At 59.0% G+C, this 56,590-nt stretch carries 50 protein-coding genes and 4 pseudogenes; 29 read left to right on the plus strand and 25 right to left on the minus strand.

What is annotated here, in order from left to right; translation table 11 throughout:
- Positions 1–133: 133 nt before the first annotated feature.
- The gene (locus tag ACTG1P_RS21445) at positions 134–1,204 is read right to left on the minus strand and encodes a permease (RefSeq protein WP_440002213.1); all 1,071 of its coding nucleotides are present in this window, start codon (positions 1,202–1,204) and stop codon (positions 134–136) included.
- Between the two features lie 106 nt (positions 1,205–1,310).
- On the opposite strand from ACTG1P_RS21445, the gene ACTG1P_RS21450 reads away from it, so the two are divergent.
- Positions 1,311–1,637 carry an ArsR/SmtB family transcription factor gene (locus ACTG1P_RS21450; protein WP_128815807.1) on the plus strand — a complete coding sequence of 109 codons (327 nt, stop codon included), beginning with the start codon at positions 1,311–1,313 and terminating at the stop codon, positions 1,635–1,637.
- Between the two features lie 88 nt (positions 1,638–1,725).
- Here the strand turns inward: ACTG1P_RS21450 and ACTG1P_RS21455 are convergent, their stop codons facing one another.
- Complete coding sequence (locus ACTG1P_RS21455; RefSeq protein ID WP_005352966.1) at positions 1,726–3,108, minus strand: amino acid permease; 1,383 nt, start codon at positions 3,106–3,108, stop codon at positions 1,726–1,728.
- A gap of 347 nt (positions 3,109–3,455) precedes the next feature.
- Between ACTG1P_RS21455 and ACTG1P_RS21460 the strand changes: the two genes are divergently transcribed.
- Positions 3,456–3,791, plus strand: a complete 336-nt coding sequence (locus ACTG1P_RS21460; RefSeq protein WP_440002214.1) for a hypothetical protein — start codon at positions 3,456–3,458, stop codon at positions 3,789–3,791.
- 239 nt (positions 3,792–4,030) lie between these two features.
- On the opposite strand, the gene ppsR is transcribed toward ACTG1P_RS21460, so the two are convergent.
- Positions 4,031–4,843 carry a posphoenolpyruvate synthetase regulatory kinase/phosphorylase PpsR gene (gene ppsR / locus ACTG1P_RS21465; protein ID WP_005344832.1) on the minus strand — a complete coding sequence of 271 codons (813 nt, stop codon included), beginning with the start codon at positions 4,841–4,843 and terminating at the stop codon, positions 4,031–4,033.
- A gap of 348 nt (positions 4,844–5,191) precedes the next feature.
- Between ppsR and ppsA the strand changes: the two genes are divergently transcribed.
- The gene (gene ppsA / locus ACTG1P_RS21470; RefSeq protein ID WP_440002215.1) at positions 5,192–7,564 is read left to right on the plus strand and encodes a phosphoenolpyruvate synthase; all 2,373 of its coding nucleotides are present in this window, start codon (positions 5,192–5,194) and stop codon (positions 7,562–7,564) included.
- A 67-nt stretch (positions 7,565–7,631) separates the two neighbouring features.
- Here ppsA and ACTG1P_RS21475 read toward each other — a convergent pair whose 3' ends face one another.
- Both ACTG1P_RS21475 and asp read right to left on the minus strand, forming a co-directional pair.
- Positions 7,632–8,090 (minus strand): serine protease chaperone, encoded by a 459-nt coding sequence (locus ACTG1P_RS21475; protein ID WP_440002216.1) that lies wholly within the window; start codon positions 8,088–8,090, stop codon positions 7,632–7,634.
- An 18-nt stretch (positions 8,091–8,108) separates the two neighbouring features.
- On the minus strand, positions 8,109–9,983 hold the full coding sequence (gene asp / locus ACTG1P_RS21480) for a serine protease Asp (protein WP_440002217.1): 1,875 nt from the start codon (positions 9,981–9,983) through the stop codon (positions 8,109–8,111).
- A gap of 582 nt (positions 9,984–10,565) precedes the next feature.
- Here asp and ACTG1P_RS21485 point away from each other — a divergent pair.
- Positions 10,566–11,351: a MetQ/NlpA family ABC transporter substrate-binding protein gene (locus ACTG1P_RS21485; protein WP_440002333.1), complete on the plus strand. Its 786-nt coding sequence runs from the start codon at positions 10,566–10,568 to the stop codon at positions 11,349–11,351.
- An 85-nt stretch (positions 11,352–11,436) separates the two neighbouring features.
- Here ACTG1P_RS21485 and ACTG1P_RS21490 read toward each other — a convergent pair whose 3' ends face one another.
- Both ACTG1P_RS21490 and ACTG1P_RS21495 read right to left on the minus strand, forming a co-directional pair.
- The gene (locus tag ACTG1P_RS21490) at positions 11,437–13,287 is read right to left on the minus strand and encodes a DUF3413 domain-containing protein (RefSeq protein ID WP_440002218.1); all 1,851 of its coding nucleotides are present in this window, start codon (positions 13,285–13,287) and stop codon (positions 11,437–11,439) included.
- A 47-nt stretch (positions 13,288–13,334) separates the two neighbouring features.
- Positions 13,335–13,562 (minus strand): YejL family protein, encoded by a 228-nt coding sequence (locus tag ACTG1P_RS21495; RefSeq protein ID WP_005333874.1) that lies wholly within the window; start codon positions 13,560–13,562, stop codon positions 13,335–13,337.
- 73 nt (positions 13,563–13,635) lie between these two features.
- On the opposite strand from ACTG1P_RS21495, the gene yejK reads away from it, so the two are divergent.
- The 5 genes and pseudogenes from yejK (at position 13,636) to ACTG1P_RS21520 (ending at position 20,109) form a co-directional block, all read left to right on the plus strand.
- Positions 13,636–14,685, plus strand: a complete 1,050-nt coding sequence (gene yejK / locus ACTG1P_RS21500; protein WP_005333872.1) for a nucleoid-associated protein YejK — start codon at positions 13,636–13,638, stop codon at positions 14,683–14,685.
- A 408-nt stretch (positions 14,686–15,093) separates the two neighbouring features.
- A complete protein-coding gene (malE, locus tag ACTG1P_RS21505; RefSeq protein ID WP_005333871.1) occupies positions 15,094–16,275 on the plus strand; it encodes a maltose/maltodextrin ABC transporter substrate-binding protein MalE in 1,182 nt (393 codons plus the stop codon).
- A gap of 75 nt (positions 16,276–16,350) precedes the next feature.
- A complete protein-coding gene (gene malF, locus ACTG1P_RS21510) occupies positions 16,351–18,003 on the plus strand; it encodes a maltose ABC transporter permease MalF (RefSeq protein WP_005333870.1) in 1,653 nt (550 codons plus the stop codon).
- 12 nt (positions 18,004–18,015) lie between these two features.
- Entirely contained in the window at positions 18,016–18,906 is an 891-nt protein-coding gene (gene malG, locus ACTG1P_RS21515; RefSeq protein WP_005333868.1) for a maltose ABC transporter permease MalG, read from the plus strand.
- Positions 18,907–18,974: 68 nt separating this feature from the next.
- Positions 18,975–20,109, plus strand: a pseudogene (locus tag ACTG1P_RS21520) (ABC transporter ATP-binding protein).
- Positions 20,110–20,221: 112 nt separating this feature from the next.
- Here the strand turns inward: ACTG1P_RS21520 and ppk2 are convergent.
- Positions 20,222–21,036 (minus strand): annotated as a pseudogene (gene ppk2, locus ACTG1P_RS21525) (polyphosphate kinase 2).
- 128 nt (positions 21,037–21,164) lie between these two features.
- Here ppk2 and ACTG1P_RS21530 point away from each other — a divergent pair.
- Positions 21,165–21,965, plus strand: coding sequence for an alpha/beta fold hydrolase (locus ACTG1P_RS21530; protein ID WP_440002219.1), 801 nt, complete (start codon positions 21,165–21,167; stop codon positions 21,963–21,965).
- A gap of 111 nt (positions 21,966–22,076) precedes the next feature.
- On the opposite strand, the pseudogene ACTG1P_RS21535 reads toward ACTG1P_RS21530, so the two are convergent.
- The 3 genes and pseudogenes from ACTG1P_RS21535 to ACTG1P_RS21545 form a co-directional block, all read right to left on the minus strand.
- Positions 22,077–22,885 (minus strand): annotated as a pseudogene (locus tag ACTG1P_RS21535) (MipA/OmpV family protein).
- A 35-nt stretch (positions 22,886–22,920) separates the two neighbouring features.
- Positions 22,921–23,991, minus strand: coding sequence for an AI-2E family transporter (locus ACTG1P_RS21540; protein WP_005333851.1), 1,071 nt, complete (start codon positions 23,989–23,991; stop codon positions 22,921–22,923).
- Positions 23,992–24,016: 25 nt separating this feature from the next.
- Positions 24,017–24,250, minus strand: coding sequence for a sulfurtransferase TusA family protein (locus tag ACTG1P_RS21545; RefSeq protein ID WP_181269497.1), 234 nt, complete (start codon positions 24,248–24,250; stop codon positions 24,017–24,019).
- A 121-nt stretch (positions 24,251–24,371) separates the two neighbouring features.
- Between ACTG1P_RS21545 and ACTG1P_RS21550 the strand changes: the two genes are divergently transcribed.
- On the plus strand, positions 24,372–25,826 hold the full coding sequence (locus ACTG1P_RS21550) for a beta-barrel assembly-enhancing protease (protein WP_440002220.1): 1,455 nt from the start codon (positions 24,372–24,374) through the stop codon (positions 25,824–25,826).
- A gap of 89 nt (positions 25,827–25,915) precedes the next feature.
- Here the strand turns inward: ACTG1P_RS21550 and ACTG1P_RS21555 are convergent, their stop codons facing one another.
- Positions 25,916–26,398 carry a TlpA family protein disulfide reductase gene (locus tag ACTG1P_RS21555; protein WP_440002221.1) on the minus strand — a complete coding sequence of 161 codons (483 nt, stop codon included), beginning with the start codon at positions 26,396–26,398 and terminating at the stop codon, positions 25,916–25,918.
- Positions 26,399–26,458: 60 nt separating this feature from the next.
- Between ACTG1P_RS21555 and arsC the strand changes: the two genes are divergently transcribed.
- Together arsC and ACTG1P_RS21565 are read left to right on the plus strand one after the other, a co-directional pair.
- Positions 26,459–26,809: an arsenate reductase (glutaredoxin) gene (arsC, locus tag ACTG1P_RS21560; RefSeq protein WP_278166864.1), complete on the plus strand. Its 351-nt coding sequence runs from the start codon at positions 26,459–26,461 to the stop codon at positions 26,807–26,809.
- On the plus strand, positions 26,806–27,189 hold the full coding sequence (locus ACTG1P_RS21565; RefSeq protein ID WP_005333836.1) for a DUF2069 domain-containing protein: 384 nt from the start codon (positions 26,806–26,808) through the stop codon (positions 27,187–27,189). The genes arsC and ACTG1P_RS21565 overlap by 4 nt, the downstream gene beginning before the upstream one ends.
- A gap of 55 nt (positions 27,190–27,244) precedes the next feature.
- On the opposite strand, the gene ACTG1P_RS21570 is transcribed toward ACTG1P_RS21565, so the two are convergent.
- Complete coding sequence (locus ACTG1P_RS21570) at positions 27,245–27,853, minus strand: ACP phosphodiesterase (protein ID WP_440002222.1); 609 nt, start codon at positions 27,851–27,853, stop codon at positions 27,245–27,247.
- 390 nt (positions 27,854–28,243) lie between these two features.
- Here ACTG1P_RS21570 and ACTG1P_RS21575 point away from each other — a divergent pair, with 390 nt between their 5' ends.
- Entirely contained in the window at positions 28,244–29,023 is a 780-nt protein-coding gene (locus tag ACTG1P_RS21575; RefSeq protein ID WP_026034932.1) for an ABC transporter substrate-binding protein, read from the plus strand.
- Positions 29,024–29,089: 66 nt separating this feature from the next.
- Positions 29,090–30,220 carry a beta-aspartyl-peptidase gene (iadA, locus tag ACTG1P_RS21580; protein WP_440002223.1) on the plus strand — a complete coding sequence of 377 codons (1,131 nt, stop codon included), beginning with the start codon at positions 29,090–29,092 and terminating at the stop codon, positions 30,218–30,220.
- A gap of 103 nt (positions 30,221–30,323) precedes the next feature.
- On the opposite strand, the gene ACTG1P_RS21585 is transcribed toward iadA, so the two are convergent.
- Positions 30,324–31,226 carry a lysine exporter LysO family protein gene (locus tag ACTG1P_RS21585; RefSeq protein ID WP_440002335.1) on the minus strand — a complete coding sequence of 301 codons (903 nt, stop codon included), beginning with the start codon at positions 31,224–31,226 and terminating at the stop codon, positions 30,324–30,326.
- Positions 31,227–31,759: 533 nt separating this feature from the next.
- On the opposite strand from ACTG1P_RS21585, the gene ACTG1P_RS21590 reads away from it, so the two are divergent.
- From ACTG1P_RS21590 to maiA, 11 genes and pseudogenes are all read left to right on the plus strand, one after another.
- A complete protein-coding gene (locus ACTG1P_RS21590; protein WP_005337310.1) occupies positions 31,760–32,530 on the plus strand; it encodes an ABC transporter ATP-binding protein in 771 nt (256 codons plus the stop codon).
- Positions 32,531–32,579: 49 nt separating this feature from the next.
- Positions 32,580–33,353, plus strand: a complete 774-nt coding sequence (locus tag ACTG1P_RS21595) for an ABC transporter substrate-binding protein (protein ID WP_005337307.1) — start codon at positions 32,580–32,582, stop codon at positions 33,351–33,353.
- A gap of 210 nt (positions 33,354–33,563) precedes the next feature.
- Positions 33,564–34,304, plus strand: a complete 741-nt coding sequence (locus ACTG1P_RS21600) for an ABC transporter permease (protein ID WP_440002224.1) — start codon at positions 33,564–33,566, stop codon at positions 34,302–34,304.
- A 3-nt stretch (positions 34,305–34,307) separates the two neighbouring features.
- Positions 34,308–35,000 (plus strand): ABC transporter permease, encoded by a 693-nt coding sequence (locus tag ACTG1P_RS21605; protein WP_005337302.1) that lies wholly within the window; start codon positions 34,308–34,310, stop codon positions 34,998–35,000.
- Positions 35,001–35,176: 176 nt separating this feature from the next.
- Positions 35,177–35,836 (plus strand): TIGR01621 family pseudouridine synthase, encoded by a 660-nt coding sequence (locus tag ACTG1P_RS21610; RefSeq protein WP_416032108.1) that lies wholly within the window; start codon positions 35,177–35,179, stop codon positions 35,834–35,836.
- The gene (locus ACTG1P_RS21615) at positions 35,836–36,531 is read left to right on the plus strand and encodes a haloacid dehalogenase-like hydrolase (RefSeq protein ID WP_440002225.1); all 696 of its coding nucleotides are present in this window, start codon (positions 35,836–35,838) and stop codon (positions 36,529–36,531) included. Before ACTG1P_RS21610 ends, ACTG1P_RS21615 begins: the two co-directional genes overlap by 1 nt.
- 224 nt (positions 36,532–36,755) lie before the next feature.
- Positions 36,756–37,892 (plus strand): 4-hydroxyphenylpyruvate dioxygenase, encoded by a 1,137-nt coding sequence (gene hppD, locus ACTG1P_RS21620; RefSeq protein WP_440002226.1) that lies wholly within the window; start codon positions 36,756–36,758, stop codon positions 37,890–37,892.
- The gene (locus ACTG1P_RS21625; RefSeq protein ID WP_440002227.1) at positions 37,885–39,036 is read left to right on the plus strand and encodes a homogentisate 1,2-dioxygenase; all 1,152 of its coding nucleotides are present in this window, start codon (positions 37,885–37,887) and stop codon (positions 39,034–39,036) included. The genes hppD and ACTG1P_RS21625 overlap by 8 nt, the downstream gene beginning before the upstream one ends.
- Positions 39,037–39,046: 10 nt before the next feature.
- Positions 39,047–39,220, plus strand: a pseudogene (locus ACTG1P_RS21630) (fumarylacetoacetate hydrolase family protein); the annotation flags it as partial.
- Between the two features lie 208 nt (positions 39,221–39,428).
- On the plus strand, positions 39,429–40,040 hold the full coding sequence (locus ACTG1P_RS21635) for a fumarylacetoacetate hydrolase family protein (protein ID WP_440002337.1): 612 nt from the start codon (positions 39,429–39,431) through the stop codon (positions 40,038–40,040).
- 139 nt (positions 40,041–40,179) lie between these two features.
- Positions 40,180–40,815: a maleylacetoacetate isomerase gene (gene maiA / locus ACTG1P_RS21640; protein ID WP_005361400.1), complete on the plus strand. Its 636-nt coding sequence runs from the start codon at positions 40,180–40,182 to the stop codon at positions 40,813–40,815.
- 123 nt (positions 40,816–40,938) lie between these two features.
- Here maiA and ACTG1P_RS21645 read toward each other — a convergent pair whose 3' ends face one another.
- From ACTG1P_RS21645 to ACTG1P_RS21655, 3 genes are read right to left on the minus strand one after another with little or no spacing between them, the layout of a single operon-like run.
- Complete coding sequence (locus ACTG1P_RS21645) at positions 40,939–42,471, minus strand: tripartite tricarboxylate transporter permease (RefSeq protein ID WP_440002228.1); 1,533 nt, start codon at positions 42,469–42,471, stop codon at positions 40,939–40,941.
- Between the two features lie 9 nt (positions 42,472–42,480).
- Positions 42,481–42,912 carry a tripartite tricarboxylate transporter TctB family protein gene (locus ACTG1P_RS21650; protein WP_005350923.1) on the minus strand — a complete coding sequence of 144 codons (432 nt, stop codon included), beginning with the start codon at positions 42,910–42,912 and terminating at the stop codon, positions 42,481–42,483.
- 11 nt (positions 42,913–42,923) lie between these two features.
- Positions 42,924–43,910: a Bug family tripartite tricarboxylate transporter substrate binding protein gene (locus tag ACTG1P_RS21655; protein ID WP_005350924.1), complete on the minus strand. Its 987-nt coding sequence runs from the start codon at positions 43,908–43,910 to the stop codon at positions 42,924–42,926.
- Between the two features lie 165 nt (positions 43,911–44,075).
- Here ACTG1P_RS21655 and tctD point away from each other — a divergent pair, with 165 nt between their 5' ends.
- Positions 44,076–44,807, plus strand: coding sequence for a transcriptional regulator TctD (gene tctD, locus ACTG1P_RS21660; protein WP_440002229.1), 732 nt, complete (start codon positions 44,076–44,078; stop codon positions 44,805–44,807).
- A 43-nt stretch (positions 44,808–44,850) separates the two neighbouring features.
- Positions 44,851–46,206: a sensor histidine kinase gene (locus ACTG1P_RS21665; protein WP_440002230.1), complete on the plus strand. Its 1,356-nt coding sequence runs from the start codon at positions 44,851–44,853 to the stop codon at positions 46,204–46,206.
- Positions 46,207–46,271: 65 nt separating this feature from the next.
- Here the strand turns inward: ACTG1P_RS21665 and ACTG1P_RS21670 are convergent, their stop codons facing one another.
- The 7 genes from ACTG1P_RS21670 to ACTG1P_RS21700 form a co-directional block, all read right to left on the minus strand.
- A complete protein-coding gene (locus ACTG1P_RS21670; RefSeq protein ID WP_005359720.1) occupies positions 46,272–46,520 on the minus strand; it encodes a GlsB/YeaQ/YmgE family stress response membrane protein in 249 nt (82 codons plus the stop codon).
- A 248-nt stretch (positions 46,521–46,768) separates the two neighbouring features.
- Positions 46,769–46,945, minus strand: coding sequence for a DUF3606 domain-containing protein (locus tag ACTG1P_RS21675; RefSeq protein ID WP_139434670.1), 177 nt, complete (start codon positions 46,943–46,945; stop codon positions 46,769–46,771).
- A gap of 257 nt (positions 46,946–47,202) precedes the next feature.
- Complete coding sequence (locus ACTG1P_RS21680; protein WP_440002231.1) at positions 47,203–49,827, minus strand: ImpA family metalloprotease; 2,625 nt, start codon at positions 49,825–49,827, stop codon at positions 47,203–47,205.
- Positions 49,827–50,636 (minus strand): InlB B-repeat-containing protein, encoded by an 810-nt coding sequence (locus tag ACTG1P_RS21685; RefSeq protein WP_440002232.1) that lies wholly within the window; start codon positions 50,634–50,636, stop codon positions 49,827–49,829. Before ACTG1P_RS21685 ends, ACTG1P_RS21680 begins: the two co-directional genes overlap by 1 nt.
- Before the next feature lie 297 nt (positions 50,637–50,933).
- Positions 50,934–51,689: a UDP-2,3-diacylglucosamine diphosphatase gene (lpxH, locus tag ACTG1P_RS21690; protein WP_440002233.1), complete on the minus strand. Its 756-nt coding sequence runs from the start codon at positions 51,687–51,689 to the stop codon at positions 50,934–50,936.
- A complete protein-coding gene (locus ACTG1P_RS21695; protein ID WP_440002234.1) occupies positions 51,686–52,477 on the minus strand; it encodes a DUF4269 domain-containing protein in 792 nt (263 codons plus the stop codon). Before ACTG1P_RS21695 ends, lpxH begins: the two co-directional genes overlap by 4 nt.
- On the minus strand, positions 52,467–52,964 hold the full coding sequence (locus tag ACTG1P_RS21700; protein ID WP_005337417.1) for a peptidylprolyl isomerase: 498 nt from the start codon (positions 52,962–52,964) through the stop codon (positions 52,467–52,469). The genes ACTG1P_RS21695 and ACTG1P_RS21700 overlap by 11 nt, the downstream gene beginning before the upstream one ends.
- Positions 52,965–53,176: 212 nt before the next feature.
- Between ACTG1P_RS21700 and cysS the strand changes: the two genes are divergently transcribed.
- Entirely contained in the window at positions 53,177–54,553 is a 1,377-nt protein-coding gene (gene cysS, locus ACTG1P_RS21705) for a cysteine--tRNA ligase (RefSeq protein WP_440002235.1), read from the plus strand.
- 118 nt (positions 54,554–54,671) lie between these two features.
- On the opposite strand, the gene ACTG1P_RS21710 is transcribed toward cysS, so the two are convergent.
- Positions 54,672–56,342 (minus strand): ATP-dependent nuclease, encoded by a 1,671-nt coding sequence (locus ACTG1P_RS21710; RefSeq protein ID WP_440002236.1) that lies wholly within the window; start codon positions 56,340–56,342, stop codon positions 54,672–54,674.
- Between the last annotated feature and the right edge of the window lie 248 nt (positions 56,343–56,590).

Consider the following 56,590-nt stretch of genomic DNA (forward strand, 5'->3'; position numbering starts at 1 on the left):
CCTTTGGCTGTCTCAAATTTATTGCCGTACGGAATAGACAAACGCCGATCAGTTGATAGGCGTTTTGTCTATGGGAGCCTGATGGTTTCACACTCTGCTGGCTTAAAACTCTGTCTGTTTAAAGATGGGTGCCTTAAAACAGCAGTTGCGTCAGGTAGCCCATCAGGATCGCCATGCCGAGGATCACGGTAAGGAAGGCTGCAATCATCGGGGTTCTGAACATCGATTTGAGCAGGATCACCTCGGTCAGACTGGCACCGGCACTGCCGATGATCAGCGCCATGACGGCGCCCATTCCCATCCCTTTGCCCAGCAGTACCGACGCCAGCGGGATCACGGCCTCGGCACGGATGTAGAGCGGGATCCCGACGATGGCGCTGAAGGGGATGGCCAGCGGGTTGTCGGCACCAGCATGGGCGGCGATCCACTCGGCCGGAATAAAACCGTAAATAAACGAGCCGATGAGTACTCCCAGCAGCAGGAAGGGCAATACGGCTTTGAACTGCTGCCAGGCATCGATGCGAGCTTTGACCCAGGCGGTGGGGAGCTGTGGTGCACGAGTCAGGGTTGCCGTGCCATCGCCGCAGCAGGAGAGGGTGGACTGTTCTGCCATCTCTGGTTGCGGTGCCGGGCAGCACGCCGCCCCCTTGAGTGGTTTGATTGCGCGAATGGTACTGCGTTGGTTGTCACTGCAATGTGCTTGAGTGGTGGTGCGGGTCGCCGGGCCACAGCCGCTACCGCAAGAGGGGGTGGCCTCTTTGGGGTCGATGACGTGGCGCTCGAACCCGAGCCTGTCGAGCAGCATGCTCGCCATGACGGAGACGCTGGCGGCGATCACGGCGTAGAGCAGGGTCACTTTCCAGCCGAAGGTGGCCCACATCAAGCCGACGATGATGGGGTTCAGCAGTGGTGAGATAAACAGGAAGGTGAGGGTGGGACCAAAGCCAGCCTTGGCCGAGAGCAATCCTCTCAGCATTGGGATGGTGGAGCAGCTGCAAAAGGGGGTGACGGCACCGAGCAGGGCCGAGAGCAGATAGCCCTTGCCATGGCGCGCCCCCAGCATCCGCTGGATCTTCTCGTCGGGGATCTTCTGACGGATCAGGCTGATCCCGGCGCTGATGACCAGAAACAGCACCGACAGCTCGACAGCCAGAAACAGGAACATCTGCGCTGCATCGGTCAGCATGGTTAACCACTCATTCATCATCGTATCCTCACTTGGTTTCTATATTTCCAAAATAGTCGAAATTAATGTTCGGTCAAGATATTTCTGGTATTATCGAAATATCAAATTCGTGGAGGGAGCTGGGATGCAACTGGAAGAGGTCGCCAAGGCATTGAAAGAGCTGGGTCATCCGACCCGGCTGTTTATCTTCAAGCATCTGGTCAAGGCGGGAGAGCAGGGGCTGCCGGTGGGGGAGCTGCAAAAGCAGCTGGTGATCCCCGCTTCCACCCTCAGCCACCATATCGCGGCGCTGGTCTCGGTGGGGCTGGTGAAGCAAAACCGGGAGAGTCGCACCCTGCTGTGCGTCTCTCAATACGCGGTGCTGGAGGAGATCATCGCCTTTTTCCGCGACGAATGTTGCGTCAACAGCCCGGAGCATCGGCAAGATCAAAGGCAAGAGCTGCCTTCCTGAGGGCTATGGCTGCTAGTCGTGCTGCGCGTAATAAAAAAACGCCGATCATGCGATCGGCGTTTTGCATTGTTTTTCTCAACTGCGGGCATTAACCCAGATTGGCTGCAACCTTGCTTTGAGCTTGTCCCTTGCGCTTGATGACAAAGCCAATACCCAGTACCACCAGCCAGGCGGGGATAAGTTCGACCGAGATGCGGAAATCGGGGGTCATATACATGATCACCAGAATACCGGCCATGAACGCGAGGCAGAGATAGTTGCCGAAGGGGTACCAGAACGCCTTGAACTTGGGCTGGACACCCTCTGCGACCTTGGCCTTGCGGAACTTGAGGTGCGCGAGGCTGATCATCGCCCAGTTGATCACCAGTGCGGAGACCACCAGCGCCATCAGCAGGCCGAACGCCTTGCCCGGCATCAGGTAGTTGATCAGCACGCAGAGCAGGGTGGCGATGGCCGAGACCGAGAGGGCAACCAGTGGCACGCCGCTCTTGTTGGTCTTGAGCAGGGCTTTCGGGCCGTTGCCCTGCTTGGCCAGCCCGAACAGCATCCGGCTGTTGCAGTAGACGCAGCTGTTGTAGACCGACAGTGCTGCCGTCAGTACCACGATGTTGAGTACGGTGGCGACGAGATTGCTGTCCAGAGCGTGGAAAATCATCACGAATGGGCTGCCGCCTTCCACCACTTTACCCCAGGGATAGAGGGACATCAGGATAGCCAGAGCGCCGATGTAGAAGATGAGGATGCGGTAGATCACCTGATTGGTGGCCTTGGGAATGCTCTTCTCGGGGTTGTCCGCTTCGGCGGCGGTAATGCCCACCAGCTCCAGACCGCCGAAGGAGAACATGATCACCGCCATCGCCATCACCAGACCGCTGATGCCGTTGGGGAAGAAGCCGCCTTGGGCCCACAGGTTGGTGACGCTCGCCTCGGGGCCGCCGGCACCGGAGAGGAGCAGATAGCCGCCAAAGCCAATCATGCCGATGATGGCAACCACCTTGATGATGGCGAACCAGAACTCCATCTCGCCAAACGCTTTGACGTTGGAGAGGTTGATGGCGTTGATCAGCACGAAGAAGAAGGCTGCCGACATCCAGGTCGGGATCTCTGGCCACCAGTACTGGACGTAGATGCCCACCGCGGTCAGCTCGGCCATGCTCACCAGCACGTAGAGCACCCAGTAGTTCCAGCCGGACGCAAAACCGGCAAACTCACCCCAGTATTTGTAGGCAAAGTGGCTGAAGGAGCCGGCTACCGGCTCTTCCACCACCATTTCACCGAGCTGGCGCATGATCAGGAAGGCGATAAAGCCGCCGATGGCATACCCCAGCAGGACCGAGGGGCCTGCCATCTTGATGGTTTGGGCAATGCCCAGAAAGAGGCCGGTGCCGATGGCGCCGCCCAAAGCAATCAACTGAATGTGGCGGTTTTTAAGGCCGCGCTTCAGCTCCTCACCGTCTTGTTTCAAATCCATGGGTCTGTCCTTACGTCTCTGTTGTCTCTGGTCGGTGTTGGGCTCATCCTGAGCAGGCCGCAGTGCGTAGCCAAAACCTGACGAAAGCCGTATTTATTTCGTTACGACATGCCATTTTCAATTTTTAGTGTTGGCTGGCAACCGAAGCAGAATAGTGATAATCCGCCAAAAATGCACCTGTTTTCCATCTCTAATGGCCGTGTTTTGTACAAACAGCAGCTTTTTCATGATCTGAATAGGCTTCTTGGTAGTTTTTGGTTAATGTTTGTGCAATCGAATTCTGTTTTGTTGACATTTTGTCTTGTTGGTGTGCTTTTGTAGTGCCAAGCCACAAATGGATGCAAATGATGCCAAACAAGCGAGAGTGCAGTGAAGAGTGCAGGGAGTTGGAGTACAGAGAGCGCGAAAGCGTGCTGCAACAAGGGGTTGGCCGGGGAGTGCTGGTGGCGCTCTGGTTAGGGATTGCCGCCAGTCCGCTGCTGTTGCTGGTGGCCGCAACCATGTTGCTGGGCTGGCTCTCGCTCGGTGATCAGGGGTTGCTGCACTACTGGCAGCCGCTGTTGCTGGTTGGTGGGGTAACGGGGGCGCTCGTTGGCGGCTGGCTGGCGGAGCGGGTTCGCCTGCGCCACGGTTTGCTGGCCTTCTATGCCCGGTTGATGAACAACCCTGAGCTCAATCGTTAGTTAACGCTGGCTGTTTGCCGAGCGCAGCAGAACGAAATCGAATAGCGGCTAACTGGCAGCGGGTGACAAGGGCACAACGGCAAGGTCGACAAGAAGAGGGATAAGCATTTGTGGTGCTTATCCCTTTTTTATCCATGCTTTTCACTGCCATCTATGTGAATTGCAGTTCGCCACAGCTGACTTTCGCCGCGACACTGTAATTTTTATCTTTTGTTGATGCCGATAGCTGTCAAGCTGGCTTAACAGAGCTGGCGGCGCAGACCGGTTGCCTCGAGAACCTTGGCGCTGATCTCCTCCACCGAGTGGGAGCTGGTATCCAGGAAGCGTATCGCCTCCTGGCGAAACAGTCGCTCCACGCAGGCCAGCTCCTGCTCGCACTGTTCGATGGAGGAGTAGCGGCTGTTGGCACGGCGCTGATTGCGGATCTCGTGCAGCCGCTGCGGCGCTATGGTGAGGCCAAACAGCTTGTGACGGTTGGCCTTGAGGGGGGCGGGCAGCTCCAGCATGCCCATGTCCTGCTCTATAAAGGGGTAGTTGGCGGCACGAATGCCGAACTGCAGCGCCAGATAGAGGCTGGTGGGGGTCTTGCCGCAGCGGGAGACCCCGATCAGGATGATGTCCGCCTCATCGTACTCTTTGGTGGTGATGCCATCGTCGTTGGCCAGCGCGAAGTTGACCGCCTCGATGCGATCGTCATAGAGCTTGCGGTTCTCCATACCGTGGGTGCGGTGGAGGCGGGGCTCGGCTTTGACCCCCAGCTCCTGCTCCAGCGGGCTGACGAAGGTGTTGAGAAAGTCGTGGCCGCACGCTTCCGATTTCAGTACCTCTTCCCGTACCAGCGGGTCGACAATGGTGTGAAACAGAATGGGGCGTACCCCGGTCTGGCGAAACTGCTCGTCGATCCGCATCCGTACCTGACGGGCTTTCTCCAGTGTCTCCACAAAGGGGATAGTGATCTGCTCGAAGGCCAGCGGAAACTGGCTCAGTACCGCGTGGCCGAACACTTCGGCGGTGATGGCGGTGCCGTCTGAAACATAAAATACGGTGTGCACGTGGGGCTCCTGTGATACCGCGGGTGGGGTCGCATGGGGTAAGGGGGGGAGAAGTATCTCCCGAAACCATACCAGTTTTGTCAACCGGTCTGCTGTGCCCAAGTTGTGAAGTGGCTTGCAAACCTGAATCGTTATCTTTTTGTGTCGCCATTGTAGAATGTTCCGGTCATTCGACCATCCCCAACTCTTGCTCGGGGATTTTTTTGAAAATCAGTAGAAAACGTTTTCATGGTCGTTGGCAACAAAAGAAACAGACAATAACGCACCTGACTTACCCATAACCTCATCGATTAAATCGGGCGCACGAGGTGCTATGGCATCGGTGCCCACCAACCTGGAGACATCCAAGTGCAACAGTACGTGCTCTGGTACGAACAACTCGGAATGCAGGACGTAGAACGAGTTGGCGGCAAGAACGCATCCCTTGGCGAGATGATCAGCAACCTCTCTGGCGCCGGTGTATCCGTGCCGGGGGGCTTTGCTACCACCGCCTTTGCGTTTAACGAGTTTCTGGAGTCAAGCGGCCTCAACGGCAAGATCCACCATCTGCTCGACAATCTGGACGTGGACGATATCGCCGCCCTCAACCGGGCCGGTCAGCAGATCCGCGACTGGGTGATCGAAGCCCCGTTCCAGCCCGATCTGGAGCAGGCGATCCGGGTGGCCTATGAGAAGTTGAGTGCCGGTGTCGAGGCCTCGTTTGCGGTGCGCTCCTCCGCCACCGCCGAGGATATGCCGGACGCCTCCTTTGCCGGTCAGCAGGAGACCTTCCTCAACGTACGTGGCATCGATGCCGTCATGACGGCGGTCAAGCATGTGTTTGCTTCCCTGTTCAACGATCGCGCCATCTCCTATCGGGTGCATCAGGGCTACGACCACAAGGGCGTTGCCCTCTCGGCCGGGGTGCAGCGGATGGTGCGTTCCGATCTCGCTGCCTCCGGTGTCATGTTTACCCTGGATACCGAGTCCGGTTTCAACGACGTGGTCTTTATCACCGGGGCCCATGGTCTTGGCGAGATGGTGGTGCAGGGCGCGGTCAACCCGGACGAGTTCTATGTGCACAAGCCGACCCTCAAGGGGGGCCGCCCGGCGGTGGTGCGCAAGACCCTCGGCTCCAAGCTTATCAAGATGACCTATTCGGACGATGCCGGTCACGGCCGTCAGGTGAAGATTGTCGACACCAATGAGGCCGAGCGCAGCCGCTTCTGCATCACAGATGAGGAGGTGATGGCGCTGGCGAAACAGGCCCTCATCATCGAGCAGCACTATGGCCGCCCGATGGATATCGAGTGGGCCAAGGATGGTCAGGATGGCCAGCTCTATATCGTGCAGGCACGCCCGGAAACCGTGCGCAGCCGTCAGGAGGCCAACACCCTCGAGCGTTTTGCCCTCAAGCAAGCGGGCAAGGTGCTGATCGAGGGGCGGGCCATCGGCCACAAGATTGGCGCGGGTCCGGCGCGAGTTATCTCCTCAATCAGCCAGATGGACGAAGTGCAACCCGGCGACGTGCTGGTTACCGACATGACCGACCCGGACTGGGAGCCCATCATGAAGCGGGCCTCCGCCATCGTCACCAACCGGGGCGGCCGTACCTGTCACGCCGCCATCATCGCCCGCGAACTGGGCATTCCGGCGGTAGTGGGTTGCGGTGATGCCACCAAGCGCATCGAACCGGGCCAGCTCATTACCGTCTCCTGTGCGGAAGGGGACACCGGTTTCATCTACGACGGCGAGCTGGACTTCGACGTGGCGGTGACCGAGGTGGGCAACATGCCACGGTTGCCCATCAAGATCATGATGAACGTCGGCAACCCGGACAGGGCGTTCGACTTTGCCCAGTTGCCTAATGCTGGCGTAGGACTGGCGCGCCTTGAATTCATCATCAACCGGATGATCGGCGTGCACCCCAAGGCCTTGCTGGAGTTTGACCAGCAGAGCCCCGAGCTCAAGGCCACCATCGGCAAGATGATCGCCGGTTACGACAGCCCGCGTGAGTTCTACGTGGCCAAGCTGACTGAGGGGATCGCCACTCTGGGTGCCGCCTTCTGGCCAGAGCGGGTGATCGTGCGGATGTCAGACTTCAAGTCCAACGAGTACGCCAATCTGGTGGGCGGTCGTGGCTACGAGCCCCACGAGGAGAACCCGATGATCGGTTTTCGTGGCGCATCCCGCTACATCGCCGACAGCTTCCGCCCCTGCTTTGCCCTCGAGTGCGAGGCGATCAAGCGGGTGCGCGATGTGATGGGGTTGACCAACGTCGAGGTGATGATCCCCTTCGTGCGCACCCTGGGCGAGGCGGAGCAGGTGATCGACATCCTGGCCGAGAACGGTCTGCGCCGCGGCGAGCGGGGGCTCAAGGTGATCATGATGTGCGAGATCCCGAGCAACGCCCTCTTGGCAGACAAGTTCCTCGAGCACGTGGACGGCTTCTCCATCGGCTCCAACGACATGACCCAGCTCACCCTTGGGCTGGATCGGGATTCCGGGCTAATCGCCCATCTGTTCGACGAGCGTAACGAGGCGGTCAAGGCGCTGCTGGCGATGGCGATCCAGGCTGCGCGCAAGGCGGGCAAGTACGTGGGGATCTGCGGTCAGGGGCCATCCGATCACCCTGACTTTGCCGCCTGGCTGGTGGAGCAGGGGATCGACTCTGTGTCGCTCAACCCCGATACCGTGGTCGATACCTGGCTCTATTTAGCGGAGCAGCATGGCGCCAAGTAAGCCACTATCAAAATGAGCAGCAGAAAGGGGGCCATGATGGCCCCCTTTGTTATCTGTGTGTCGCGACCTATTTCGGCTGCTGTTCGGCCCCCGATAGCTCGATCTGCACATTCACCCCTTCGCTCTTGAGCTTGGTGGCGATGGCGTTGAGATCGGTGCCCGGTTTGGCCTCCAGCAGGGCAATGCCGCCGCTGCTCTGCTTGAAGTTCAAGCCGTGGCGAGTCGCCAGCGCCTTGGCGGTGGCATCGTTAGCTTCCACCAGCAGGGTGCCGCTTACAGTCAGCTCCGGGCTAGCGGCCCCTTGCATCAACACGTCACCGCGGCGCAGGGTCTGTTGCGGGACCTTGCTGTCAAGGCTGCGGGCGACCCGCTTCTTGCTGCCGTTGTCAGGAATGAGGTAGGTCTGGCCGTTCACCTCTATGGTGCTGTACTGCTTGCCATCCATGGTGATGGACTCCTGGGCGTAGAGCTGTCCCGAGAGGGGGGCCAGCAGGGTTGCCAGAAGCAAGGTAACAGGTTTGTTCATGGTAATACTCCTAGCGTGTTAGCTGCGGTTGGCATCGTGACCCAGGACCCGCAGGGACCATGAGATCAGCTTGCCCGGTTTGCGATTGTTGCGCTCGGTCAGGGTGGTACGCTCACGGGTCTCGCGATTGAGCAGAGAGACCTGACGGGTACCGTTGGCAACATCGGTTACTTCCAGTCGCCATGTGCCTTGCGCCGATTCGCCGTAGAACTTGTTGGATAGCATCCGCATGTCGCGCAATCCCTTGGTTCGCACAAAGCCCAGTTGCTGCTGGTCGAGAGATTGGCCGACCAGGCTGTTGAAGGGGCTCAGCAGGATGCTACGGGTGCCAGCGGGGGAGACCAGTTCGATCAGCAGATCGGGCAGACGCTGGTGATCCAGGCTCACCATCACCTGAACCGCTTCTACCGTCAACGGTGTGGCAATGCGGGTTGTCGAGCTGGTCGGGCTGTTGCCCACATCCGCAATGGCGGCGGCACTGCCGGTGACATTGATCTTCTGCCACGGCAGTTGCACCAGCGGGGGCAGGGGTTGGTGATTGGCTGCCAGCTCAAGGGCCTTGTTGACGTCGATCAGACCAAAACCGTAAGTCGGGTTGAACCACATGCCGGCGGCATTGCGCTCCCACCCTTCCAGTCCTTTCACATCGCGCACCTTGCCGGTGCTGCTGGTGTAGCTGACCATCACAGGTTTCTGTGTGGCATCGACCCGGGTTGCGCTGCGCGCCAGCAGATCCCGCAGGTCACGTACCGACAGATCCGGGTAGGCGGACATCAGCAGCGCCATGGCGCCGGAGGTGCTGGGGGTGGCGGAGGAGGTGCCGTTCATCACGCCGTTGTAGTCGCAGCTGGCATCCAGTTGCGGGTTGCCGTGCAGCCGGTTAGTGCTGGGATCGTCGGTGCGGTTGTAACCCATGTCGCAGCCGGGCAGATCCGTGGTCACCATCGCCGGAGCGTCGGTACCGTATTCGCCGCCGGTCGCGCTCAGGAAGATGTTGCTGCCGACGCTGGAGTAGGAGGATCTGACGCCATCGGCGTTGAGCGCGCTCACCACCAGGTTCCAGAAGTTGCTGTTGGAGGGATCGAGGTTGCTGTTTTCAAACGGCAATTTAGGACCATTGCCGGTGCGGTTAAGCACATAGCCGCCCGCCGCTATCTTGTTGAAGCCGTTGCCGGCGGCCTTGATATAGGCCGCGCCCTGCGCCTTGAGGGTTTGCTGTTCAAACAGACGATCAAGCTGGGATTGGTCCAGAAAGTTGGCAGAGCGGGGATCCACCACACTCATGCCATAGCTCTGGTTGAACACCCGGTTGTCGCGGCTGGCATCGCTGTCGCCAAGGGCGTAGAGCCAATCCTTCTGCAACTGCTGGCTGTTGTCATCCAGCAGGTTGAACCCCTGCAGCTGGGCTCGCGGGGCAATCCCCTTGGTACCGATGGCGTTGTCTACCGCCGCTATGATGCCGGAGACCGAAGTGCCGTGCGCCGTATCCGCATCCGTCGGGGTCGGGTCATCGCTGCCGGTCACCACGTTTTTTGAGCCCGGACGGACGTTGTCCGCCAGGTCCGGGTGGGCGATAGCCAAGCCATCATCCACCACGGCTACATTGACCCCCTGACCCAGCACGCCGGTGCGATGAGCCCACCAGAGGTTGAGATCATTGCCCGCTATACCGCCACGGGCGCTGAATCCATCCTGACCGCTGTTGAGCAGATACCACTGTTGATCCTGCAGGGGATTGGCACCTGGCAGGCAGCGCTCGGTGCTGCTGCGTCCGATATCCATGCCGCTCTCCTTGCCGGTGAGCGGCGCACAACCTTCATTTGCCTGAACGAGCGCACTGGGCAGGGTCGACAGCAGTGCTGTGATCGCCAGTGCTAACGATGTTTGCTTCATTATTTTTTTAACTCCATCTTGGATCGCACTCATCCTGAGTGCGACGGAAATCTATACACGGGTGACAGGGGTTCAAAAAGAGCCATTTTCAAAAAACGTAATGAGGTTCAAAGAAATCCGATTCAGTTTGTGGTAGGTATTCCAATGACACTGGTTATGTGTTCTATTGAGAATGGTTCTCACCGCTCGCTACTGATCTTTTTATCTGTAATTTACTCCTCTCGCGACTCTCCTTCGCCGCAGCCATCTCGATTCGGGGCAATCCCGAGGGGAGCTCGTGCGCTCTTGAACGTAACGTGAGTGCAGCTATGCATTCGGGGGTGACAGCAAGGGTGATGAGGTGGAACCAGCGGTTTATTGCTTGGCGGCGGTGGATGGCTCTGTTATGGTAATTAAAATAGCCGTTTGGATGGCTAGATTTCTGCGGTTTGAGCGGTTTAATCTCTTAGAGCCACCCCGCCGCAGTCCCATAGCTTGATGCGTACCTGACAGGGAGTCCCTATGCCGTTTTGTTCCTTCTTATCTTCTCCTTTGATTGCTTCTTTGCGTGCCACTGCTGGCGCCAGCACCTTTATTGCTGCGATGGCGGTCGGGAGCCTCTCTTTTTCCGCGGTTGCCGCTGATGCCCCCTTGCCGACCAAACAGGAGATCGTGATTGGTACCACTGTGGGGGATTTTGCCGACATGGTGACCGACTCCATCAAGCCGCAGCTGGAGGCCAAGGGGTACAAGGTCAAGCTGGTGGAGTTCACCGACTATGTGACCCCCAATATTGCTCTGGCTGACGGATCACTGGATGTGAACTGCTTCCAGCACAAACCTTATCTGGAGAGTTTTGCCAAAGATCGCGGCTTGTCGCTGGCGCCCATTACCCAGGTGCCAACCGGTCCGATGGGACTCTATTCCGGCAAGCTGGCAGCACTCGACAAGGTGCAAGAGGGAAGTTCGGTGGCCATCCCCAACGATCCCACCAATCAGGCGCGGGCGCTGTTGATGCTGCAGGATCTTGGTTGGCTCACTCTCAAGGAGGGGATAAACCCGCTCAAGGCGAGCGAGTTTGATGTGGTGAACAATCCGCACAATCTCAAGCTGGTGTTGCTGGAGGCAGCGCAACTGCCCCGCTCGCGTGAGGATGTGGACTTCTCGGTGATCAACGGTAATTTTGCTGCCTCCAGCGGTATCCCGTTCAGTGAAGGACTGTTTCTGGAGCGCAGCTACGATTTTATCAACTGGGTGGTGGTGAAAAGCGCAGATGCGGATCAGCCTTTTGCCAAAGATGTGGCGGCAGCCTACAACTCGGCGGCCTTCAAAGCCTATGCAGCCAAGCGTTTCGTCGGCTACAAGTACCCGCAAGGGTGGGGTGGCTAACAGTCGTGAACGTGGCCCGGTTATACAACGAAAAACGCCCCGAATTCGGGGCGTTTTTTATGGTAGCAAGCCATCAACGGGCGCTTCACTGGTTGCGATAGAAGCGGTTCAGCTCGTTCATCACCTGGATCATGGCGCCCATATCCGGGGTGCCGTGCTTGATCGGGCGATAGCTGTTGCGCTCCAGCAGTTCGAAGTCACCCTGCTTGTTGAAGTGGGTGATGGTCTCCCCTTCATAGATGGCGAAGTCGTTCTGATCCCCGGCCAGCAGCCAGTTGCGCGGGCTGGTATCAAACAGCGAGCGGCCAACGCTGTAATCGCGCGCCGGATTGCGCACGCCCAGCATCCCCTGCATCAGGGTCGGCGCCAGATCGAAATGGCTGCTTGGTTGTTCCCGAACGTCACTGCCGCGCCCCGGCCAGGCCAGTACCAGCGGTACCTGCACCTGATAGGGTGAGTAGTTGCTGCCTGCGCCCCAGCTGTTGCTGCGGGTGTCGTTGAACTCCTGACCGTGGTTGGAGGTGATGACGACGATGGTGTTGCTGTCCATCCCCTGGGACTGCAATTTGGTCAGCATCTGCTCAAGCAACTGGTCGGTATAGAAGACCGAGTTCTTGTAGTGGTTCTCCAGTTTTTGCAGGTTCTCCGCCCGATAGGCGGTCGCCGGATTGAAGTTGGCGAGCTCCGGTTGGAACGGCCCCTTCATGGTGGCGGGTAACTGGTAGTCGCCGGGGCTCGAGAGATAGACCAGCGAGAACCAGGGACGCTCGGGAGAGCGCTTCTCCAGCCACTGCTGCCAGTCGGTCAGCAGCTTGCCATCGTCACTCTGCTCGGAGACAAACACCTGTTTGCGCAGACCGGCGAGGATGCTCTTGCGATACTTCTGGGCATCTTCCATCGCGCCGAACAGCCCGAACTGGTAATCCTGGCGCAACATCTCGTCGAACAGCACCGGCGGACGCTTGTCGCTGCTGATGTCCTTGTAGTAGTGGCCGGGCAACCCGTAGAAGAGGCTGAACATGCCCATCAGATCATCGTTGCCACCACTCAGGTGATTGCGGAACGTCAGATGCTGATCCGCATAGCGCTGCAGATTGGGCATGTTGATGTTGTTGAGCATGTCAAAACGCAATGAGTCGACCACCACAATAAGCAGATTGTTGTGAGTCAGTGGCGCGTTGACGTTGAGCGGGCGCAGCGGATAGTGCATCCGGCTGTCGCTGTTATCCCCCTGGGAGGCCGCCTGCTTCTCGTACTGATCCAGATCCAGCCAGCCATGTTTGGCCAGGAAGGAGCGGGCCGTCATGGGGTAGGAGAGGGGGAAGTTGGCTCTCTGCATGGTGATGGGCTGATAGAGGGTCGCATCCGCCCAGCTGTTGACCACGTGGGTCAGAATAAAGCAGATCAGCAGGGCCAGCCCCACCTGATTGCCGTACTGGCGGCGCTTGCGCTTGTTGATCTTGCGCCAGACATAGGCCGACAGCAGCAGTTGCAGCAGGAAGATGGTGGGCACGGCAACGAAGATGATGCTCCAGATTGAGCCCTCTTCGGTTTGCGCCTGATCCAGCAGCAACTGCCATACCTGACTGTTGAGGTGGAACTTGAACAGCCGGAATACCTGGGTGTCGATCAGCAGCAGCACCAGCGCCAGGGTAGCGATGATGGCCGAGATGAAACGTAACGACTTCTCCTTGGGCAGCACGAAACTGAGCGGGAAGATCGTCAACAGGTAGGTGACAAAACTCAGAAACGAGAAGTGGCCAATCCAGCTTACAACGAGATAGATCACGCCAAGCGTGGTCGATGGCCAGCTGATGGCACCCAGATAACGGGTGGCGATGAGCATGGCCAGAATAATGTTGAAGAAGGAGAACCAATGCCCCCAGGTGATCAGGCGAGAGACATTATCACGATAGGGGTTACCGGTTTCGACCATAGTGATCCATCTGCGTTGAGAAACGTCAAATCAACAGAGTCGGGGACTCAGTGTGCGTCGTGGCGATTATCGACCGATGCGGTCAGGGCCTGGACAAACTTTTCAGTGATGGCCTGGCGCTGGGCCGGTGCCATACCGTTGATGATATTGGTGGTCAGATTGCCAAGCACCATAAGGCTGAGATCCACCGGCGCTTTATGCTTTTCCAGCGCGGTGATCAGGTCGTTCATCAGGGCGTCAAATTGCTCGTTATTGTACTTTGATACGATAGGCATAATCTTCAGTTCATCTCGGTTCAAAGCGCCTTATAATACTTCACCCTTTCGGCTAACACTATGGCTTTGTGACATGAGTCTCGATATCGACAAGATCATTCTTCACTCCTTGCGCCAGGGCGGCGATGGTCAACCCCACGCCGATACCCGCAGCCAGACCCTGCCCCCTGATGAGGCGGTACAGGGACTGATGGCGGAACTGCATCGGATCTACAACGGCAAGGGCGGCAAGGGCTTTGGCTTCTTTGCCGACCCCGAGGCCGCCGTCGCCGAGCTGGCCGACGGTGAAGAGGCTCCCAAGCAGCCTTCACCCGCGTTTCGTATCGCCCTTGAACAGCTGCTCGACGAGCAGACCGAATTCGTTCCCTTCTCGGTCACCGTGACCCAGATGCTGGTCAAGCAGCTGGTGGAGCACGCCCTCGATGAGCAGGGGGTGCTGCTGTTTGCCAAATACAATTATGTCGGGGTCGATTATCTGCTGATTGCCCTGCTGGAGGGCAAGGAGAGCGTCACCGTCAGCGAAGCGCTGGAGTTGCGTCATATCCAGTATCTGGATATCGGCAAACTCAATCTGGTGGCCCGCATTGATTTGACCGAATGGAAAACCCAACCTGATTCGCGCCGCTATATCACCTTCAGCAAGGGGCGAATTGGTCGCAAACTGGGCGACTTCTTTATGGATCTGCTGGGTGCCCGCGAGGGCATGGATGCCAAGGTACAAAATAAAGGCTTGCTGCAGGCGGTCGAAGATTATTGTGACAGTCGTCAGCTCGAACCGACCGAGCGCAATGACTATAAAAAGCAGGTCTTCAAATATTGCACCGAACAGGCGAGCGCCGGTGAAGAGATCGAAATCAAGGAGCTGTCTGCAGAATTGCCCGGTGACGGTGACCTCGATTTTTACAGCTTTATCGGTCAGGAGTATGAGCTGGAAGAGCGCTTCCCGGCGGATCGCTCTACCCTGCGTGGTTTGACCAAGTTTGTTGGCTCCGGCGGCGGTCTGACTCTGAGCTTTGAGCAGAAGCTGTTGAACAGCCGGATCTTTTACGACCCCCAGACCGACACCCTGACCATCAAGGGTGTGCCGCCCAATCTCAAGGATCAGCTGCTGCGCCAGTCGTAGTCATGCTCCCGAGTGTGATCAACTCGTCATTTCTGGCAAAAAGAGACTCCGCCCCGGCGGGGTCTCTTTTCTTATTGCGCTCGGGCAGACCTCGAAACTGGCGCGGTACTTTGTTAACAAATCAAACAAAATAAACCATCTGAAAGGGTTTTCATTGAGGTGAAAACCCTTTCACTCATGAAATTTTATTTCATTTTGGTAATTATTATTCTGTGGTTGTCTGGAATTAAGCCGATAAATGGCCGTAATCCCCTGAAATAAGAAAATGTTTTCAAAACTTTCTGGAAGGAAATACGTAATTGCATTTCAAAAATGCGAGTTGCGTCATGTGAGCCGTTTGCCGCTTGGGATAATATTCATCTCGCACACAATGCTCTTACAGCGCGGAACTAATACAAGGAAAGGCTCATGAAAAAGAAATTGCTGTCATCCCTGATCGGTCTGGCCACTCTTGGCGTCGCTTGCTCTGCTACTGCTGCCATCGATGAAGGCCAGCTGACCATCTGGATCAACGGTGACAAGGGATACAACGGTCTGGCTGAAGTGGGTAAGAAGTTTGAAGCAGAAACCGGCATCAAGGTTACTGTGGCTCACCCGGATCAGGTTGAAGTGAAATTCCAGCAAGCCGCCGCCACTGGCAACGGCCCGGACATCTTCTTCTGGGCTCACGACCGTTACGGTGAGTGGGTCAAAGCCGGTTTGCTGGTTCCGGTAACGCCGAACGCTGCCACCAAAGGCAAATTTGAACAGCTGGCATGGGATGCCATGACTGTTGATGGCAAAACCTATGGCTACCCGGTTGCCATGGAAGCGGTCAGCCTGATTTATAACAAGGACCTGCTGCCCGAGCCGCCGAAAACCTTCGAAGAGATCGCCAAGATTGACGAGACTCTGAAGAAAAACGGCAAGCGCGCCATCATGTGGGCTTATGACACCCCGTACTTCAGCTATCCGCTGGTGGCTGCCAACGGTGGTTACGCCTTCAAGAAAACCGCTACAGGTTATGACGTCAAAGATACCGGCGTGAACAACGCAGGTGCCAAGATGGGCGTGGGCTACATCTCCGAGATGATCAAGTCCGGTCACCTGGAAAAAGGCATCGACTACGGTGTGATGGACGCCAAGTTCAACAAGGGCGAAGTGGCCATGATGATCAACGGTCCCTGGGCCTGGAGCAACCTGGACAAGAGCGGCATCAAGTACGGCGTAGCGCCGCTGCCGACCCTGAACGGCAAGCCGGCCAAAGCCTTCGTTGGCGTACTGGGTGCCACCATCAACGCTGCCAGCCCGAACAAGGATCTGGCTATCGAGTTCCTGGAAAACTACCTGCTGACCGATGCCGGTCTGGCGCCGGTTAACGCCGACAAGCCGCTGGGTGCCGTTGCGCTGAAATCCTTCCAGAAGACTCTGGAATCCGATCCGCACATCAAGGCCACCATGCTGAACGCCCAGGCTGGCGAGCCGATGCCATCCGTTCCCGAGATGAGCCGTTTCTGGTCTTCCTTCGAAACTGCCCTCAAGAACGTGACCTCCGGTCGTCAGGGTGTTGACGAAGCTCTGGATACCGCTGCCAAGCGTATCGTTCAGTAAGCACGCACTGCCCGGGAGGCCTTCATGGCCTCCCACTCTCTCAAATCTCTCTTGGCGTTATAAAGGTTAATTGGCATGGAAGTAGTACCTTCTGTTGAGTCCTATGCCGGTCCGAAGGATAAGCACACCTGGCTTAAGTGGACCATAGCGGCCCTGGTTGCCATCCTCAACGGCTACGCAGCCGTGATGATGTACGCCAGTGGCGAGTGGGTATTCGCGCTGCTGGATCTGGTGGTGGTTTCCGTCGGTCTGTATGTCTTCATGAACAAGAAGACCTATGCCCATCGCTACATCTTTCCGGGTGTTGCGGGCATGGTTGTGTTTATCATCTTCCCTCTTGCCTACACCATTGGCATTGCCTTCACCAACTATTCGGGGTCCAACTTGCTCTCCGTGGAGCAGGCGCGGGACTACCACCTGAAGAAAACCTACAAGGTGGCGGGCGGTGAATTCGATTTTACCCTGCTGGGTGGCGACAACGGCCAGTTCCAGCTGCTGCTGACACAGGATGATCAATCCTTTATCAGCCAACCTGTTTCCCTGATGACCAACAAGGCCCGTGAGCTGGCGTCCCGCGAGGGCCGTGTGCAAAACACCCAGCAAGTGGTCGAGCTGCAGCCCTTCACTGGCGAAGCGGCCAGCAAGGCCGCACCGATCCGCGCCATTGTTGAGCATCGTACTCACCTGAGTGACCTTGATCTGGTGCTGCCGGATGGCGGTACCCACCTGACCCTGAGCAGCCTGCGCAAGTTTGCCGCCCAGAAGCAGCACTACACCCGTCTGATGGATGGTGCCGTGCTCAAGTCCGGCGTTGTGATCAAAGACAGCAACCTGCTGCGTGATACCCAGAATGGCGAGCTGATGCTGCCCAATGGCGAGACCGGCTTCTATCAGTACATCGACGAACAGGGTCAGTTTGTCGGCAAGGGCATTGCTCCGGGCTTTGTGGTCAGCGTGGGTTGGAAGAACTTCGCGCGCATCGTCACCGATCCGGGCATCCAGTCACCCTTCCTGCAGATCTTCATCTGGACCGTGATCTTCTCAACCTGTTCTGTCGCCTTCACCCTGGCCATTGGCATGGTGCTGGCCTGTCTGGTGCAGTGGGAAGAGCTCAAGGGGCGCGGTTTCTATCGGGTCATGTTGATCCTGCCTTATGCGATCCCGGCGTTTATCTCCATCCTGGTGTTCAAGGGGTTGTTCAACCAGAACTTCGGTGAGATCAACATGTTCCTGGAAGCGGCGTTTGGCATCAAACCGGACTGGTATACCAACCCCTTCCTGGCCAAGGTGATGATCCTGATTGTCAACACCTGGCTCGGCTACCCCTACATGATGATCCTCTGCATGGGCCTGCTCAAAGCCATTCCGGAAGATCTCTATGAAGCGTCCGCCATGGATGGTGCCGGTCCGGTACAGAACTTCTTCAAGATCACCGTGCCGCTGCTGATGAAGCCGCTGACACCCCTGTTGATTGCCTCGTTCGCTTTCAACTTCAACAACTTCGTGCTTATCCAGTTGTTGACCAACGGTGCGCCCGACATCATCGGCGCCAGTACCCCGGCCGGTACCACCGACTTGCTGGTGAGTTATACCTACCGGATTGCGTTCCAGGGATCGGGTGGTCAGGACTACGGTCTGGCCAGTGCCATCGCCACAGCTATCTTCCTCATCGTAGGTGCGCTGGCGCTGCTCAACCTGAAATTGTCCAAAGCCGACAAGCAGCTGTAAGGAGGCTTCAACATGGCAATCGTACAACCCAAATCAGTCAAATACCGGGTGTGGGCAACCCACCTGGTCATGTGGGGCTTCCTGGCGCTGATCATCTTCCCGTTGATCATGGTTATCGCCATTTCGTTCCGTAACGGTAACTTCGCGGTAGGGGAGATTATCCCCTCCAATCCGACGCTGGATCACTGGAAGCTGGCGCTGGGCATGTCCATCACCAACGCCGACGGCAGCATCACGCCGCCGCCGTTCCCGGTGCTGACCTGGTTGTGGAACTCCATCAAGATCGCCGGCATCACTGCCCTGATGATCGTGACGCTCTCCACCACCTGTGCCTACGCCTTTGCCCGCCTGCGTTTTCGTGGCAAGTCCACCATTCTGCAGGGCATGCTGATTTTCCAGATGTTCCCGGCGGTACTGGCGCTGGTGGCCATCTACGCGCTCTTTAACAAGATTGGTGACTACATCCCCTGGCTCGGTCTCAACACCCACGGTGGCCTGATTCTGGCGTACATGGGGGGGATTGCCCTGCATGTCTGGACCATCAAGGGCTACTTCGAGACCATCGACTCCTCCCTGGAGGAGGCGGCGGCCATCGACGGGGCGACCCCGTGGCAGGCATTCCGTCTGATCCTGTTGCCTCTGTCGGTGCCCATCCTGGCGGTAGTGTTTATTCTGGCCTTTATCGGTTCCATTACCGAGGTGCCCATGGCCTCCATCCTGCTGCAGGATGTGAACAATCTGACCCTGGCGGTCGGGGCCCAGCAGTACCTCTATCCGCAGAACTATCTGTGGGGTGATTTCGCGGCGGCCGCAGTGCTCTCCGGTTTCCCCATCACTGTGGTGTTCCTGCTGGCACAGCGCTGGTTGGTTGGCGGTCTGACTGCTGGTGGTGTGAAAGGTTAAGTTTATGGCCGGGGGAGCTGACTCCCCCCGCTATCACGATTTGCAAAGATTCAAGAGCGGAGCTCGTCATGGCTGAAGTAGTACTCAACAACGTTCGCAAAAATTACGATCCGGCTGTTCACAAGGACACCCTGCGCAACATCAACCTCTCCATCAAGGAGGGCGAATTCATCGTCTTCGTCGGCCCGTCCGGCTGCGGTAAATCCACCCTGCTGCGGATGATCGCGGGTCTGGAAGACATCACCAGCGGTGAGCTGACCATCGGCGGTCGCTACATGAACGACGTGCCGCCGGTAGAGCGCAACGTCGGCATGGTGTTCCAGTCCTACGCCCTCTATCCCCACATGAACATCTACGAGAACATGGCCTTTGGTCTGAAGCTCAAGAAAATGGACAAGGAGAACATCCACAAGCGGGTGATGCGCGCCGCCGAGATCCTGGGTCTTGAGCCGCTGCTGGACAGAAAGCCCAAGGCGCTCTCCGGTGGTCAGCGTCAGCGGGTCGCCATCGGTCGCTCCATCGTGCAGCAGCCGCAGGTATTCCTGTTTGATGAACCGCTCTCCAACCTGGATGCCGCGCTGCGGGTCAAGATGCGGATCGAGATCGCCAAGCTGCACAAGGAGCTTAACTCCACCATCATCTACGTGACCCACGATCAGGTGGAAGCGATGACTCTGGCCGACAAGATTGTTGTGCTGAGCCCGCTTAAGGCCGAAGCTGCCACCAACCTGGAACAGTTCGGTTCACCGCTGGATCTCTACCACAACCCGGACAACAAGTTCGTGGCGGGCTTTATCGGCTCTCCCAAGATGAACTTCCTGGCGGGCGAGTTGCTGGAGATTGGCGAGCAGGAGTGCTTGGTCAAGTTGACCTCTGGCGATACCGTGCGTGCCAGGGTCGATGCCCGCAGTGGCGCTGTGGGTGACAAGGTGGAGCTGGGTATTCGCCCCGAGCATCTGATGCCGCTGGATCCCCCATGCGCACAGCAAGGTGAGCGGGATCGTGCAGGTGGCCGAGCACCTGGGCGCCGAGTCCTTCGTTTATATGGATGTGGATGGTCACGACTTTACCGTCAAGGCCACCTCGGATGTGGATGTGGCGACCGGTCAGACCTACAGCGTGGGTATCCCGGCCGAAGCCTGCTACCTGTTCGATGCCAAGGAGCAGGCGTTCCCACGTACCGCCAAATATATCCGTACCTGATTTTTTGTTGTGCTGGTTTTCCTTTCTTAATAATCAATGCCTTTTTGCCGGTCGTCAGACCGGCTTTTTATTGCCTGCGATTTGAACATGCAGATAGGCAAGGTAACCCGGTTCAAGCCTCGAGTTCGGCGGTAATATCGGGCACAAAGGTCTGGCTGGCCAGCGGCGGGCGTTCATACCCTTCGGTCTTGATGGGGGGAGCTTGATAGGCTCGTAGTGGATCGCCTCGTAGGGCACCTTGCTCAGCAGATGGGCGATGCAGTTGAGGCGAGCACGGCGCTTGTCGTCCGCCTCCACCACGAACCAGGGGCAATCCTCGGTGTCGGTGTAGGTGAACATGTCATCCTTGGCGCGGGAGTATTCCACCCAGCGGGAGCGGGACTGCAAATCCATCGGGCTGAATTTCCAGCGCTTGATGGGGGTGTTGATCCGCTCCTTGAAGCGCTTCTCCTGCTCCTCGTCGCTGACCGAGAACCAGTATTTGATCAAGGTGATGCCGGAGCGGATCAGCATCCGCTCAAACTCGGGGCAGGCACGCAGAAATTCGCGATACTCGGCGTCGCTGCAAAATCCCATCACCCGCTCAACCCCGGCGCGGTTGTACCAGGAGCGGTCAAACAGCACCATCTCGCCAGCAGCGGGCAGGTGGGCCACATAACGCTGAAAGTACCACTGAGAGCGCTCCCGATCGGAGGGGGCGGGCAGCGCCGTGACCCGGCAGACCCGGGGGTTGAGCGGCTCGGTGATCGCCTTGATGACGCCTCCTTTACCGGCGGCGTCCCGTCCCTCGAACAGTACCACTACCTTTAACCCCTCCTGCTTGACCCACTCCTGCAGCTTGACCAGCTCCTCCTGCAGATGGGCAAGGTGGTGCTCGTAGCACTTCTTGTCCAGACGCGGCCGCTTCTTGCTCTTCTCCTTCGCCATGGGCTTCTCCTTTTGGCATCCTTTCATGGGTGACTTCTTTGAGTCACTGTCAGCTTGCACCAGGGAGGCGTCACCTGCCAAGGGGGACGTGATACACTGCCCGCCCATCGCTGGCAACAGGAGATAACATGAAGCATTTTATGGAGATAGCGGGCCGCCGGATGGCCTATCTGGATGAAGGACAAGGGCCGGTACTGCTGTTTGGTCACAGCTATCTGTGGGACAGCGCCATGTGGGCGCCGCAAATCGAGGCGCTCAAGGGCTGCTATCGTTGCATCGTTCCCGAGCTGTGGGGCCACGGTGAATCCGACCTGCTCCCCGAAGGTGGCTGCACCCTGGCGACGCTGGCGCGGGATCACCTGGCGCTGCTCGATGCCCTCGGGGTTGACGAGTTCGTACTGGTGGGCCTCTCCATCGGCGGCATGTGGGGTGTTGAGCTGGCGCGCATGGTGCCAAACCGCCTTAAGGGTCTGGTGCTGATGGACAGTTTTGTTGGCCTGGAACCGCAGATCACCTGCGAGCGCTACCTCGGCATGCTGGCGATGATCGAGCAGCTCGGCACCGTGCCTGCGCCCATCATCGAACAGGTGGCGCCTATCTTCTTTGCGAACCAACCCGATGCCGACTTGCTGGCCGATTTCAAGGCGCGTCTGGCCGCCTGGCCAAACGAGAAGATTGCCGCCATGGTGGCGGTGGGCCGCAGCTTTGTGACCCGCGAAGATCGTATCGAGTGGCTGGAGGAGATCACCACTCCCGCGCTGGTGATGACCGGCTGCGAAGACAAGGCCCGTCCGGTGCTGGAGGGCTATCTGATGGCCGAGGTGCTGGGTTGCCCGTTCAGGGAGATCCCGATGGCTGGCCACATCTCGTCGCTGGAAAATCCGGCCTTCGTCAATCAGCAGCTGGCCGATTTTCTGGCGACGCTGTAAGCCTGAATAGGCAGCTTGAGCAGGCTGTACTACCAGCCTGATGGTCGTGAAAAAGGGAGCCGAGGGCTCCCTTTTGTTTGGTCGTGTCTCACGGTTCAAGACTCATAACCGTTACCAGATATAGCCCAGCGCAAAACCCGCATAGAGTTCGCCATCGTGCTGGACGATGGGGCTATTTTTGATGTCCCGATCATACCATTCGTAGTTCATGGCAAACATGCCAATCCAGTTGGGGCTGAAGCGGTAGCTGGTGATGAGGGCCGCCATCGGGGAGAGGGTGGTACCGGTATCCCAAGCGGGCCGCTGGGCGGTTGCTTCACTCTCGGAGATGCCGCCGAAGTAGTAGTTGGCCATCTTGTCGCTGCGCAGCATCAGCCCCATCCCCGGCATGATCAGCAGGTTGTCACGCAGGATGGGGAAGTCGGCCCACAGCAGCAGCTCCTGTCCCTTGCTGCGGCCGGTGACATCGCTGTTGGCACGCACGGTCAGCAGGGCGTAGGGGGTGATGATGTGTTGCCACCGATCCCGCCTTCCAGCTGCCATTTTCGCTGTTCCATACCACTGAAAGCGGGCGAGTCCTCGGGGTCCAGATTGCCAAAACGGACCCGGCCATAGCCGTAGAGGGCGACGTTCTCATCCTTGTGGAAGTAGTAACGGGCCCGATCCCCCAGAAACATAAAGTCGTCGCCGAAGTAGATAAAGCCGGGGATGGCGTAGAGGGCGTTGTCCTGCGCTTCATAGCGGGCCTGTCCCCCGATGAGTGCCGCACCGGCGACAAAGCCCTGTGGCACCGGGCTGGTAGGGTTGTCGCTGGTGAGCAGATCCATGGCGCCAAGATCGATATCGGCGCGGACGGGCATGGCGGCAGCGAGGAGCAGGGCCGTCAGCCCTGCCGCTCTGATTTGACGAAAAAAGGTCATGGACACTCCGTTGTCACGATTGCAGGGGAAGCAGGTTATTTTGCGGCACCGGGCATCTCTTCACGTTTTGGCCAGGCATTGATCACCGCCTTGACCAGGGTGGCGAGGGGAATGGCGAAGAAGACGCCCCAGAATCCCCACAAGCCGCCAAACACCAGCACGGCGATGATGATGGCCACCGGATGGAGGTTGACCGCTTCCGAGAAGAGCACCGGCACCAGCAGGTTGCCATCGAGGGCCTGGATCACCAGATAGGCCACCATCAGCCAGGCAAACTCCGGTGTGAGTCCCCACTGGAACAGGGCCACCATGGCGACCGGCACCGTCACCACGGCTGCGCCGATATAGGGGATCAACACCGAGAAGCCGACCGCGACCGCCAGCAGCACCGAGTAGCGCAGCCCCATCAGGGCGAAGGGAACATAGGTGGCGATGCCGACGATGAGGATTTCGATCACCTTGCCGCGGATGTAGTTGATGATCTGGTTGTTCATCTCGACCCACACCCGGTTGACCAGGGTGCGGTTGCGCGGCAGGAAGCGGCGCAGGCTGCCCATCAGTACCCGCTTGTCCTTGAGCATGAAGAAGACCATCAGCGGCACCAGAATGAGGTAGATCATGATGGCGACCACGTTGACCAGCGAACTGAGGGAGGCGCTTACCAGATGCTCGCCGCCACTGAGGATGCGCTGGCGAATATTGTCGATGACGGTCTCCACCAGACTGACGTCGATGAGCTCGGGGTATTTGTCCGGCAGGGTGCGCACATAATCCTGAGCGTGGGTCAGCATAGCGGGCGCCTCTTTGGCCAGATTGATCCCCTGACTGACCAGCGTCGGGATAAGACCCAGCAAGGAGGCCACCGCCACTGCAATAAAGAGGATCAGAATGACGCTGGTGGCCAGGGTGCGCGACAGCCCCGCTTTTTGCAGCCGGGCGACCGGCCACTCCAGCAGATAGGCCATTACCAGCGCCACCAGCAGGGGGGCCAGCAGATCGCCAAACAGCCAGATGATGGTGAAGCAGAACACCAGCAACAGGAACAGGGTAACGGCATCGGGATCGGAAAAACGGGTCTGATACCAGCGCTTCAATACTTCTAACATGACTGCATCCTTACATCACTGGGGCTCAAGATGGTTGCTTCGCCCCGACAACCAACTGCAAAGAGAGGGTATTGTCCGGTTGTTGCTGCATCTCGACATGGTGGCCCTGACGGTGCAGATAGGCCGGAATATCCTGCCGGGAGCCCGCATCGGCCAGCCGGATGGTGACGGTTTGACCGCTTTGGGCCTCCCTTAACCAGAGCTTGAGCCGGATCAGCGGCTCGGGGCAACGCCAGGGGGTCAGGTCGAGAATTTCCATGGGGGCTCCATCAGGCAGGTGGCCGCTATTATGGCCGTGATAAGAGCATGAAACAACGCTTGTAGCCCTTGATGGGCAAGGGTATTCTGCCGAGGCCCTTTCTGATGGAGATAGAGATAACGTGGCACGTTTTTCCCCCCTGATGGCATCGCTTCCCCTGCTGGCTTCCCTGATGGGCGCCACGTTTCATGCCGAGGCCAACAATCAGCTTCCCGACATCGGCACGGCCGGGGTGGCGGCCCTGCCCATCGAACAGGAAGTGCGTTACGGCAACGCCTTTATGCGCTTTGCCCGTGCGGGTTTGCCGATCATCGATGATCCGGTGCTGAGCCAGTACATTGACGATCTGGGTCAGCGACTGCTGACCAACGCCGATGGGGTGCGTTTCCCGTTTACCTTCTTCCTCATCAATGATCCCAGCATCAACGCGGCCGCCTTCCTCGGCGGGCGAGTCAAGGTGCACACCGGCCTCTTCCTCTACGCCGACAGCGAGAGCGAGCTGGCCTCGGTACTGGCCCACGAAATCACCCACGTGACCCAGCGCCATATCGCCCGTTATATGGAAGCGCAGGCGAGCAGCTCGGCGGTGACCCTGGCCGGTCTGGTGGGCTCCATCGCGCTGGCGGTGATCAACCCGACTGCCGGTATCGCTGCGTTGCAGACTACGCTGGGCCTCTCCATGCAGTCGGCCATCAACTACACCCGCGACAACGAATATGAAGCGGATCGCATCGGCATGAAGACGCTTTATGATGCCGGTTTCGACCCCATGGGGATGGCCAACTTCTTCCAGAAACTGGCTGCCGAATACCGTTACGCCAGCAAGCCGCCGGAAATGCTGCTCACTCACCCGCTGCCGGAGACCCGGATCAGCGAGGCCCGCGTTCGGGCGGGCAGCTATGGTCGCCGCGATTTGCCGCCCAGTCTCGACTTCTGGCTGGCCAAGGTGCGGATTCAGGTGCGTTTTGGTACCGATACCCCTCAGGGGCTGCTGAGCTACTTCGATAGCCGGATCCAGAAGGGGGATTATCCGCTCAAGGATGCCGCCATCTATGGCAAGGCGCTGGCGCTGATCCAGCTCAAGCGCACCGACGAGGCTGATACCCTGATGCAGGAGCTAGCGGCCCGTCATCCGGAAGATCTCTTTATCGTCGATGCCCAGACCGACATCGATCTGGCCAAGGGGCGCAGTGCTCAGGCCATCGCGCGCCTCGAGAAGTTCCGCAGCCGGATGCCGGACAACGAAGTGGTGGTGGTCAACCTCGGCAACGCCTACCTCGAGAGCGGCAACTACAAGAAGTCCATCGCCATCCTCGACCCCTATGCCCGTGCGCATGAGGAGAACAATCTGGCCTGGAACCTGCTGGCCGATGCCTATCGCAAGGCGGGCAGAATGACCGAGCTGCATATGGCGCGGGCCGAGATGCTCGCACTGCGCGGGGATTATCAGGCGGCCATCGACGAGCTGATCGTGGCGCGCGGTACCACCAGCGACCGGATGACTCTGGCTCGTCTGGAGGCGCGCATCACCGAACTGGAACGCGCCAAGAAGGATCTCGACAGCCTCAAGGGCTAACGAAACCTATCAAACAAGGGCGCACCACGGTGTGCCCTTGTTGTTTATGGCGGTGGCGTTGATGTGGGTTGCATTGATAGTGCGACGAGTTAGTGACTCAGGCGGCTGGTGGTTGCCTTGAGCATCTCGATCTGCTGCTGGTCGAGTTCGCCGACCAGCGTCTGCTTGAGTTTGCCCTCACTATCGAGCAGGTAGCTGGTAGGCAGCCCGCTTGGGCGAGGGAAGGGGAGCCTGGCATCTTCATTGGCAATAAGGAGCGGCACCTTGATGTGATACTGCACAGCCAGCTTGTCCAGCTCTGCTGGCGTGGTCGGGTCGTAGTTGATGGCCACCACGGTGATCTGGCCCTCCGCTGCCAGCCCGTTGAGGCGCGGCATCTCCCGCAGGCAGGGGGCGCACCAGGGGGCGAAGTAGTTGATCAGCAGCGGCTTGCCGGCAAAGTGGCGCAGGCTGACCGACTGCCCTGTTGCATCGGTAAATTCGGGGGCGGGTGTGCAGGCGCCCAGCAGGCCCGCCACAATCAGCCAACAAATTCGTTTCAATTCCTTTCCACTGCCGCTTACCCTGACCATCACTTTCCCCTACAATAGCGCCGTTTCTAATCCCATCTTGCGATTAATCAGGGAGTTACCATGAGCGAGACCCAAATCTACCACAATCCGCGCTGCTCCAAGAGTCGCGAAACCCTGGCCCTGCTGGAACAGCACGGGATCGCCCCTGATGTGGTGTTCTATCTGGAGCAGGCCCCGAGCGAAGATGAGATCCGCAACCTGCTCTCTCTGCTCGGTTTTAGCGATCCCCGCCAGCTGATGCGCACCAAGGAGGATCTCTACAAGGAGCTGGGATTGGCCGATATCAGCGGTGATGCCCTTATTCGCGCCATGCACCAGCATCCCAAGCTGATCGAGCGCCCCATTGTCATCAAGAATGGTCAGGCCCGTATTGGTCGCCCGCCGGAGCAGGTGCTGGAGATCCTCAAGTGAGCACCCGCTTCGCACGTTGGCTGACTCTGGTCGGCTTCTTCGGCCTGCTGGGCTGGGTCATCCTCTGGCATCTGTGGCTGTCGCCCCATCCGGACCTCAACCCCTGGCTGCTGCCGGTGATCTGGACGGTGCCGCTGCTCTTCCCCCTCAAGGGGATAGTGCAGGGCAACCCCTACACCCACGCCTGGGGCAACTTCGTGTTGATGCCCTATTTCCTCCACGCCCTCACCCTGATCACCACGGATGAGGGGGAGCGGTGGCTGGCGGTGGTGGAGCTGGTCTTCACCACTCTCGCTTTTGTCGGCACCATCTATTACGCCCGACTGCGTGGTCGGGAGCTGGGCTTAAGCATTCGCAAAAAGAAAGACGAAGCCAACTGATGACAAACGCCCCGCAAGGGGCGTTTTTTATGGGGAAGCAGCTCTATCCAGAGGTTCACTGTGCCCCTTGGGCTGCCCGATATTGGGCCAGCTGCTGCTGGCTAAAGTCCATCAGCTGGGGATAGAAGCGCAGAAATCCCGCCTCGCATGTTTGCCACTGCGACTCATCGAGGGTCAGCAGCGCCTCTCCCAGTTGTACCGGGCGGCGCAGTCGGCGACCGATGCCATTTAGCGCTTGCCCCAGCCCCTCCCTGTGGCGGTAGGAGGTGATCCAGTTCTGCTCGGCCATCCGTTTGAGGGGGAGTGGCAGTCCGTCCGGCAGGCGTGGGTGATCCGCCAATAGCTGCTCATAACTGCGTTGCAGGAAGCGGGGCAGGGGCTCGGTACTGAACAGCTCCCAGTGCTGGCTCAGCCAGTGGTCGTAGATCATATCCACCACTATGCCGCCAAAGCGGCGCCAGGGGGCCTCGAAACAGGCGACGGCCGCCTTGTGCTCGGTGTGGCTGTCGGTGAAAGCGTCAATTTTGCGGTGTAGCCAGACCCCCTCATCGAAGTGGGCGGCAAGCCCCGTGGGCAGCGTGCCTTTGACGAAATCGCCGAGCAGATTGCCGGTGAGGGAGCTTCGGGTGTGGGCAGCCAGATGGAGATGGGCCAGAAAATTCATCGGTCGCTGTGGGTCTGTTATGGGATGGCAAGGTGCTTCGAGCCTAACGGATCCCGCCTGCCTTGACCATGATCGGGATTTTGCTACTGCCTGGCGGCTGCCTCTTGCCGGGCAAAATTCGGGCGTGCTAAGGTGATTGCCATCTTTGTCACAGGACGCGACAAACTACCATGATGCGCAAAGCCAGAGGCTTTTTTCTGGCCTTCTACTTCAAGCCTTTCTATCTCTCCGAGTGGTTCGACGAATAGATCGAACCCCTGGAGCAGTTCACTGACGCCCGCTCGGGCGTGATCTCGCTCATCCAGATTTTGCCGCTTTTGGTCATCGCATGCATTCGCCTGCGGTGCCTTGTCCGCGCCTGTGCGCTTTTTATGTAATGGAGTACTCAAGATGAAGATCAGACTGACCCTCTCAGCCCTGTTTGTTGCCAGCCTGCTGGCCACCCCCGCTATGGCCAAGGAGTGGAAAACCGTGCGCTTCGGGGTGGAGGGGGCCTACCCGCCCTTCTCCTGGACCGATGCGTCGGGCGAGATCAAGGGGTTTGATATCGATCTCGCCAACGCCCTGTGTCAGCAGATGGCGGTCAAGTGCGAGCTGGTGGCGCAGGATTGGGATGGCATGATCCCGGCCCTGCTGTCGCGCAAATACGATGCCATCATCGCCGCCATGTCGATCACCGACGAGCGGCGCCAGAAGGTCGATTTCACCGAGAAATATGCCCATATTCCCAATCGCTTTGTGGCGGCCAAGGGGACCGAGCTGACGCTGACCCCGGAAGGCATGGCGGGCAAGCGCATCGGGGTGCAGCGTGCCACCACCCACGACAAGTACCTGACCGACAATTTTGGCTCGAATGTCACCATCGTCCGTTACGGCAATGCCGATGAGGCCTATCTCGATCTGAAAGCGGGTCGGGTGTTGGCCCTGCTGGCCGATGCCTCTGCCATCGAGCAGGGGCTCCTTGGCAAAGAGGGGGGCGACAAGTTCGACTATGTGGGGCCCGCCCTGACCGATCGCCAGTGGTTTGGTGATGGTATGGGGATCGCCGTGCGCAAGAGCGATAAGGAGCTCAAGGGCAAGCTGGACGAGGCGATCAAGGCACTGCGTGCCAACGGCACCTATCAGCAGATCAACCAGAAGTACTTCAAGTACGATATATATGGTGGTTGACGGGGGGAGGGAGCTTGCTCCCTCTCTTTTCATTGGGCAAGCGACAATCGTGCAAGGAGGATCGCCATGTTGACCCTGATCGAGGGAGCCGAGATCTTCAGCCCCACCCACCTTGGCCAGCAGGATCTGCTGGTGGCCGATGGCCGCATTGCCTGGATGGGCAAGGGGTTGACGGTGCCCGCAAACTGGCCGCTGCATCGGGTCGATGGTCGTGGCCGCTATCTGGTGCCCGGGTTGGTGGATCCGCTGGCCCATATTACCGGTGGCGGCGGTGAGGGGGGCTTTGCCTTTCGCACCCCTGAACTGGCGGCGAGCGAGGCGCTCAGGGCCGGTGTCACCACCCTGGTGGCAGCGCTTGGCACCGACAGCCTGACCCGCACCCCCGCGCAGGTGCTCGGCAAGGTGCGCGAGTTTCGCGCCGCCGGGGTGAGCGCCTTTATGTATACCGGCTCCTACCATTTGCCGGTCAAGACCCTGACCGGCACGGTGGAGTCGGACATCATCCTGATCCCCGAAGTATTGGGGGTGGGGGAGGTGGCCATCAGCGACCACAGATCCAGTGCGCCGACCCACGATGAGCTGGCCAGGCTTGCCAGCGAGGCGCGGGTGGCAGGGCTGCTTGCGGGCAAGAGCGGGGTCAGCTTCTTCCATGTCGGGGATGGCAAGGGGGCATTGGCCCCCCTGCGGGCCCTGCGCGATGAGACCGACATTCCGTTGCGCCAGCTCTATCCCACTCACTGCAACCGCAACCCCTGGCTCTTTGCCGAGGCCATCGAGTGGGGCAAGGCGGGAGGCTGGGTTGATCTCACCACCTCAAGCTTTCCCGATCTGCTGGAGGATGGCGAGCGGCTTGCTGCCGGTGCGCTCCTCGAGCTGCTGGCCGCCAATGTGCCTGCCGAGCGCATCACCTTCAGCTCGGATGCCAACGCCAGCCTGCCGCGCTTTGATGGCGAAGGGCGGCTAATCGAGATGCGCTGCGGTCAGATTGCCAGCCTGTGGCTGCAGTGCGTGCGCGCGATCCGTCTCGGTGTCTCGCTGGAGAGGGCGTTGGCCGTGGTGACAAGCAATCCGGCGCAGGCGCTGGGGCTTGGCAGCAAGGGGCGGATCGGGGTCGGGCAGGATGCGGATCTGCTGCTGGTGCACGACCGGACGTTTGCTATCGAGCGAGTGATGAGTGGCGGCCAGTGGCGCGAATAAGGCTGCGGGCAATATCGCAGCCAGTGCGAGTGCGTGGTTGCTCCAAGCAGCAAAAGCCCGACAACAAGGTCGGGCTTTTTTATCTGCAATGTGGGAATCAGGCTTAGAGCGCCAGAAACCCGAGGATCAGGATGGGGCCGAGCAGGCTCAGGATAAAGCCGGAGACAATGGCCACCGGCACCACCTGAATGCCCCCTGATTTCTGGATAACCGGCAGGGTGAAGTCCAGCGCCGTGGCGCCGCCGTAACCGATGGCCGCCGAGGGGTGGCGTCGCATCAGGACCGGGATGATCAGAATGGCGATAAGCTCACGCCCAAGATCGTTGATAAAGGCAGCAGAACCGAGCACCGGCCCCAGTTTGTCGGCCACCAGAATGCCGGAGAGCGAATACCAGCCGAAGCTCGAGCTCATCGCCAGACCATGGGTAAAGGGCATACCCAGCAACTGGGCCGCCAGCAGGCTGCCCAGCCAGCTGCTGAGGATGACGGTGGCGGCGATTTTCATTCCCCAGGGGTTGAGCAGGATCTGGCGCAGCCGCATGCCGGAGTTGCGCATCTGCACCCCGATGAGAAACAGCAGCAGCATCAGGGCCCACTCGCTCCACTTGTCGATGGGCAGGGCGCGTAGATCCACCAATAGACCCAGCAGCACACCGCCGAGCACCACAAAGCAGAGCTGCAGGGATTCCCACAGCAGGTGTAGCTTGCTCGGCATCTTGGCATCGCTCGCCTCGTGGGTCGGCGGCGTGCGCTTGTCGAGCCACCAGAGGGCCAGCAGGTTGCAGAGCGTGATCGCGGTCAGCATCACCCCGGCGACCTTGAAGATCACCGCCAGATTGCTGCCCAGGTTCTCTACATAGGCAAGCCCGAGCCCCATCAGAAACAGAATGAGGTAGACCATCTTGCCCAGACTCTGGTTGACCAGCTTGATCAGCCGAGTAGAGGAGAGGGGAATCAGATAGCCGATTGCCAGTGGCAACAGGATCAGCAACACATTGAGCAGCATCGAGGCCTCGATCACAAAAACTGATAAAAACACCACCTTATCATTACTTATTGGCTCTGTGTCACATATCTATCGCTTTCATGGCCGAAAACAGCCCTTTTGGGGGCAGATTGTTACTTTTTTGCCACAACCTCTCTGTTTGATAAGGTTCTGTGCGAGCCCGAGTGCACCAATGAAATCAAGTTGATCCAATCGGGGGGCCGATATTTCGCTCGGCAAGGGGGTGCATAAAGCCATTTTGGTGCCGGTTTGGCACACATCACGCTTTTCTCTTGCCACTGATATGATTGGGGTATAAAAAGGCGGTATCGGAACAGCCATTGAAACGGCTGTTTATGCAAACAAAGTGCTGAAAAATACGCAAAGGGCGAATAAAAATAGAGCGAATCCCCTGAAGACCCTCGTTCTGTATTGTTTTTTCACTATCCGGGTGATATTTTCGCTGAAGGTTGCCATCGGTTAACTTTTTGTTAAATTGACGATGGTTGAGTCACGCCCCCTGCGGCGTCTAGGGACAGACAAGGTTGTAATGGATGAGCGACGTTGCCGCACTGGAAGTACGTGATCTGCACAAATATTTTGGCACCCACGAAGTGCTCAAGGGCATCGACATGACCGCCCACAAGGGGGATGTGATCTCCCTTATCGGCTCCTCCGGCTCGGGGAAGTCGACCTTTCTTCGCTGTATCAATCTGCTCGAAACCCCCTCATCCGGCACCGTCTCGCTCCATGGCGAGCTGATCCGGATGAAAACCAGCCGCGCCGGCGAGCGGTTGCCCGAGGATATGCGTCAGGTGGAGCGGATCCGCAGCCGACTGGCCATGGTGTTTCAAAGTTTCAATCTCTGGTCACACATGACCATCATGCAGAACATCATCGAAGTGCCGATCCAGGTGCTCAAGGTGCCTCGCGCCGAAGCTCTGGCCAAGGCAGAGCAACTGCTCAACCGGGTTGGACTCTGGGAGCGGCGTGACTACTATCCCGGCCACCTCTCCGGTGGTCAGCAGCAGCGGGCCGCCATTGCCCGTGCGCTGGCGGTAGAGCCCGAGGTGATGCTGTTTGACGAACCCACCTCGGCGCTGGATCCCGAGCTGGTGGGGGAGGTGCTCGGCCTGATGCGCGAGCTGGCCGAAGAGGGGCGCACCATGCTGGTGGTGACCCACGAGATGTCGTTTGCCCGGGATGTATCGAACAAGGTGATGTTTCTGCATCAGGGGCGGGTGGAAGAGGAGGGCAACCCCAAGGAGATTTTCGCCCATCCCAAATCCGAGCGGTTCAAGCAATTCATCTCCTCCATCTACTGATGGCGGGATGCCTGGTTACCCAATCAACTGTTTTATCAAGGAGAGATACATGAACAAGCTGATGCTGGCGACAGCCGTAGTTACTGCCCTCGCGTCCGGTAGCCTGATGGCCAAGGAGTGGAAAGAGGTCCGGATCGGGGTTGAGGGTGCCTATCCCCCCTTCTCCTGGACCGAGCCCAGTGGCGAGGTGAAAGGTTTTGATATCGACATCGCCAACGCCCTGTGCGAAGAGATGAAAGTGAAGTGCACCCTGGTCAAGCAGGACTGGGACGGCATCATTCCGGCGCTGCTGTCGCGCAAGTTTGACGCCATCATCGCTACCATGGACATCACCGAAGAGCGCAAGAAGAAAGTGGACTTCACCCAGAAGTACCAGCACATTCCGGCCCGTTTTGCCGCCAAGAAGGGCACCGACGTGCAGCTCGACAAAGCCTTTATGGAAGGCAAGTCCGTCGCGGTGCAGCGTGCGACCTCCATGGATACCTTTATTACCGACAACTTCCCCAACGCCACCATCAAGCGTTATGGCACCGCCGATGAAGCCTATCTCGATCTGAAATCCGGTCGTGTGGACTATGTGCTGGCCGACTCTGCCGCCATCACCGACGGTCTGCTGAAGAAAGAGGGCGGTGATGCCTTCGAATTCGTCGGCCCGAAACTGACCGATCCCAAGTGGTTTGGCGAAGGCGCCGGTATTGCGGTGCGCAAGGCTGACAAGGATCTGAAAGAGAAATTCAACGCCGCCATTCTGGCGCTGCGTGCCAACGGCAAGTACAAGGAAATCAACGACAAGTACTTCGAGTTCGACGTTTACGGAGAGTAAAACAAAGAGACGTTTACGGCGAGTAAGTCCAAAACGTCTACGGCAAATAACGACAGGTTGATCCCGTCAGTAGTCATCGGGCCCGTCACCTCCCTGAGGGAGTTTACGGGCCCGCATTGATTGCAATGGAGCTGCACATATTTCATTCGGACTGCTATGGAGCCTTCTGGTTAGCAGGTGCGTGAAGATTCAGTGGCGATGGAGCTGCATATGTTTGATTTGAAAGGATACGAAGCCTCGCTGCTGGAGGGCGCCTGGGTCACCCTGGAAGTGGCGCTGGCCTCCCTGCTGCTGGCGTTGCTGCTGGGGATGTTGGGGGCGCTGGCCAAACTCTCTCCCTACAAGTGGGCCCGGGCCATCGCCACCTGCTACACCACCATCATTCGCGGCATCCCCGATCTGGTGCTGATGATGCTGCTCTTCTTTGGCGGCCAGGTGCTGATCAACGGTATCTGCACCTGGGTCAACGAGACTTACAACAGCTGGTTACTGGAGAGTAATCCCAATCAGGAGTGGGTCTCCCTGCTTCCGGACTATATCGACATCAGCCCCTTTGTGGCCGGTGTCGCGACCATCGGTTTTATCTTCGGCGCCTACATGACCGAGACCTTTCGCGGCGCCATTCTGGCGGTGGACAAAGGTGAGCTGGAGGCCGCACGGGCTTTTGGCATGCGGGCTACCCAGGTGTTTGTGCGGATCCTCTTCCCCCAGATGATGCGCCACGCTCTGCCCGGGTTTGGCAACAACTGGCTGGTGCTGCTGAAAACCACCGCGCTGGTCTCCATCATCGGCCTTGATGACATGGTGCGCAAAGCCTCGCTGGCGGCGGGCTCGACCCAGCAACCCTTCACCTTCTACATGGCGGTGGCGTTGATCTTCCTGATCTTCACCGCAGTCTCCACCTCGGCGCTCAAGTGGGCCGAGCGTCATTACGCCATCAAGACGAGGTAAGCCATGGATTTCTCAATCATTCTCAAAGAGTGGCCCACCTACTGGGAGGGGCTCTATACCACCGTCTGGCTGGTGGCCCTCTCTCTGATCCTTGGGTTGATGCTGGCGGTGCCCATGGGCATCCTGCGCAATAGCCGCAACTGGCTGATCAAGGGGCCAATCTGGGCCTATATCTACTTCTTTCGCGGCACCCCGCTGCTGGTGCAGCTCTTTATCATCTACTACGGCGCCGCCCAGTGGGAGTGGCTGAAGAACAGTGCCGCCTGGTCGCTCTTCTCCGAAGCCTGGTTCTGTGCGCTGCTGGCCTTCACCCTCAATACCGCCGCCTATACCGCCGAGATCGTGCGCGGGGCGGTACACAATATGCCGCGCGGCCAGATTGAGGCTGCCAACGCCTTTGGCATGACCCGCTGGCAGACCCTGACCCGGATCATTTTGCCCAACTCGTTTCGTCGGGCACTGCCGGCTTACAGCAACGAGGTGATCTTCATGCTGCAGGGCTCGGCGGTGGCGGGCATCATCACCATCGTCGATCTGACCGGCGCGGCGCGGATCATCAACTCCCGCTACTACAGTCCGTTCGAGGCGTTTTTGACCGCAGGGCTGCTCTATATGCTGCTCACCTTTGTCATCGTCTGGCTGTTCAAGAAGTGGGAAGCGCGCTGGCACGCTCACCTGCGCCCGCGCAATGTGTAAGGGTTGAGCTGTCAAGATGAGCGAAAATGGCTCCGCCTGTTGCAGGCGGGGCCATTTTTTATCTTTATCCTCTGCCCGCCCGGTTTGCCAAATAGTGCCCGAGCAGGGAGAATGCAGCACTCCCGAGCGCCGCCAGCCGTTGGCTGCGTGCCTTATCCCCCAGTTCCCGAGGTTTTATGTACCGGATATTGTTTGAGCATCCCGCTTTTCTGGTTATCGACAAGCAGCCCGGCATCGGCATGCATGACGAGAAGGGCGACGGTGAGTCGGTCAATCCGGGACTGGTTAATCGGGTGAAGGCCGATACCGGGCTCACCCTCTATCCGGTGCACCGGCTCGACAAGATGACCTCCGGCTTGGTGCTGCTGGCCCGCACCACGGAGGCGAATCGCGAGCTGAGCATGGCCTTTGCGGCCCGCGAGGTGAGCAAACAGTATCTGGCGCTCTCCGATCGTAAACCGAAGAAGAAGCAGGGTTGGGTGAAAGGGGATATGCAAAAGGGGCGCGGCGGTAGCTGGATGCTGGCGCGTACGCTGGAAAACCCCGCCATCAGCTGGTTCGATTCGGTGTCGGTGCGCGAGGGGCTGCGGCTCTATCGCATCAAGCCCCAGACCGGCAAGACCCACCAGATCCGGGTTGCCCTCAAAAGTATCGGTGCCCCCATCCTCGGGGATGAACGCTATGGCGGCACGCCAGCCGAGCGCGGCTATCTGCATGCCTGGCGGCTCAGCTTTACCCTTTCGGGCGAGTCGTTCGATTTTGTCTGCCCGCCCGATGTGGGGAGTGAATTTGTCACTCCCGAGCTCACGGCAGCCATCGCTGCCCTTGCGCCCTGATGCTTATACGCCCAGCGTCTGACACCATTATCCATTCAGCGATAGATCGTGATCCTGACGGGGGCACTCCGCGCTGGATCCTGGCCGACTTTGACGACACCCTGGCCCCCGGCGACAGCCACGCCGGTCTGCTGTGCTATATCCTGCGCCGTCGGATCTGGCCGCTGCTGCTGTTGCCAGTGATTGCGCTGGGTGGGTTGGTCTATTTGCTGCCCAGCCAGCGGCGGCGCGGTATCTCCCTGATCTGGTGGGCCATCACGCTTTGGCTCTCTCCCCTCGGCTGGCGCAAGCTGGTGCGCGCCTATTGCCGCACCAGGCCGGGGCTGTATCGTCAGGCTCGCGAATTGCTGCAAAGCGAGGGGGCGCGTTGCTGGGTGATCTCCGCCAGCCCCTGCGCGCTGGTGCGGGCCCAGCTCTATCAGCAACTGCCCGGCCAGTTGCCCCACCGGATCATTGGCTCGCAGATGCACTACCGTTTTGGCGGCCTGATGCCCCGCTTCTATTGCCACGGCCAGCACAAGCTGTTGCCAGAGATTTGCGCCCTCGATGCCGAGCTGGCCTTGAGCGACAGCCTGCACGATCTGCCGCTGCTGGAGTTGGGGAAAGAGGCGTGGTTGATCAATCCGACGCCTGTGCGACTGCAAAAGGCCCGGGCCTGCTTGCCCCATCTGATGGTCAAAAACTGGCAACTGTAATGCAAAGCTGACAGCCATACTGGTCGTCACCGTTTGATCCGCAGGGCTGCGGCTTGAATGTCACAATTCATTTACATCTTTTGCTGCCAGCTGCGAAAAACTATCTGCAACCCGCCTCTTCTCTTCCTGCTACGCCCTGCTTCTAATGAAACAAGTTGTTAACACTTGCCGCGCCACTGGGTGCTGCAATCCGTTTTAACCGAATCAAGAGCAAGGAGCGCCCGATGAATGCCACCTCTTCCGCCACCCATACCATCAATCCGTTAGGCACAGACGGTTTCGAGTTTGTCGAGTACACAGCCCCCGATGCCAAGGGGATTGCCGCCCTCAAGAGCCTGTTCGTTTCGCTCGGGTTTGCCGAGGTCGCCAAGCACAAACACAAGCAGTGCTGGCTCTACCGGCAGGGAGATATCAACTTCGTGGTCAATGCCGAGCCCCACTCCCAGGCGGAGCAGTTTGCCAGCCTGCACGGGCCGAGCGTTTGCGGCATGGCATTTCGGGTGAGCGATGCGGGCAAAGCCCAGCAGTACGCCATCGCCAAGGGGGCCAAGCCCTTTGTCGGCAAGATTGGCCCAATGGAGCTCAACATTCCCGCCATCTACGGTATCGGCGAGAGCACTCTCTCTTTCGTTGACCGCTATGGCGACAAGGGCTCCATCTATGACGTGGATTTTGTCTTCTACCCCGACTGGCAGGCCCGGATGGCGGAGGTGGATGCCGGTCTCATCGAAATCGATCACCTGACCCACAACGTCCATCGCGGCAATATGGATGTCTGGTCCAACTTCTACGAGCGGATCGGCAACTTCCGTGAAATTCGCTACTTCGATATCGAGGGCAAGCTGACCGGGCTGCACTCCCGTGCCATGACCGCCCCCTGCGGCAAGATCCGCATCCCCATCAACGAGTCGGCGGATGACAAGTCCCAGATTGAGGAGTACCTGCGTCAGTACAAGGGGGAGGGGATCCAGCACATCGCCATGGCTTCCAGCGATATCTACCACACCATCCGTACCCTGCGCAGCCGCGGTACCGGCTTTATGCCGACCCCGGATACCTACTACGAGAAGGTGAACAACCGGGTCGAGGGGCATCAGGAGGATCTGACGGCCCTCAAAGAGCTACGCATCCTCATCGACGGCTCCCCTACCAAGGATGGCATCCTGTTGCAGATCTTCACCGATACCGTGATAGGCCCGGTCTTCTTCGAGATCATCCAGCGCAAGGGTAACGAAGGGTTTGGCGAGGGCAATTTCAAGGCGCTGTTTGAATCGATCGAGCTGGACCAGATCCGCCGTGGCGTGCTGGATGGCGGCGAGGATGAGAAGGGTGCCCGCAAAGAGGGAGCGAGCGATGCGTAACTGGATTAACTTCCCCCATCGGGAGGGGACCCACTCCCGACAGGCCCATGCCGACCTGCCGGAACAGGCCATCTATGAGCGCGAACTGGGGCGCAGCGGCTTTTTTGGCCCCGCCACCCACATGCACCACAAGCATGCCCCCACCGACTGGAGCAGTTGGGAGGGGCCGCTGCGGCCACGGCTGTTTGACCTCAATGCCCTGCAGGAGGAGGTGAGTTCCCTCTCCCCCTGGGTGGCTCCCGACATTCTTAGCAACCCCCACTGTCGCTATCGCATCTGGCGGCTCTCCGAGGCGATGCCGTTTCTGGTGCGCAACGCCGATGGCGACGAGCTGCTCTTTATCCACGAAGGGAGCGGCGAGTTCTTCTGCGACTACGGCCACCTGACTCTTCGCGATGGCGACTATGTGGTGATCCCCCGTGGCACCATGTGGCGCATTGAGCCCAGCGCGCCCCTGTTCATCCTGATGATCGAGGCGACCAACGACAGCTACCAGTTGCCGGACAAGGGGCTGGTGGGCAATCACGCCATCTTCGACCCAGCGGCGCTGGATGTGCCCGCCATCAACGAGCGCTTTTTGGCCCAGCAGGATGAGAATCCCTGGTCGCTGCAGGTGAAGCGCCACGACGAGATTAGCGTCATCACTTGGCCCTTCAACCCGCTGGATGCACAAGGGTGGCACGGGGATTTGTGCGTGGTGCGCCTAAACTGGCGGGATATCCGCCCGCTGATGAGCCATCGCTACCATCTGCCGCCGTCGGCTCACTCCACCTTTGTGGCGAGCCGCTTCGTGATCTGTACCTTCGTGCCGCGCCCCATCGAGAGCGATCCCGGCGCCCTCAAGGTGCCCTTCTATCACAGCAATGACGATTACGACGAGGTGCTCTTCTACCATGCCGGGGACTTCTTCAGCCGGGACAATATCGAGCGGGGCATGGTTACCTTCCACCCTGCCGGTTTCACCCATGGCCCCCATCCCAAGGCGTTTGCGGCGGGGCTGGCCTATGCCAAGAAGTTCACCGACGAGGTGGCGGTCATGCTAGACACCCGCGATGCGCTGAACGTCGGCAGCCTGTGCGAAGGGATAGAGAACACCCGGTATGTCTCCAGCTGGCAGCGCCCGGACGCGGCTGCCGGCAAATAAGGAATCGCTTATGAAATTGGCAACATTGAACAATGGCAAGCGCGATGGCGCTTTGGTGGTGGTGAGCCGGGATCTGACCCGAGCGGTGCGGGTGAGCGAGATTGCCCCGACGTTGCAGGCCGCCCTCGACGAGTGGGCCGAGGTTGCCCCCAGGCTTGAGGCTGTTTATCAGCAGCTTAACGAGGGCCGTGTGGCCGAGGCATTCCCCTTTGACGAAGCGTCTTGCCTCTCTCCGCTGCCGCGTGCCTATCAGTGGGCCGATGGCAGCGCCTACGTCAACCATGTGGAGCTGGTGCGCAAGGCGCGCGGCGCCGAAATGCCAGAGAGCTTCTGGCACGATCCTGATCTATCAGGGGGGCTCCGACAGCTTTTTGGCTCCCCGCGGGCCGATCGTGATGGGCTCCGAGGAGTGGGGGATCGATTTCGAGTCGGAGGTAGCCATCATCACCGACGATGTGCCGATGGGGGTGAGCCCGCAGGTGGCCGTCAGTCACGTCAAGCTGCTGATGCTGGTCAACGACGTGAGCCTGCGCAACCTGATCCCGGGGGAGCTCGCCAAGGGCTTTGGTTTCTTTCAGTCCAAGCCGTCGAGCGCCTTCTCGCCGGTGGCCATCACCCCGGATGAGCTGGGCGATGACTGGCGCGATGGCAAAGTGCATCTGCCGCTTCTGACTCACCTCAACGGTGCCCTGTTTGGTGCGCCCGAAGCCGGGGTGGACATGACCTTCAACTTCTTCGAGCTGATTGCCCACGCCGCCAAGACCAGACCACTCGGGGCGGGCTGCATCATTGGCTCGGGCACCGTCTCCAACTACGATCGCAGCGCCGGTTCATCCTGCATCGCCGAGCGCCGCATGCTGGAAATTCTTGATTGTGATCAAGCTATAACCCCCTATTTGCAGTTTGGTGATAGAGTGTCGATCGCGATGGAAGATCGCTCTGGCCAAAACCTGTTTGGCACCATCTCTCAACAGGTGGTGCCAGCGAGCGGTCAGGGAGGTTGATGACCCGCGCCGGTTGGCGGCAAGGATATTCGGGATATGTCCGGATCACGACGAGCCCTCAACCGGTGCCGGATACACAAGGAGGCAGGTGGCGAGCACCTGCCGGGCTTCGGGCCCAGATAAGATGCAGGGACAGATTATGTTGCAGTTGTTTGGCTATTGGCGTTCGTCGGCAAGTTTTCGGGTTCGGATCGTGTTGCAGCTCAAGGGGCTCGCCTACGAGCAGCATCCCATCAATTTGCGGCAAGGCGAGCAGAGCGAGAAGGCCTATCGCCGGATCAACCCGCAAGGGTTGGTGCCGTTTCTGGTGGATGGCGATGTGCAGATCGGTCAGTCGGTCGCCATCATGGAGTACCTTGACGAGACCTATCCTGCCTATTCTCTGATGCCCTCTTCCCCCGACGCGCGGGCCCGAGTGCGCCAGATCGTCAACATGATCGCCTGTGATATTCACCCCCTCAACAATCTGCGGGTGCTCAACTATCTGGAAGAGCACTTCAGGGCCAACAACGAGCAGGAGGCTCGCTGGTATCGCCACTGGATTGACGAGACCTTCACCGCCCTCGAACAGCTGTTGATGACCACCGCCGGTGTCTACTGCGTCGGCAATGAAGTGACCCTGGCCGACTGCATGCTGGTGCCACAGGTCTACAACGCCCGCCGCTACGACATGACCCTGGACGATTACCCCACTATCCGCCGCATCGTCGCCAACTGCGAACAGTTGCAAGCCTTTATCAAGGCGGCCCCCGCCAACCAGCCGGATGCGCAGTGACCTACTGAATTGAATCGCGGGATGGCATCAACACGCCATTCATAAACAAGGGCCCACTGTGTGGGCCCTTGCTCGTTAACAGCACTCCAGTTTGCTGGCGTGCCTCTTTCTGTTCAGAGGGGATCAGGCACCCTGCTCCGGGCGGGCGTCCGGGATCAGCGGATCGGCTTTGCGGCGGCGCAGCAGGCGTACCAGCGGGGGCAGGGTGATCACTGCAATGGCCAGTACCAGCAGGGTCTGGCTGATGCCGCTGCTCCACAGGATGGCGGTGTCGCCATTGCTGATGGAGAGGGCGCGGCGCAGGTTCTGCTCCAGCATTTCACCCAGCACGAAGCCCAGAATGAGCGGTGACATGGGGAAGTGCATCTTGCGCAGCAGGTAGCCAAAGACCCCGAGGGCCACCATCAGCAACAGGTCGAAGGTGGTGCTGTGCACCGCATAGACTCCCACCGCCGAGACGCTGGCGATGGCGGGCACCAAAAACCAGAGCGGGATGGAGAGCATGCGGGTAAAGAGCCCCACCATGGGGATGTTCATCACCAGCAGCATGACGTTGGCCAGCAAGAGGGCGGCGATCAGTCCCCACACCACATCGGGTTGTTCGGTGAACATGGTGGGGCCGGGGGTGATGTTGTAGAGGGTCAGTGCCCCCATCATCACCGCCGTGGTGCCCGACCCCGGCACTCCCAGGGTCAGCATGGGGATAAAGGAGCCGCAGGCTGAGGCGTTGTTGGCCGCCTCCGGTGCGGCCACGCCGCGAATGTCCCCCTCGCCGAATTTGGCATTGGGCCCCGCCAGTCGCTTCTCGGTCATGTAGGTGATGGCACTGGCGATGGTGGCACCAGCGCCGGGCAGAATGCCGACGAAGAAGCCGATGGTGGAGGAGCGCAACATGGTGCCGGTGCAATGGACCAGCTCCTTGAAGTTGAACAGCATCCGTCCGGTGGTGCGCACCAGCTTGCCGCCGCCGCTGGTGTGTTCCAGCATCAGCAGGATCTCGCTCACCGAGAAGAGGCCGATCACCACCACGATAAACTGCACCCCGTCCGAGAGGTGAACGCTGTCGAAGGTGAAGCGATAGACGCCGGTGTTGGCATCCACCCCGACGGTGGCGAGCCCCAGCCCAATCAGCGCCGCCATAAAGGATTTGAGCGGGTTCTGGCTCATCATGCTGCCGAGGCAGGCGATGGCGAACACCATCAGGGCGAAATACTCCGCCGGGCCGAAGGCGAGGGACCAGCGCGCCAGCGCCGGGGCGAACAGGATGATCCCCCCGATGGCGAGCATGGAGCCGACAAAGGAGCTGACCGCCGAGATGGAGAGGGCCACTCCCGCCTTGCCCTGCTGGGCCATGGGGTAGCCATCCAGCGCGGTCATGATGGCGGCGGCATCCCCCGGCACGTTGAGCAGGATCGAGGAGATCCGCCCGCCATACTCACAACCGATATAGACGGTGGCGAGCAGAATGAGCGCCGATTCGGGGGGCAGTTTCAGGGCAAAAGCCAGCGGCAACAGGATGGCGACCCCGTTGATGGGGCCAAGGCCCGGCAGCAGGCCGACCACGGTGCCGACAAAGCAGCCGATGAGGGCGATCACCATATTCTCCGGGGTGAGTGCCACCGCAAAGCCCTGGGATAGGTACATCCAGGTATCCATATTGACTCCTTAAGAGAACCAGACGCCGAGGGGCAGGGTGACATCCAGCAGCCGGTCGAAGGCGAGATAGAGCACCAGACCGCCGACAACGCCGGAGAGCAGGGCGGCTTTGGCAGAGGCGCCAAACAGGCGCCCCAGAACAAAGGTGAGCAGGGTGGTGGCCAGCGGAAAGCCCAGCCACTCGAAGCTGGCACCGTACCCGGCCAGCGCCACCACCATAATGGCGAGGTGGCGCAGGGTACGCAGTGGCGGCCAGCTGACGGTGTCCGGCTGGCGGCGCAGCAGCAACAGGGCGCAGAGCGCCATCAGGCCGATGATGCCGAGCGGGAAGGGGCGTGGCCCCAGCGGCTCATAGCTGTATTCGCTCTGGATCTGCCAGGCGATAGCGGCGCCTGCCAGACAGAGCAGCAGCCAGATAGCGGCGAAGATGCGATCGCTCATGGCTGCGGCTCCTATTTGGCCAGACCGAAGGCTTTGGCCTGCTCGCGATATTGCGCTACCTGCTCCTTGACGTAGCTGTCGAGGGCCTCGCCGGTGAGGTCAAACTCGAACAGGCCGCGCAGATCCCGCTGCGCCTTGAAGGTGTCGGTCTTCACCAGCTGATCGAAGGTCTGCTTCCACCACTGGTATTCGCTGTCGCTCACCTTGGGGCCGACATAGAAGCCGCGGATCACCGGCCACACCAGGTCATAACCCTGCTCCTTGGCGGTGGGGATGGTGGCCAGCTTGCCGGGCAGCCGCTCGGCTGAGAACACCGCCAGCACCCGCAGCTTGTCGCCGCCGATATAGGGCACCATCTCGCTCAGATCGCCGGAGACCGCCTGCACATGGTTGCCCAGCAGTGCAGTGACCGGCTCGCCGCCCCCTTCAAAGGCGACGTAGCGCATCTTGTGGGGGTCAACCCCGGCCTGTTTGGCCAGCAGCGCCGTCTTCATCCAGTCCTGACTGCCGATGGAGGCGCCTGCCCCGATCACCACGCTGTTGGGATCGCGTTCCATGGCGCTCACCAGCTCCTTGAGGTTCTGATAGGGAGCATCGTGGCGCACCGCGATCATGCCGTAATCGGTCCCCACCGCCGCCAGCCAGCGCACATCATCCACCCCGTAACGGCCAAATTTACCCTGTGAGAGGTTGAGCAGGGAGCCACCGGAGAAGGCGACCACGGTCCCCGCCTCGGCAGGGCGCTGGGCCACGATGGCGTTGTAGGCCACGGCGCCGACCCCGCCCGGCATATAGGTGACCCGCATCGGCTTGTCGATGGTGCCGGTCTCCTGCAGGCTCACCTGCAGCAGCTTGCAGGTGAGATCGAAACCACCGCCCGGTTTGGCCGGTGCGATGCATTCGGTACGGCTCGGAGTCGTGGCACTTTCGGCCGCCTGCAGTGGCAGGGCGCCGAGCAGGGTCAGCAGGGCGAGGGCATGACGTGTGCGTTGCTTCATGGTTGTGTGCTCCATCTTGTCGTTGTTTTTCCTGGGTGTGACTCCGTCGATAGACGAAGTGATGCGAAATTGTTAAAACAACAACCTTTCATTCACCTTTCAATCGCTGACCAATTGGCGGGAGTGTGACCGTGATCGCACCTTGTTCTGCTCAGGCAATGGTGAATGGATGTAGTTGCAGCACAGTGGTTGCACGCCGTCGTTAAGAACAAGGGGATAGGGATGCGCTTGCTGTTGGCAGAAGATAATCACGAACTGGCCCACTGGCTGTCGCGGGCACTCACCAGCGCCGGTTTCGCGGTGGATTGGGTGGCTGACGGCGCCCGGGCCGATCATCTGCTGCGCCACGAAAAATACGCGCTGGCGGTGCTCGATATCGAGATGCCCAAGCTCGACGGGCTGGCGGTACTCGGCCGGTTGCGCAGCAGGGGGCAGGGGTTGCCTGTGCTGCTGCTCACCGCCCGCGGCGCGGTGGAGGAGCGGATCTGCGGCCTCAATGCCGGAGCAGATGACTATCTGGCCAAGCCGTTCGATCTGGGGGAGCTGGATGCCCGGCTACGGGCCCTGCTGCGGCGCAGCGAAAGCGGTGGTGCCGAGCTGCGGCTGGGGCGCCTGACCCTGCACCCCGACGGCTATTTTCTGCTGGCCGATGCCCGCCTGGCCCTGACTCCGCGCGAACTGGCGCTGCTGACCGCGCTGATGTACCGCCACGGGCGGCCCGTCGCCAAGGGGCAGCTGTTCGAGCAGGTGTTCAACCTCGATGACGAGGTAGGGCTCGACAGCATCGATCTCTATATCCACCGGTTGCGCAAAAAGCTGGTGGGCAGCGGGGTGGTGATCACCACCCTGCGCGGTCTCGGCTATCTGCTGGAAGCGGCGCCGGAGGCCTCCCATTAGTCGCTCCCTGCTCCATCAACTGCTGCTGTTTCTGGGGGGCCCCTTGCTGATCCTCTGGGCTGCCTCGGCCTGGTACAGCTACTACGGCGCGTTGGCGGCGGCTACCTCGGCCTATGATCGCACTCTGCTCGCCTCGGCCCGCACCGTTGCCGAGCGGCTGACGGCAGCCGAAGGCAGCCTCAGGGTGGATGTGCCCTATGTGGTGCTCGACAGCTTCGAGCGCAACATGCGCGATCGCCTCTTCTATCAGGTGCGCGGTATCGACGATAGGGTCATCTCCGGCTTTGACGATCTGCCCCCCATGCCGGACGGTACGCCACTGACCGACCGTTATCCGGCGCTCGCCTACTTCTATGACGGCCTTTATCAGGAGGCGCCGATCCGCGCCGTGATGCTGCTGCAACCGGTAGGTGAGGGGGGCGTCAACGGCATGGCCCGCATCACGGTGGCGGAAACCCTGCTCGGTCGCCAGCAGTTGGCGGAGCAGTTGCTCTGGTCGGCCCTGTTGACCCAGGGGGCGCTGGTGGTGCTCACCCTGTTGCTCGCTTATCTCTTGCTCAAGCGGCTGCTCACCCCGATGCACCGTTTGTCGCGGGAGATCTTGCGCCGCGATGCCGCCAATCTTGCTCCCTTGCCCGACCTGCTCCCCTGGCAGGAGACCCGGCCGCTGGTGCAGGCGTTCAACCGCCAGCTGGCCAGATTGCGCCAGCTGGTGGCCCGGCAGGAGCGTTTCAGCGCCGATGCCGCCCATCAGTTGCGCACCCCGCTCACCATTTTGAAAACCCAGGTGGAGGTGGCGCGCGGCAGTGGCGATCCCGCCCTGATGAGGGAGAGTCTCGATGCCATGGCCGTGCGGCTCGATCACACCATCGCCCTGACCGAGCGGCTCCTGCTGCTGGCTAGGCTCAAATCAGACGAGTGCTCCGGGCTGCGCCAGCGTGAGCCCATGGAGTTGACTGCGCTGATGCAGCAAGCCTGTCTGTCACGGTTGGCGCAGGCCCGCAGCAAGGGGATCGATCTCGGTTACGAGGGGGAGGAGTCCGCCATCATGGTGGCAGGGGAGCCGCTGCTACTCGGGGAGCTGTGTGCCAACCTGCTCGACAACGCCATCAAATACACCCCGCCCCACGGCACCGTGACGGCGCGAGTGGTGCGAAGCTACGGGCAGATCTGGCTGGAGGTTGAGGATAGCGGCCCCGGCATCGCCCCCGAGCTGGCGGAGCGAGTCTGGCAGCCGTTCCAGCGCCTCGAGCAGGGGAGCGAACAGCCGGGAGCGGGGCTTGGTCTGGCGCTGGTACGCGATATCGCCCACTACCACCACGGCGAAGTGGTGTTGCAGCCGGCAACCCAGCTGGGGGGCTTGCTGGTGAGGCTGATCTTGCCGCTGGCAACATCGTGAGGGCGATAAAAAAGAGAGGGCACCTCTCGGTGCCCTGTTTATCTACACATAGATGGCGTTGGGGGTCAGCTGCGGATCTTGTTGAAGACAAACAGGACGATAAGGGCACCCACGGTCGCCAGCGCAATGCTCGGGATATTGAAACCGGTCACCGAGCCCAGCCCCAGCAGGGTACCCACATAGCCGCCAACCATGGCACCGACAATCCCCAGCAGGGCAGTCATAAAGAAGCCACCACCGTCGCGACCCGGCATGATCCACTTCGCCAGAATACCCACCAACAGTCCCAATACGATCCAGGTGATAAAGCCCATGGATTAATCCTCTCTGTGTGTTTGAGCCCGCATTATAGGCAGGGATGCCGGGATGCGAAGGGCCGGATGGCGCTGGCTGGTCACAAGCTGTCGGACGGCGGCTGGCGCTGGTCGGACTGCACAGTCCGCTTATGAGCGGTTGAAAGGCGGTATGTGCGCAGCCAAACCGGAGGCAGGACGGGCCCACGTAAAGGCCAAGATGAGAAAAGCCCCGCGAGCGGGGCCGGGTTTGTGGTGGGGTTATGCCCTCACTTCTTGAGGTATTTTCGGATCGCCTTGCCTGAGGTGCCGACTGCTTTGACCGCCCGTTTCAGCTGGACTTCGGTGCATTCGAACATTTTGATCCACTGCTTCATCTCATAGGGATCGTTGACATTGATCTTCTTGGCATCGAACGGGTGAGCGACCACATTGCTGTCAGGCATATAAACCTCAACTTGTTGAAATAGCTGGCGAGAAAGGCGTTTCTGCCTGAGCGCCATCATCCTCTCAATTTGCAAGGGGCAAGGTGACGGGGTTCACACAACCCGGGGACTGAAGGAAGAGTGCAGGTTTGCTTTGCTGATCTGTGAGCGATCACCACTGATTCCACCCTCTTCACAGCATCAACAACGGGGCCAAAGGCTGGATAAGCAACAAGCGCCCTGCCGGGCGCTTGTTGTGGTTATCGTGATGACCGGATTCAGGGTGTTGGGCAGGCGCTTGGCGAGCCACTGTTGCGGGGCCAGAGGGTGGAACCGTCGCTTTCAGAGAGCGGCAGGAATGTGACGCCTTCGCTCATGTTGGCTGGGGGCAGGTCATCCTCCAGCACATACATCCCCATCGGCAGGCTGCCATAACGCTGGTTGGCCTGCACCTGAGCGACCGCGAGGCTGGAGTAACGCAGGCCAAGCAGATCGAAGTGATTGCGCCAGTCCCAACCGGTGAGCCGACTGAGTGCAACCAGCATAAAGTCATTGCCCGGTATGTCGCGCACCCGTTTGCCGCCATAGACTGCATGCCCCGAGTAGGGGAACAGGCTAAAGCCGAGCCTATCCTTGCTGGCATTCCACTGCGCTTCACTGTCGGCTGCCGCGCCGAAGATCCGTGAATGCTGATAGAGCAGGGTGAAGATAGTGAAACCATCGTTCAGCCGGGTGCCATCAGTCAGGAGCATACGGTGGGCGCGTAATGCCATCTGGATATAAAACGCCATGCGATAGCCGTTGTGGACGGCGTAGGCATTGCTCTTCCAGGGGGCTTCGTAGCGACTCTCGCCGGTATCGAGCACCTGGCAGTTGGCCCCGAGCACGACGCGGTTGCCACTCCTGTCCCGTACCTGCGCCGCATCAGACATGAACACATAGAAGAGATCCTTGTGATTCATGTGCCCATCCTTGATGGGCGCCGTGTTGCCATCCCTCAGATAATGGGCGTGCCACTTCACCACATAAGGGAAGATGTTGTTGGAGTTTTCCCCCGCCCGGCTGCCATAGCCACTCCAGTTGTCGGCATCGTCTGCCGCAGCGTACTGCACGTTCAACCGGTTGGTCTGCAGGTTGTGGCCCAGCTCGTGATTGTCGAGCCAGCCGGTCGGGCTGATGCTGCCGGAAGAGTCCCACGGGTTGCCACTGCAACCACTGCCGCAATGGGCATTCTGGTCATAGTTGGCATGCTGGATGATGGTGCGGGTATGAATCGACTCATCGAGACAACCCTCCCCCAGCAGTGCCACGCAGGCGTTTTTCACATCTGCCGGCAGCGACTCATCGAGCCCCTTGCCCTGAATTTTCAGGCCCGCCAGGGTGTAGACGCCATTGATGTGATCCCGGGCGATGCTGTCGAGCAGGGCATTGGTGTCGGGGATGACGCCACCCACCGCCTTGGTGAAGCGATCCCGGCGCAGATGCTGTTCGGCGCCATCGGCCCGCAGATCGATATGGGGCAGCTCGGTTTGTTCCAGCCGCTCGTTGAACTCGCGTATCTGCTGCTCATCACTGAAATCCATGATGGCCGGATGACGGGTGACGCCCGTGGCGCTTACCTGGACGGCCAGCGATGCTGCCCCCCCTTCCAGATAGAGATAGATAGGGCCGCCATAAGGAGAGGTGAAGGTGACACTGCCCCCCTTGGCCAAGAGCAGTCGCCCTGTGGTCAGCTCCAGCGGGGCTCGATAGATTTTCTGCTCATAGGCGCGATTGGTGTTGGGCCTGTGGTAGTTGAGTCGGACGGTAGCAGACACATCGGCGTTATCGGTGCGTCTCAGGGTGATGGTTTGTCCCGGCAGGGCATACCAGCCGGTGGTGGTCCACTGCCCGCTGTAGGGAACCGCAATGCGCCGACTGTCGGTGAGCGTCGCGGGATAGGCGTAGTGAGCTACTTGTCCCTTCACCACCTTGTTGCGATCGGTGACGTACTCTCCCAGATCGGGCTGGGCCGGGGTACGGGTGCGGGCATAGCTCACCAGCCAGTCGGCAAACATCGCCTGCTGCCAGGATTGATGTTCATCCCAGGCAATGGGGTAGTCGATTGCGGCACGGTATTTGTCGGCCAGCAGCAGGGTGGCGGGCAACAGTGTCACGCCGTCACGGGCAAAGGGACTGATCCCGGTCTTGTCGAGGGTGATGGCCGCATTTCTCAGCCAGTCGGCACCCAGCTTGAACTGCTGGTTGAAGCTCTCCGAGCCACTGCAATTGATAAAGTTGCCGCCGCAGCTATCGAGCCACTGGGTCGTGAAGTTGCGATCCTGAAGGTTGCCAAGCAGGGTATCGACCGCCATCAGCTGGGTGTCGGGTGCCATGATGGTGTTCACTGCCAGATCGCTGGCTCTGAGTTTTGACCAGTAGTTACCCCAGGTGACCAGCCCCATATCGAGATAGAGGGGGCTTAGCAGCGGGCTGGCATCGCGCCGATAGTTGGAGAGCAGCAGCGGGATCCCGGCCGCTTTGGCCTTGGCGATCGCCTCTGCGATCCCCTGATACCCCAGCCCCTGGCGGTCGATATCGCTGATCACGATAAGCTCCGGCGCCATGGTGTCGATGCAGTCACTCAGCGCCTGATAATCGCAGGCATTGGCCGGGTTGATGCTGTGCTTGTCGGGATAGATCGCCTTGAGCCAGTCACGCACGCCTTCGTTATGGGGAAAATACCAGCTATCGGCGCGGCTTGGCATCTGGGTGGTAATGATGCGCAGGCCATCGCTATCCTTGCCCCGGGTCAGCCAGCCAATCAGCCCCTTGAGCAGCGCCTCGCTCTGCGCTGTGCGGTCAACGGAAAACAGGTTCGCCCCCATGGCGGCCTGACGGTAATCGGCTTGCTCGGAGACCATCACCAGACCTCGGATCTCGCTCTCTCCTTTGCCATTGATGTTGGAGGGAGCAGGGTCACCGTGCTCTCCGGCTGGAAGCTGGAAAAGGTGATGGAGTCGTGGCTCGGGTTCCAGCTGATCTGTGCCATTCCCTGATAGAGGCTGCGAACCAGCTCGGTGCGGTGCGCCTCACTGTCGGCAATCGCCGCACGGGCATGGGCGATCAGGGATTGCTCGCTGGCAAGGGTATGATCTTCCCGGGCAATCGCATTGGCCGCATCGCTGATAAAGCGGGCCGAGACCTGACAATCGGCGCGCATGGGTGCTGTGGTGTAGGTATTACCCGTCAGGGTGCCCTCACATCCTGCGATCTGCGCCAGCACGAAGCCACTCTCGGGCTGCACGGTGAAACGGCCCTGCTCACCGGCGTTCAGACGCAGGGCGTCGGGGCTTAGCGCGCCCCCCTGAGAAGCTTGAGTGGTGGCGTTGAAATAGACGGCGGCACTCTCCTGCGTGAAGCTGGCCGAGATCTGGCAATCGCTGCGCATGGGGCCAGTGGTATAGGTGAGGCCGTCCAGGGTGCCATCACATCCGCTTATCTCGGTCAGGAGATAACCGCTGTCAGCCTGTACCGAGAAGCGCCCCTGTTCACCCGCCGCCAACCGCAGGCTGGTGGGGTTCAACTGTCCGCCCGCACTGCTCTGGCTGGATGCCTCGAAATAGTTGGGGGTGACAGGGGGGCGGATAGGGGTCTCTTCCTGTTCGCCATCACCGCCGCCACAGCCTGTGATCAACAGCGCCAGTAAGGTGGTGAGAACCGTCTTTTTCATTGTTTGATACGTTCCTTGTGTTACGGCGGGTGGGGGAGCCGGTAGTCTAATGAGCTGCCTTGCTTATTTCAACGCTGATTGAATGGTTATTTTGCTTTATTTTCAGCACGTTGGATGTTTTTTTGGCCGGCTTTTGCCGTATGTGGTGTTGCTGGCGCAGCAGAACCGATAGGGATGGGGCGAGCACCCCATCAGCACAGGCCATACCAGCCTGAGCTCACCGTACTGAGTCGCTTCACCGGGTTAACAGGGGATGCTGGGCCGCAGGTTTTGCCTGCAACCCTCGCAGGGGGGATGTCAGACGGATGGCTGAGCGGCGGGGCCGATCGTTGCCAGCGCCCGCATTTCCAGCCGCTGCTCGCCAGGGCGGCAGACCAGCACCGAGCCTTGCTCGAACCAGTCTCCCAGCACGATGCGCCGCGCGGGCAGGCCATCGAGGGTGAAGTCGTGGATGGCGGGTCTGTGGGTGTGGCCGTGGATCATCATCCGGCAGTCGTGGGCGCGCAGGGTGTCGTCCACCGCCGCGGGCGTCACATCCATGATGATCTGGCTCTTGTGGGCATTTTCCATCTGGCTCTGGCCGCGCATCTTGCAGGCGATGGCCTGACGGCGGGCGAGTGGCAGCCGCAAGAAGAGCCAGCGCAGCCATTTGAGCTGGGTGATGCGGCGAAACTTCTGATACCCCTCATCCAGGGTGCAGAGCAGATCGCCGTGGCTCAGCACTACCCGCTCCCCATAGAGGTCGATAACGCAAGGGTCACCCAGCAATGTCATCCCCGCGCGCTTGGCGAACTGCTGCCCCAGCAGAAAGTCACGGTTGCCGTGGATAAAGTAGATGGGCACGTTCTGCTGGCTCAGGGCCAAAAAGGCATCGGCCATCTGTTGATGGAGCGGATTGGGGTCATCATCGCCAATCCAGAATTCGAAGAGATCCCCCAGCACATAGAGGGCATCGGCGCCGGGGGCGTCGTGCTCGAGAAAGCGCACCAGTGCCGCGGTCATATCGGGCCGCTGGGCAGAGAGGTGAATGTCACTGATAAAGAGGGTGCTCATGATGTGGAGGTCGGGCTCTCGGTCGAAACAGGGCAAACAGGGGTGGCAGAGGTAGTAGAAACAACTGGGGACGAATCGTGCGCTGCGGGTGCCATCGCGCCAGTTGAGGTATGGATATCGTCACGGGATGGCGGCTGCCATGACAGCTCGGCCAGATTGCATCCCTCCAGCGTCAGCAGCGCGGCGTAAGGATCGCCCGCCAACCCCAGCAACCGGCACATGGCCGCTTCCCCTTTCAATCCCTCTTCAAGGCGCAGGCGCAGCACTTCGCGATAGAAAGCATCGCCAAAGCGCTCTAGCAGGGCCGCCATCAGGGTGAGGTGGCGCCAGCCGTTCAGCGTCTCGATGGGGGCGGGGGTGACATACAGCTCCAGCGGCCAGCTGGCTTCGCTTTGATCGCAATCGGCACTGTGCTGGTCGAGGCAGGAAAAGGTGCGCTCCAGCAGCCAGATATTGTCGCCTTTGGCGCTCGCCTGCCAACCTTGGGCTGCAAGCGTTGCGGCAAACGCCGCCGGATTGGGATGCTGGCAGAGGATATCGAGATCGCTGCCCGGCCGATCGAGGCCGATGGCGAGCGTGCTCACCAGCGCCATGTCGGTGCACTGCGCTGCCAGCTCATCCCACACACCGGCGGTGAGCAGGGCATGGGCCGAGCGCTGACGCGGGTTGCCGTGGGCCAGATAGTCGAGGCGGCGCCAGTTCGGACTGGCAGTGGGGGAGGCAGATGGAAAAACTGCGGCCGGGGCCGCAGTTTTGTCAGTGCCGAGTCGGCAGAGATCAGTCAGCAAGGGTCACCTTGGTGATCACCACGTCTTCTACCGGCACGTCCTGGTGGATGCGGCCGTAGTTACCGGTCTTGACGCCCTTGATCTTGTTGACCACGTCCATACCGGCGGTCACTTCACCGAATACGCAGTAGCCGAAGCCCTGAGTGGTAGCGGATTTGAAGTCGAGGAAGTCGTTGTTGTTCACGTTGATGAAGAACTGGGCGCTGGCAGAGTGCGGCTCCATGGTGCGAGCCATGGCGATGGTGCCGATCTTGTTGGAGAGACCGTTGGCCGCTTCGTTCTTGATGGGAGCGCGAGTGTCTTTCTCTTCAAAGCCCGGGGCATAGCCGCCGCCCTGGATCATGAAGCCGTCGATAACGCGGTGGAAAATGGTGTTGTCGTAGTGACCGTCACGGCAGTATTGCAGGAAGTTGGCCACGGTTTCCGGGGCTTTTTCAGCATTCAGGGTGAGGGTGATGTCGCCGTGATTGGTGTGCAGAGTGACCATGATATGTCCTTTCATTTGATGCGGACGACGAAGTGCCCGCAGGTGTATGGCATAAAGTGGTGGCAATTCTAGCCCATCAGGGGCTGGCGGCATAGTCTCTCAGGCGCCGTAACCGTGCTGGCAGGCGGGATTGGCCCTCTTTTCTGCCTCGTTTTCTGCCCCTGAACGGGGTATTATGACCAACCATTTTACTCACAGGCAGTGGTTAGAAGATGCTGAAGATATACAACACACTCACTCGTCAAAAAGAAGAATTCAAACCTATCCACCCGGGCAAGGTGGGCATGTATGTGTGTGGTGTCACCATCTACGATCACTGTCATATCGGCCACGGCCGCACCTTCGTCGCCTTTGATGTGGTGGCTCGCTACCTGCGTTACGCCGGTTATGACCTTACCTACGTGCGCAACATCACCGACGTGGATGACAAGATCATCAAGCGTGCCGCCGAGACCCAAGTGACCTGCGACGAGCTGACCGAGCGTCTGATTGGCGACATGCACGCCGACTTCGATGCCCTCGGCATGGTGCGCCCGGATATCGAACCGCGCGCTACCCAGCACATCGAAGAGATCATCGAGCTGGTGCAATCCCTGCTGGAAAAAGAGCACGCCTACGTGGCGGATAACGGCGATGTGATGTTTATCGTCGAATCCTACGCCGACTACGGCAAGCTCTCCGGGCAGGATCTGGAACAGCTGCAAGCCGGTGCCCGCGTTGACGTGGTCGATGCCAAGCGCAACCCGCTCGACTTCGTGCTGTGGAAGATGTCGAAGCCCGGCGAGCCGACCTGGGAAAGCCCCTGGGGCCCGGGCCGTCCTGGCTGGCACATCGAGTGCTCCGCCATGAACTCCAAGCACCTTGGCAACCACTTCGACATCCACGGCGGCGGCTCCGACCTGCAGTTCCCGCACCACGAAAACGAGATCGCCCAGTCCTGCTGCGCCCACGGTGGCAACTACGTCAACACCTGGATGCACAGCGGCATGGTGATGGTGGATAAAGAGAAGATGTCCAAATCCCTTGGCAACTTCTTCACCATCCGCGATGTGCTGGCTCACTACGACGCCGAAACCGTCCGTTACTTCCTGATGTCTGGCCACTACCGCAGCCAGCTCAACTACTCGGAAGATAACCTCAAGCAAGCCCGCGCCGCGCTGGAGCGCATGTATACCGCCCTGCGCGATCTGCCGGTGGCGGCCGCTGTCGGTGGCGACGAGCAGGTGGCTCGCTTTAAAGAGGCAATGGACGACGACTTCAACACCCCGGAAGCCTACTCCGCCCTGTTCGATCTGGTTCGCGAGATCAACCGCCAGAAGGGTGAAGACATGGCCGTTGCCGCCGCGCTGGGCGCCCGTCTGCGCGAACTGGGCGCCGTGCTCGGCATCCTGCAGCAAGACCCCGAGGCTTTCTTGAAGGGTGACGAAGCGGACGAAGAGGTTGCCGAGATCGAGCGCCTGATCGCCGAGCGCAATCAGGCCCGTGCTGACAAGAACTGGGCCGCGGCGGATGCCGCCCGTAACCGTCTCACCGAGATGGGTATCGTGCTGGAAGACAGCGCCGGCAAGACCAGCTGGCGCCGTGCCTAAGGCTGGTGGCCTTGTTGGCGTCTGGTGCCAACAGGTTGAGCGAATAAAAAAACCGCAGCCCTTGGGCTGCGGTTTTTTTGTGGGCGTGAAGTAATGACACCAGTTCAGTATAAATTTATTATTGTTGATTCTCTATTTGAGAAAGTTTTTTATGTTGTGCCTCAAGGGCTTTGTCCACAACAGAGTATAAATTAACCATCATTGCCAGCGAGGATAAGTCACTCTCTGCGAGAACCTTGGAGCACATGAATTTTGCATAATTTTCTTTCTTATTATCATCAACTTCGAACGGTTCGACTATACCTGCTGCATCTACGCTCCAAGATTTAAACCAGTTAGGATTCTCTTGGTTGCACTCTTTAATCCATTCATCTGGAAATATTCCCTCCATGGGGTAACCCATCCTAACTGACACGAAATCTATGTTCGGTTGAAACTCTCCACGCCCACTGAAAAATCTTTGTAATTCCTTGCGTGCACGAACCCCAGCATCATCTCCATCAAATACTGTTACCGCAGCAACTTCTTTTCTAACATGATCATAAACGGCGCGTAAGAAGCCAACCAAACCACTTACCCCATCTTTTTCAATAAGAACGGCGTTAGAAAGATAGGGTAAGTTTATACCTGATAATGAGATAATGTGGTTTAAGGTTTCACGTATTACATATGCATCCCATTTACCCTCTAGTAATACATTGTTATCACCTAAGCTATAGTAATCACTGAATCTAAGGCCAAGAGATTTTTTGAGTGCATTGCAAGCCTCGTCGTACTTCACATGCCGTTTTATGCTTGTTGCTGAATCTTTTAATATGAAGCTATGTATGCCTGCTGGCTCGCGTGGTAAAAATTGCATTGAGTGCGTACTTATTACAGCCATGCTGTGATTTGCGAGCATTGCAAGCATGTATTTGCAATTTTTTGCTAATTCTGGATGCATATAACTCTCAGGTTCTTCTATTAGCCAGAATGGTATTTTACCTTCATCTCTTATTCTCTCATCCACCCAGTTGAGACTAGCGTAAAATATTGCTGCCTGAAGACCTCTCCCTTTCTGTGTATAATTTGTCTTAACTGTATCTGTAACAGAAATGCTGAATTCACCTACGATATTTCTTAGATTGTCGCCAGGAACTTCAAGCTGCACAGTTGATTCAGATATGCCTGATTTTTTCAATGTTTGACTTATCGAGCTTCCAATATTCCTTAGTTCATCTTTTAGGTTTTCTATTGCTAAAGATAGTATGCTTGATGCTTTTTCACTAACTCTTGGAGCTAGCAGTTGACTGTACAAGTCAACGATGCTCTTTTCACTTGGTATATATATCACATTATGCTTATCGACTAACTCTGTGACTAGAGATCTTAGAACTCTAGAATAGTCATTCTTTCGATCATTTGGTCTTTTTATATTAGCAAAGAAGCTATAGACTGGAGTGTTCGTTGCTGTGAAATACAAGTAAAGTGTTACTATATTGCCATCTCGCTGTGTTCCATGCAGTTCATGTAAGCGATCAAATTTCTCCCAAAACCAGATTTCCTCTGGTTGGATCTCGAAAGTTCCAATAACAGATGTCTGCTTTGTTGGTCGATCTACCGGAAGGTCTCTTTCCCTGTCATATGAAAATTTGTTATCGTATCCGCTAAATAAAAGTGCAATTGCACGTAATGTATTTGTTTTTCCTGAATTATTTGGTCCAATTAAAGTGGTGGATGTGTCAAAAATAATATGTTGCTCATCCTTTATGCTTCGATAGTTAGATATGCGCACATCAAGTAATTTCATTAATTTCTTCTCTGTTTTTATTTTTAGTGGATTGGGTGACGCAGAGCCAAGAAAATTTCAGCTTCCTTTTATTCCAAGAGGAAGCTTTGGGCCGTAGGTTAGATTAGCGAAGCGTAATCTGACGTTCGGGGGGTTAAGGTGTTAACACAGTTTGATAGCTCACTATTGAGCATGCATTATAAGACGACTTACTGAAAGAACGGGGGCGTTAGCTGTCCTCGTGCCGTCGGACAAACGGGTGAGTCGAG

The sequence above is a fragment of the Aeromonas sp. 11P genome, assembly GCF_051920165.1.
Lineage (GTDB): Bacteria > Pseudomonadota > Gammaproteobacteria > Enterobacterales > Aeromonadaceae > Aeromonas > Aeromonas veronii.

Bases quoted from the DNA above. Each gene is read 5' to 3' on its own strand.
- ACTG1P_RS21445 (WP_440002213.1), bottom strand. From the start codon at position 1,204: ATGAATGAGTGGTTAACCATGCTGACCGATGCAGCGCAGATGTTCCTG.
- ACTG1P_RS21450 (WP_128815807.1), top strand. From the start codon at position 1,311: ATGCAACTGGAAGAGGTCGCCAAGGCATTGAAAGAGCTGGGTCATCCG.
- ACTG1P_RS21455 (WP_005352966.1), bottom strand. From the start codon at position 3,108: ATGGATTTGAAACAAGACGGTGAGGAGCTGAAGCGCGGCCTTAAAAAC.
- ACTG1P_RS21460 (WP_440002214.1), top strand. From the start codon at position 3,456: ATGCCAAACAAGCGAGAGTGCAGTGAAGAGTGCAGGGAGTTGGAGTAC.
- ACTG1P_RS21475 (WP_440002216.1), bottom strand. From the start codon at position 8,090: ATGAACAAACCTGTTACCTTGCTTCTGGCAACCCTGCTGGCCCCCCTC.
- asp (WP_440002217.1), bottom strand. From the start codon at position 9,983: ATGAAGCAAACATCGTTAGCACTGGCGATCACAGCACTGCTGTCGACC.
- ACTG1P_RS21485 (WP_440002333.1), top strand. From the start codon at position 10,566: ATGGCGGTCGGGAGCCTCTCTTTTTCCGCGGTTGCCGCTGATGCCCCC.
- ACTG1P_RS21490 (WP_440002218.1), bottom strand. From the start codon at position 13,287: ATGGTCGAAACCGGTAACCCCTATCGTGATAATGTCTCTCGCCTGATC.
- ACTG1P_RS21495 (WP_005333874.1), bottom strand. From the start codon at position 13,562: ATGCCTATCGTATCAAAGTACAATAACGAGCAATTTGACGCCCTGATG.
- yejK (WP_005333872.1), top strand. From the start codon at position 13,636: ATGAGTCTCGATATCGACAAGATCATTCTTCACTCCTTGCGCCAGGGC.
- malE (WP_005333871.1), top strand. From the start codon at position 15,094: ATGAAAAAGAAATTGCTGTCATCCCTGATCGGTCTGGCCACTCTTGGC.
- malF (WP_005333870.1), top strand. From the start codon at position 16,351: ATGGAAGTAGTACCTTCTGTTGAGTCCTATGCCGGTCCGAAGGATAAG.
- malG (WP_005333868.1), top strand. From the start codon at position 18,016: ATGGCAATCGTACAACCCAAATCAGTCAAATACCGGGTGTGGGCAACC.
- ACTG1P_RS21530 (WP_440002219.1), top strand. From the start codon at position 21,165: ATGAAGCATTTTATGGAGATAGCGGGCCGCCGGATGGCCTATCTGGAT.
- ACTG1P_RS21540 (WP_005333851.1), bottom strand. From the start codon at position 23,991: ATGTTAGAAGTATTGAAGCGCTGGTATCAGACCCGTTTTTCCGATCCC.
- ACTG1P_RS21545 (WP_181269497.1), bottom strand. From the start codon at position 24,250: ATGGAAATTCTCGACCTGACCCCCTGGCGTTGCCCCGAGCCGCTGATC.
- ACTG1P_RS21555 (WP_440002221.1), bottom strand. From the start codon at position 26,398: ATGGTCAGGGTAAGCGGCAGTGGAAAGGAATTGAAACGAATTTGTTGG.
- arsC (WP_278166864.1), top strand. From the start codon at position 26,459: ATGAGCGAGACCCAAATCTACCACAATCCGCGCTGCTCCAAGAGTCGC.
- ACTG1P_RS21570 (WP_440002222.1), bottom strand. From the start codon at position 27,853: ATGAATTTTCTGGCCCATCTCCATCTGGCTGCCCACACCCGAAGCTCC.
- ACTG1P_RS21575 (WP_026034932.1), top strand. From the start codon at position 28,244: ATGAAGATCAGACTGACCCTCTCAGCCCTGTTTGTTGCCAGCCTGCTG.
- iadA (WP_440002223.1), top strand. From the start codon at position 29,090: ATGTTGACCCTGATCGAGGGAGCCGAGATCTTCAGCCCCACCCACCTT.
- ACTG1P_RS21585 (WP_440002335.1), bottom strand. From the start codon at position 31,226: ATGCTGCTCAATGTGTTGCTGATCCTGTTGCCACTGGCAATCGGCTAT.
- ACTG1P_RS21590 (WP_005337310.1), top strand. From the start codon at position 31,760: ATGAGCGACGTTGCCGCACTGGAAGTACGTGATCTGCACAAATATTTT.
- ACTG1P_RS21595 (WP_005337307.1), top strand. From the start codon at position 32,580: ATGAACAAGCTGATGCTGGCGACAGCCGTAGTTACTGCCCTCGCGTCC.
- ACTG1P_RS21600 (WP_440002224.1), top strand. From the start codon at position 33,564: ATGTTTGATTTGAAAGGATACGAAGCCTCGCTGCTGGAGGGCGCCTGG.
- ACTG1P_RS21605 (WP_005337302.1), top strand. From the start codon at position 34,308: ATGGATTTCTCAATCATTCTCAAAGAGTGGCCCACCTACTGGGAGGGG.
- ACTG1P_RS21610 (WP_416032108.1), top strand. From the start codon at position 35,177: ATGTACCGGATATTGTTTGAGCATCCCGCTTTTCTGGTTATCGACAAG.
- ACTG1P_RS21615 (WP_440002225.1), top strand. From the start codon at position 35,836: ATGCTTATACGCCCAGCGTCTGACACCATTATCCATTCAGCGATAGAT.
- hppD (WP_440002226.1), top strand. From the start codon at position 36,756: ATGAATGCCACCTCTTCCGCCACCCATACCATCAATCCGTTAGGCACA.
- ACTG1P_RS21625 (WP_440002227.1), top strand. From the start codon at position 37,885: ATGCGTAACTGGATTAACTTCCCCCATCGGGAGGGGACCCACTCCCGA.
- maiA (WP_005361400.1), top strand. From the start codon at position 40,180: ATGTTGCAGTTGTTTGGCTATTGGCGTTCGTCGGCAAGTTTTCGGGTT.
- ACTG1P_RS21645 (WP_440002228.1), bottom strand. From the start codon at position 42,471: ATGGATACCTGGATGTACCTATCCCAGGGCTTTGCGGTGGCACTCACC.
- ACTG1P_RS21650 (WP_005350923.1), bottom strand. From the start codon at position 42,912: ATGAGCGATCGCATCTTCGCCGCTATCTGGCTGCTGCTCTGTCTGGCA.
- ACTG1P_RS21655 (WP_005350924.1), bottom strand. From the start codon at position 43,910: ATGAAGCAACGCACACGTCATGCCCTCGCCCTGCTGACCCTGCTCGGC.
- tctD (WP_440002229.1), top strand. From the start codon at position 44,076: ATGGATGTAGTTGCAGCACAGTGGTTGCACGCCGTCGTTAAGAACAAG.
- ACTG1P_RS21670 (WP_005359720.1), bottom strand. From the start codon at position 46,520: ATGGGCTTTATCACCTGGATCGTATTGGGACTGTTGGTGGGTATTCTG.
- ACTG1P_RS21675 (WP_139434670.1), bottom strand. From the start codon at position 46,945: ATGCCTGACAGCAATGTGGTCGCTCACCCGTTCGATGCCAAGAAGATC.
- ACTG1P_RS21680 (WP_440002231.1), bottom strand. From the start codon at position 49,827: ATGGTCTCCGAGCAAGCCGATTACCGTCAGGCCGCCATGGGGGCGAAC.
- ACTG1P_RS21685 (WP_440002232.1), bottom strand. From the start codon at position 50,636: ATGAAAAAGACGGTTCTCACCACCTTACTGGCGCTGTTGATCACAGGC.
- lpxH (WP_440002233.1), bottom strand. From the start codon at position 51,689: ATGAGCACCCTCTTTATCAGTGACATTCACCTCTCTGCCCAGCGGCCC.
- ACTG1P_RS21700 (WP_005337417.1), bottom strand. From the start codon at position 52,964: ATGGTCACTCTGCACACCAATCACGGCGACATCACCCTCACCCTGAAT.
- cysS (WP_440002235.1), top strand. From the start codon at position 53,177: ATGCTGAAGATATACAACACACTCACTCGTCAAAAAGAAGAATTCAAA.
- ACTG1P_RS21710 (WP_440002236.1), bottom strand. From the start codon at position 56,342: ATGAAATTACTTGATGTGCGCATATCTAACTATCGAAGCATAAAGGAT.